This window comes from Bradyrhizobium sp. UFLA06-06 (assembly GCF_054820065.1).
Map to the genome: position 1 here is coordinate 1 of NZ_JADFUD010000048.1, position 57,671 is coordinate 57,671.

General features: G+C 65.1%; 50 protein-coding genes and 1 pseudogene (1 of these 51 running past the window's edge). 15 read left to right on the forward strand and 36 right to left on the reverse strand.

Annotated elements, in window-relative coordinates:
• Positions 1–35 precede the first annotated feature (35 nt).
• A pseudogene (locus IF803_RS30725) lies at positions 36–1,052 on the reverse strand (GMC family oxidoreductase); the annotation flags it as partial.
• Positions 1,052–2,179, reverse strand: a complete 1,128-nt coding sequence (locus IF803_RS30730) for a mandelate racemase/muconate lactonizing enzyme family protein (RefSeq protein WP_461194626.1) — start codon at positions 2,177–2,179, stop codon at positions 1,052–1,054. The gene IF803_RS30730 and the pseudogene IF803_RS30725, both read right to left, overlap by 1 nt.
• A gap of 122 nt (positions 2,180–2,301) precedes the next feature.
• Between IF803_RS30730 and IF803_RS30735 the strand changes: the two genes are divergently transcribed.
• Genes IF803_RS30735 through IF803_RS30745 form a run of 3 tightly spaced genes read left to right on the forward strand, consistent with a single transcriptional unit; the run spans position 2,302 to position 4,881 of the window.
• Entirely contained in the window at positions 2,302–3,057 is a 756-nt protein-coding gene (locus tag IF803_RS30735; RefSeq protein WP_028335661.1) for an ABC transporter permease, read from the forward strand.
• Positions 3,054–3,863 (forward strand): ABC transporter ATP-binding protein, encoded by an 810-nt coding sequence (locus tag IF803_RS30740; RefSeq protein WP_461194628.1) that lies wholly within the window; start codon positions 3,054–3,056, stop codon positions 3,861–3,863. Before IF803_RS30735 ends, IF803_RS30740 begins: the two co-directional genes overlap by 4 nt.
• Before the next feature lie 22 nt (positions 3,864–3,885).
• Positions 3,886–4,881, forward strand: coding sequence for an ABC transporter substrate-binding protein (locus IF803_RS30745; protein WP_028335663.1), 996 nt, complete (start codon positions 3,886–3,888; stop codon positions 4,879–4,881).
• A gap of 23 nt (positions 4,882–4,904) precedes the next feature.
• Here IF803_RS30745 and IF803_RS30750 read toward each other — a convergent pair whose 3' ends face one another.
• The 10 genes from IF803_RS30750 to IF803_RS30795 all read right to left on the reverse strand — a co-directional run bounded on the left by IF803_RS30750 (position 4,905) and on the right by IF803_RS30795 (position 16,411).
• Entirely contained in the window at positions 4,905–6,413 is a 1,509-nt protein-coding gene (locus tag IF803_RS30750; RefSeq protein WP_461194630.1) for a glycerol-3-phosphate dehydrogenase, read from the reverse strand.
• Complete coding sequence (locus IF803_RS30755; RefSeq protein WP_461194631.1) at positions 6,410–7,138, reverse strand: class II aldolase/adducin family protein; 729 nt, start codon at positions 7,136–7,138, stop codon at positions 6,410–6,412. The genes IF803_RS30750 and IF803_RS30755 overlap by 4 nt, the downstream gene beginning before the upstream one ends.
• Positions 7,139–7,155: 17 nt before the next feature.
• The gene (locus IF803_RS30760; protein ID WP_461194633.1) at positions 7,156–8,196 is read right to left on the reverse strand and encodes a 2-hydroxyacid dehydrogenase; all 1,041 of its coding nucleotides are present in this window, start codon (positions 8,194–8,196) and stop codon (positions 7,156–7,158) included.
• A complete protein-coding gene (locus IF803_RS30765) occupies positions 8,189–9,769 on the reverse strand; it encodes an FGGY family carbohydrate kinase (protein ID WP_461194635.1) in 1,581 nt (526 codons plus the stop codon). Before IF803_RS30765 ends, IF803_RS30760 begins: the two co-directional genes overlap by 8 nt.
• A 2-nt stretch (positions 9,770–9,771) precedes the next feature.
• The gene (locus tag IF803_RS30770) at positions 9,772–10,887 is read right to left on the reverse strand and encodes an ABC transporter ATP-binding protein (RefSeq protein WP_461194636.1); all 1,116 of its coding nucleotides are present in this window, start codon (positions 10,885–10,887) and stop codon (positions 9,772–9,774) included.
• A 12-nt stretch (positions 10,888–10,899) separates the two neighbouring features.
• Positions 10,900–12,003: an ABC transporter ATP-binding protein gene (locus IF803_RS30775; RefSeq protein WP_304496657.1), complete on the reverse strand. Its 1,104-nt coding sequence runs from the start codon at positions 12,001–12,003 to the stop codon at positions 10,900–10,902.
• Positions 12,004–12,007: 4 nt separating this feature from the next.
• Positions 12,008–12,865, reverse strand: coding sequence for a carbohydrate ABC transporter permease (locus tag IF803_RS30780; protein ID WP_304496658.1), 858 nt, complete (start codon positions 12,863–12,865; stop codon positions 12,008–12,010).
• 14 nt (positions 12,866–12,879) lie between these two features.
• Positions 12,880–13,809: a carbohydrate ABC transporter permease gene (locus IF803_RS30785; protein WP_304500361.1), complete on the reverse strand. Its 930-nt coding sequence runs from the start codon at positions 13,807–13,809 to the stop codon at positions 12,880–12,882.
• Positions 13,810–13,926: 117 nt separating this feature from the next.
• A complete protein-coding gene (locus IF803_RS30790) occupies positions 13,927–15,366 on the reverse strand; it encodes an extracellular solute-binding protein (RefSeq protein ID WP_016846935.1) in 1,440 nt (479 codons plus the stop codon).
• A 28-nt stretch (positions 15,367–15,394) separates the two neighbouring features.
• Entirely contained in the window at positions 15,395–16,411 is a 1,017-nt protein-coding gene (locus IF803_RS30795; protein ID WP_304496659.1) for a sugar-binding transcriptional regulator, read from the reverse strand.
• A 132-nt stretch (positions 16,412–16,543) separates the two neighbouring features.
• Here IF803_RS30795 and IF803_RS30800 point away from each other — a divergent pair, with 132 nt between their 5' ends.
• From IF803_RS30800 to IF803_RS30810, 3 genes are read left to right on the forward strand one after another with little or no spacing between them, the layout of a single operon-like run.
• Positions 16,544–17,824: an FGGY-family carbohydrate kinase gene (locus IF803_RS30800; RefSeq protein ID WP_304496660.1), complete on the forward strand. Its 1,281-nt coding sequence runs from the start codon at positions 16,544–16,546 to the stop codon at positions 17,822–17,824.
• Positions 17,821–18,690: a TIGR01459 family HAD-type hydrolase gene (locus tag IF803_RS30805; RefSeq protein WP_461194638.1), complete on the forward strand. Its 870-nt coding sequence runs from the start codon at positions 17,821–17,823 to the stop codon at positions 18,688–18,690. The genes IF803_RS30800 and IF803_RS30805 overlap by 4 nt, the downstream gene beginning before the upstream one ends.
• Before the next feature lie 11 nt (positions 18,691–18,701).
• On the forward strand, positions 18,702–19,730 hold the full coding sequence (locus IF803_RS30810) for a class II aldolase/adducin family protein (protein WP_461194639.1): 1,029 nt from the start codon (positions 18,702–18,704) through the stop codon (positions 19,728–19,730).
• 28 nt (positions 19,731–19,758) lie between these two features.
• Here the strand turns inward: IF803_RS30810 and ilvA are convergent, their stop codons facing one another.
• The 5 genes from ilvA to IF803_RS30835 all read right to left on the reverse strand — a co-directional run bounded on the left by ilvA (position 19,759) and on the right by IF803_RS30835 (position 26,704).
• Entirely contained in the window at positions 19,759–21,300 is a 1,542-nt protein-coding gene (gene ilvA, locus IF803_RS30815; protein WP_461194640.1) for a threonine ammonia-lyase, biosynthetic, read from the reverse strand.
• A 334-nt stretch (positions 21,301–21,634) separates the two neighbouring features.
• Positions 21,635–22,825: a M24 family metallopeptidase gene (locus IF803_RS30820; RefSeq protein WP_461194642.1), complete on the reverse strand. Its 1,191-nt coding sequence runs from the start codon at positions 22,823–22,825 to the stop codon at positions 21,635–21,637.
• A gap of 19 nt (positions 22,826–22,844) precedes the next feature.
• Positions 22,845–24,263, reverse strand: coding sequence for an MFS transporter (locus IF803_RS30825; protein WP_461194643.1), 1,419 nt, complete (start codon positions 24,261–24,263; stop codon positions 22,845–22,847).
• An 18-nt stretch (positions 24,264–24,281) separates the two neighbouring features.
• Positions 24,282–25,157: an alpha/beta fold hydrolase gene (locus IF803_RS30830; RefSeq protein ID WP_461194644.1), complete on the reverse strand. Its 876-nt coding sequence runs from the start codon at positions 25,155–25,157 to the stop codon at positions 24,282–24,284.
• Positions 25,085–26,704, reverse strand: a complete 1,620-nt coding sequence (locus IF803_RS30835; RefSeq protein WP_461194645.1) for an FAD-dependent monooxygenase — start codon at positions 26,702–26,704, stop codon at positions 25,085–25,087. Before IF803_RS30835 ends, IF803_RS30830 begins: the two co-directional genes overlap by 73 nt.
• Before the next feature lie 109 nt (positions 26,705–26,813).
• On the opposite strand from IF803_RS30835, the gene IF803_RS30840 reads away from it, so the two are divergent.
• The 7 genes from IF803_RS30840 (at position 26,814) to IF803_RS30870 (ending at position 32,595) form a co-directional block, all read left to right on the forward strand.
• Positions 26,814–27,710 (forward strand): LysR family transcriptional regulator, encoded by an 897-nt coding sequence (locus IF803_RS30840; protein ID WP_461194647.1) that lies wholly within the window; start codon positions 26,814–26,816, stop codon positions 27,708–27,710.
• A gap of 245 nt (positions 27,711–27,955) precedes the next feature.
• Positions 27,956–29,329: an aromatic ring-hydroxylating oxygenase subunit alpha gene (locus IF803_RS30845; RefSeq protein WP_461194648.1), complete on the forward strand. Its 1,374-nt coding sequence runs from the start codon at positions 27,956–27,958 to the stop codon at positions 29,327–29,329.
• The gene (locus IF803_RS30850) at positions 29,329–29,844 is read left to right on the forward strand and encodes an aromatic-ring-hydroxylating dioxygenase subunit beta (RefSeq protein WP_461194649.1); all 516 of its coding nucleotides are present in this window, start codon (positions 29,329–29,331) and stop codon (positions 29,842–29,844) included. Before IF803_RS30845 ends, IF803_RS30850 begins: the two co-directional genes overlap by 1 nt.
• A gap of 8 nt (positions 29,845–29,852) precedes the next feature.
• Positions 29,853–30,176, forward strand: a complete 324-nt coding sequence (locus IF803_RS30855; protein ID WP_461194651.1) for a non-heme iron oxygenase ferredoxin subunit — start codon at positions 29,853–29,855, stop codon at positions 30,174–30,176.
• Between the two features lie 37 nt (positions 30,177–30,213).
• Complete coding sequence (locus IF803_RS30860) at positions 30,214–31,527, forward strand: MFS transporter (RefSeq protein WP_461194652.1); 1,314 nt, start codon at positions 30,214–30,216, stop codon at positions 31,525–31,527.
• A 77-nt stretch (positions 31,528–31,604) separates the two neighbouring features.
• Positions 31,605–32,117, forward strand: a complete 513-nt coding sequence (locus IF803_RS30865; RefSeq protein ID WP_461194653.1) for a MarR family winged helix-turn-helix transcriptional regulator — start codon at positions 31,605–31,607, stop codon at positions 32,115–32,117.
• Positions 32,118–32,313: 196 nt separating this feature from the next.
• Positions 32,314–32,595 carry a hypothetical protein gene (locus tag IF803_RS30870; RefSeq protein ID WP_028341211.1) on the forward strand — a complete coding sequence of 94 codons (282 nt, stop codon included), beginning with the start codon at positions 32,314–32,316 and terminating at the stop codon, positions 32,593–32,595.
• Positions 32,596–32,712: 117 nt separating this feature from the next.
• On the opposite strand, the gene IF803_RS30875 is transcribed toward IF803_RS30870, so the two are convergent.
• The 17 genes from IF803_RS30875 to IF803_RS30955 all read right to left on the reverse strand — a co-directional run bounded on the left by IF803_RS30875 (position 32,713) and on the right by IF803_RS30955 (position 53,331).
• Positions 32,713–34,815, reverse strand: a complete 2,103-nt coding sequence (locus IF803_RS30875; protein WP_461194654.1) for an adenylate/guanylate cyclase domain-containing protein — start codon at positions 34,813–34,815, stop codon at positions 32,713–32,715.
• Between the two features lie 21 nt (positions 34,816–34,836).
• Positions 34,837–35,862, reverse strand: coding sequence for a SphA family protein (locus IF803_RS30880; RefSeq protein WP_461194655.1), 1,026 nt, complete (start codon positions 35,860–35,862; stop codon positions 34,837–34,839).
• Positions 35,863–35,911: 49 nt separating this feature from the next.
• Entirely contained in the window at positions 35,912–38,344 is a 2,433-nt protein-coding gene (locus IF803_RS30885) for a DUF1214 domain-containing protein (protein ID WP_461194657.1), read from the reverse strand.
• 6 nt (positions 38,345–38,350) lie between these two features.
• Positions 38,351–39,292: an HlyD family secretion protein gene (locus IF803_RS30890; protein WP_461194658.1), complete on the reverse strand. Its 942-nt coding sequence runs from the start codon at positions 39,290–39,292 to the stop codon at positions 38,351–38,353.
• Positions 39,292–39,531 carry a DUF3302 domain-containing protein gene (locus tag IF803_RS30895; protein ID WP_461194659.1) on the reverse strand — a complete coding sequence of 80 codons (240 nt, stop codon included), beginning with the start codon at positions 39,529–39,531 and terminating at the stop codon, positions 39,292–39,294. The genes IF803_RS30890 and IF803_RS30895 overlap by 1 nt, the downstream gene beginning before the upstream one ends.
• Before the next feature lie 57 nt (positions 39,532–39,588).
• Positions 39,589–41,070, reverse strand: coding sequence for a DUF1254 domain-containing protein (locus IF803_RS30900; RefSeq protein ID WP_461194661.1), 1,482 nt, complete (start codon positions 41,068–41,070; stop codon positions 39,589–39,591).
• Complete coding sequence (locus tag IF803_RS30905; RefSeq protein ID WP_461194663.1) at positions 41,051–42,052, reverse strand: HAD family hydrolase; 1,002 nt, start codon at positions 42,050–42,052, stop codon at positions 41,051–41,053. Before IF803_RS30905 ends, IF803_RS30900 begins: the two co-directional genes overlap by 20 nt.
• 37 nt (positions 42,053–42,089) lie before the next feature.
• Positions 42,090–43,757 (reverse strand): arylsulfatase, encoded by a 1,668-nt coding sequence (locus IF803_RS30910; RefSeq protein ID WP_461194664.1) that lies wholly within the window; start codon positions 43,755–43,757, stop codon positions 42,090–42,092.
• Positions 43,758–43,842: 85 nt separating this feature from the next.
• On the reverse strand, positions 43,843–45,243 hold the full coding sequence (locus IF803_RS30915; RefSeq protein WP_461194666.1) for a BatD family protein: 1,401 nt from the start codon (positions 45,241–45,243) through the stop codon (positions 43,843–43,845).
• Positions 45,240–46,757: a VWA domain-containing protein gene (locus IF803_RS30920; RefSeq protein WP_461194667.1), complete on the reverse strand. Its 1,518-nt coding sequence runs from the start codon at positions 46,755–46,757 to the stop codon at positions 45,240–45,242. Before IF803_RS30920 ends, IF803_RS30915 begins: the two co-directional genes overlap by 4 nt.
• Complete coding sequence (locus IF803_RS30925) at positions 46,750–47,748, reverse strand: VWA domain-containing protein (protein ID WP_461194669.1); 999 nt, start codon at positions 47,746–47,748, stop codon at positions 46,750–46,752. Before IF803_RS30925 ends, IF803_RS30920 begins: the two co-directional genes overlap by 8 nt.
• Positions 47,741–48,232, reverse strand: coding sequence for a DUF4381 domain-containing protein (locus tag IF803_RS30930; RefSeq protein ID WP_461194670.1), 492 nt, complete (start codon positions 48,230–48,232; stop codon positions 47,741–47,743). The genes IF803_RS30925 and IF803_RS30930 overlap by 8 nt, the downstream gene beginning before the upstream one ends.
• On the reverse strand, positions 48,225–49,211 hold the full coding sequence (locus IF803_RS30935) for a DUF58 domain-containing protein (RefSeq protein ID WP_461194672.1): 987 nt from the start codon (positions 49,209–49,211) through the stop codon (positions 48,225–48,227). The genes IF803_RS30930 and IF803_RS30935 overlap by 8 nt, the downstream gene beginning before the upstream one ends.
• Positions 49,212–49,219: 8 nt before the next feature.
• Complete coding sequence (locus IF803_RS30940; protein ID WP_461194673.1) at positions 49,220–50,230, reverse strand: AAA family ATPase; 1,011 nt, start codon at positions 50,228–50,230, stop codon at positions 49,220–49,222.
• A 90-nt stretch (positions 50,231–50,320) separates the two neighbouring features.
• The gene (locus IF803_RS30945; protein ID WP_461194674.1) at positions 50,321–51,964 is read right to left on the reverse strand and encodes an arylsulfatase; all 1,644 of its coding nucleotides are present in this window, start codon (positions 51,962–51,964) and stop codon (positions 50,321–50,323) included.
• Positions 51,965–51,981: 17 nt separating this feature from the next.
• The gene (locus tag IF803_RS30950) at positions 51,982–52,974 is read right to left on the reverse strand and encodes a formylglycine-generating enzyme family protein (protein ID WP_461194675.1); all 993 of its coding nucleotides are present in this window, start codon (positions 52,972–52,974) and stop codon (positions 51,982–51,984) included.
• A 21-nt stretch (positions 52,975–52,995) separates the two neighbouring features.
• Positions 52,996–53,331: a hypothetical protein gene (locus IF803_RS30955; RefSeq protein WP_461194676.1), complete on the reverse strand. Its 336-nt coding sequence runs from the start codon at positions 53,329–53,331 to the stop codon at positions 52,996–52,998.
• Between the two features lie 659 nt (positions 53,332–53,990).
• Here IF803_RS30955 and IF803_RS30960 point away from each other — a divergent pair.
• Complete coding sequence (locus IF803_RS30960) at positions 53,991–54,944, forward strand: AraC family transcriptional regulator (RefSeq protein WP_461194677.1); 954 nt, start codon at positions 53,991–53,993, stop codon at positions 54,942–54,944.
• 27 nt (positions 54,945–54,971) lie between these two features.
• On the opposite strand, the gene IF803_RS30965 is transcribed toward IF803_RS30960, so the two are convergent.
• Positions 54,972–55,841, reverse strand: a complete 870-nt coding sequence (locus tag IF803_RS30965; protein ID WP_461194678.1) for a DUF2066 domain-containing protein — start codon at positions 55,839–55,841, stop codon at positions 54,972–54,974.
• A gap of 202 nt (positions 55,842–56,043) precedes the next feature.
• Between IF803_RS30965 and IF803_RS30970 the strand changes: the two genes are divergently transcribed.
• Positions 56,044–57,057, forward strand: a complete 1,014-nt coding sequence (locus tag IF803_RS30970; protein WP_461194679.1) for a zinc-dependent alcohol dehydrogenase family protein — start codon at positions 56,044–56,046, stop codon at positions 57,055–57,057.
• A 257-nt stretch (positions 57,058–57,314) separates the two neighbouring features.
• Here IF803_RS30970 and IF803_RS30975 read toward each other — a convergent pair whose 3' ends face one another.
• On the reverse strand, positions 57,315–57,671 hold the end of the coding sequence (locus tag IF803_RS30975) for an enoyl-CoA hydratase-related protein (RefSeq protein WP_461194680.1). It continues 417 nt past the right edge of the window; the window shows 357 of its 774 coding nt (coding positions 418–774); its start codon lies off the right edge, out of view — the gene reads right to left on this strand; it ends in the stop codon at positions 57,315–57,317.

Sequence of the window (57,671 nt, forward strand, 5' to 3'; positions counted from 1 at the left end):
GTTCGTCGGCAGCGTCAGATGTGTATAAGAGACAGCGCCCCCACCGTCAACGGCCCCCGCCCGGCCAGCATCCACTGCAACCCCATCTTCGCGAGCTCGACAGGATTGCGGACCTGGTCATTGAGCGAGATCCGCTCCTTCAGGCGCACGATCAGCCGTGCCTGGTAATGGTCCTGCAGATTGGAGCCGACTTCGGGCGAGTCGGTGACGACGGCGATACCGTGCTTGCGAAGCAGGTCGGCCGGACCGATCCCGGAAAGCTGGAGGATTTGCGGCGATTGCAGCGCGCCGCCGGACAGGATGACCTCGCGATCGGCTGTCGCGCGATGAACCTGCCCCTTGCTGATCCACTCGACGCCGGTCGCGACGCGGCCGTTGAAAGTGACTTTGCTCACCTGTGCGTGCGTGATGACGGTCAGGTTGCGCCGGTCGGCAATCGGTCGAAGAAAGGCGGATGCCGAGCTGGTCCGCCAATGCCGCCCGATGCCAAGCTGATAGGACCCGACGCCAAGCGTCGTCGCGCCGTTGAAATCGGAATTGCGCGGCAGGCCGAACTGTACGCCCGCCTCCACCCAGGCCCTCGACGCCGGGTTGTCGTTCCGAAGATCGGAGACCTCGAACTCACCGAGGCCGCCGTGAAACTGGCTCTCGCCGCCGCGGTAGCGCTCGTAGCGCCGGAAATAGGGCAGAACGTCGCGATAGCTCCAGCCGTCGGCGCCGAGACGTTCCCAGTCGTCAAAATCCTCGTGCTGGCCGCGGATGAAGATCAGGCCGTTGATCGACGACGATCCGCCGAGCACGCGGCCGCGCGGCCAGACGATGGCGCGGCCGCCGCTTCCTTCCGACGGCTCGGTCTTGAACAGGCGCGAGAAGCGCTCGTCGTAGATGGTCCGGTAATACCCGACCGGCAGCTTGAGCCAGAAATTCCGGTCCGATCCGCCGGCTTCGAGCAGCAGCACGCGGCAGGCAGGATCGGCCGACAGTCTGTTTGCGACCACACAGCCGGCCGACCCCGCACCGACGATGATGTAATCGTAGCCAAGCCCCGACATCAGGCGGTCCGGTATTGTTCGATCGAGGCAAGATCGGGCGTGATGCCGAGACCCGCCTCGTCGCCGAGCTCGATCATGCCATCGCTGACGTCAAGCACGGGGCCGCAGAACTGATCCCGCAGCGGGTTCGCATTGCTGTCGACCTCCAGCAGTCCCTCGCCGCCGACGCCCGCCAGAAGATGCGCCGACGCCAAGAGGCCGATGCCGGCGCCAAGATAATGCGGACAGAACATCTTACCCGACGTTAGGATGTCGCGGGCGATGCCGGCGCAAGCCGAAAGCCCGCCCCACTTGGCGATGTCAGGCTGGACGACACCGAGAACCGGCTCACTCAGCACCTCGGCAAAGCCGGCGTGGCTCGCGATGTTCTCACCGGCCGCGAGCGGAAAACGGATCGTCTCGTGCAGCTGCTTCCATTCCTGCCGCGGACGGTCCGCGCCGATCGGCTCCTCGAGCCAGGCAAGGCCGAACGGCTCGAGCTGCGGCGCACGCTCGTGCGCCTGCGCGATGGTCCAACCCTGGTTGACGTCGGCTGCAAGCATGCCATCGCCGACGAGGCGGCGCAGCGCGGCGAGGTTGGCCCGGTCGCCCGCCGGATCGAAGCCGATCTTCAGCTTCAGGGCGCGGTAGCCGCGGCCGAGGGCTGCTTCCGCCGCCCGCTCCGATCCGACCGGATTGATGCCGCTGGCATAGACCTTGATCCGCTTCCGCGATCCGCCGAGCAGTTTCCACAACGCAACGTTCCGGCGGCGCGCATGGAGATCCCAGACGGCGAGATCGATGCCGGCGATCGATTGCGCGAATGGGCCCGCTTCGCCGGATTGCAACGCGAGCACCGAAGTTCCCTGCGTCAATCGCTCGAACGCGGCATCAGGTTCGCTTGCCCTGAATCCGACAAGCGCCGGTGCCAGTACCTCGTTGACCAGCCGAACACGATGCTCGGCGCCCGGCGCGGGAAAGTTGCACCAGACCTCGCCCCAACCCGCGTAACCGTCCATGTCCTCGACCCGAACGAACACGGCAGGCCGGTCCGCCATGCGCCCGAACGAGGTGATGACCGGTGTCGTCAGAGGATAGCGGAAGCCAAAGGCCTGGACGCTCCGGATGGTGAAAGGCGGCGATGTCATGCGCGGAAATGCCTGCGGCGCCTACGACCAAAGCGGCGCTTGTATGGTCATCCTATTTATAATATGACTTGGCCAAACATCAACTGCAATCTGGGTGGAAGCGTCGAATGGACGGAGCTGGCGTGAGACGCTTTGGTCTCGGGTTGATACCGTGGGTCGGTGCGATCCTGCTCTGGTATGCCGTCCGTTGGAGCGGCTTCGTCAACACATCGCTGATCCCCGCCCCGCACCAGGTCGCCGCGAAATTCGTCGAGCTTCTCACCAAGGAAGGCCTTTTGATCGACATCTTCGCCTCGACCAGGCGCGTCTTTTTCGGCGTCTCGCTCGGAATTCTCGTCGCGGTGCCCGTCGGCTTCCTGCTCGGATGGTATCGCCCGGCCCGCACCTTCGCCGACCCCATGATCAACTTCTTCCGCGCGCTGCCGCCGATCGCGCTGATCCCGCTCGTCATCGTCTATTTCGGCGTGGACGAGCTCGCAAAGCTCGTCATCCTGTTCTACGCCTCGTTCTTCTCCGGCGTGATCGTCATGTATGAGGGGGTCTCGCAGATCACGCCGCTCTATATCCGCGTGGCGCAGACGCTCGGTGCCAATCAGGCGGAAATCTTTCGCAAGGTCATCATTCCGCTCACCGTTCCGCACATCCTCACCGCGCTGCGGGTCGCGCTTGGGGTCGCCTGGGCGACGCTGGTGGCATCCGAACTGATCGCAGCCCAGCGTGGGCTTGGCGCCATGATCCAGAATGCGTCGACCTACTTCCTGCTCGACGTCATCTATGTCGGCATCATCTGCATCGGCCTGATCGCGCTGATCATGGACATGATCCTGCGCAAGATCACGGCCCGGTTGCTGGTCTGGCAGGATCGGGCCATCGCATGACCACGCGCGCACGGTTCGACAAGGTTTCGCTTGCCTTCGAGACCCCGAAGGGACGTCTCAACGTCGTCGAGAATGTCAGCTACGATATCAACGATGGCGATTTCATCGCGGTGATCGGCCCTTCAGGCTGCGGCAAGACCACGATGATGAGCATGCTCGCCGGCTTCCAGAAGCCGACGACGGGAAGCGTGCTGTTCGACGGAAAGCCCGTGGCCGGTCCCGGTCCCGAGCGCGGCGTCATCTTCCAGGAATATGGCGTCTTCCCGTGGCTGACGGTGAAACAGAACATCGCTTTCGGCCTGACGCTCCGGGCCAATCACGTCGCGGCCGGCGAGCGCGATTCGATCTGCGATCACTATCTCGGCCTGATGGGGCTGTCCGACTTTGCCAACTCCTATCCGAAGCATTTGTCCGGCGGCATGCGTCAGCGGCTCGCGATCGCGCGCGCTTACGCCGTCAAGCCGCAGTTCCTGCTGATGGACGAGCCGTTCGGTGCGCTCGACGCCCAGACCCGTTCCAACATGCAGAACCTGCTGCTCAAGGTGCTCCAGACCGAAGGCAAGACGGTCATGCTGATCACCCACTCCGTGGAGGAGGCGATCTATCTCGCGTCCCGTATCGTGGTGGTCACCGCGCGGCCGGCGCGGATCAGGCAGATCATCGACGTGCCGTTCGCCTATCCGCGCGATGAATCGATCCAGGAGCGGCCGGAATTCGGCGAGCTGCGAAGCCATATCAAGCATCTGGTGATGGACGAGTATCGCGCCCAGCAGGCGCAGATGCGTCCGGTCTCATTCTCGGAATAAACAACACAGCGGAGGACGACCTATGGATCGGCGACAGTTTCTGACCACGACGGCCGGGCTTGCCCTCGGAAGCTTCACGGCCGCAGCGCCGGCGATTGCGCAGGCAAAAACAAAAGTTCGTGTCGGCTATCTGCACACCGTTGCCGTCGACGGCCAGATCTGGACCGGCATGGACCGCGGCTCCTTCGAAAAGCAGGGGCTGGATCTCGAGCTGCGGCAGTTCAATACCGGTCTCGAAATCTTCCAGGCGCTGATCGGCGGCAGCCTCGACGTGCTGGCGACGGGCGCCGTGCTCTCGAACTTCCCCGCCCGAGGCCAGGGCAAGGTCTTCCTCATCAACGACATCGAGGTCGCGACCGCGCAGCTCTGGGTGCGCGGCGATCAGGGCATCAAGTCATTCGAGGATCTGAAGGGCAAGCGGATCGCAACTGCGACCGGCACCACCGCGCATGTGTTCCTGGACACCGCGCTGCGCGCGAACAAGGTCGATCCCAAACAGGTCGAGCTCGTCAACCAGACCATGCCTGCCGCCGTAACCGCCTTCATTTCAGGCGCGGTGCCTGCCGTTGCGCTCTGGGTGCCCTTCAACGTGACGGTTCGCGACAAGGTGCCGGGCGCGGTCAAGCTCGCCGACGCCTCGGCCTACTATCCAAAGGCCGCGATCATCGGAGGCTGGGCCGCGGCCAACGATTATTACGAGCCCAACAAGGAAACGCTGGCGAAGCTGATCCGTGGCTGGGCCGATGCCAACGACTACATCATCGCGAACAGCACCGAAGCGATGGAAAAGCTGCAGAAGGGCCATTACAGCCAGACGCCGATGGCCGACATCGACGAATCGTTCAAGGCGCAGAAGATGTTCTCGTCGCGGGACTGGAAGCGGATGTATTCCGACGGCACGGTCACCAACTGGCTGCAGCAATCGACCGACTTCTTCATGGCCAATGCCGGCATCAAGGACTTTACGCCGGCAAGCAAATATTTCGATCCGAGCCTGTATTTGAAAACGATTGCGTGACGCATCTGGATGCAGATGCCGTCCTAGAGAAAGCTCTCGAACGCGAGGCGCTGCGCCGGCGTCAAATGCAGGCCGTGCTTGGTGCGTCGGTCCAGGAAGTCGGCAGGCTTCCTGGCCCACTCCTTCTCGCGCAGATAAACCGCTTCGCATTCATAGAACTCACCGCCGAAATGACGGCCGAGGTCGACGGCGCTGCGGACCGGACCCAGGAGCTCGCGCGCGCGCGTCCCATAGAGACGGGCATAGTGATGGATGAGCGTTCGCGGCAAATCGGGATAGTCGCGTGCCAGCCGATTCGCGAATTCATCGAAGCTGCCGCCGATGTCGCCACCCGGTAGCGGCCGATGCGCGGTCCAGGCCGACGACAGCTTCGGAAACCACGGCGCGAGGCGTTGCATCGCCTGCTCCGCCAGCCGGCGGTAGGTCGTGATCTTGCCGCCGAAGATCGAGAGCAGCGGCGGCGCATCCTGCGCGCCGTGAACCTCGAACACATAGTCGCGCGTCACGGCCGACGGATTGTCGGCGTTGTCGTCGTAGAGCGGCCGGACGCCGGAGAACGCGTGCACGATCGCGCTCGCCCGCGGCGGCGTTTTGAAATAGCGGCGCAAGACCTGCAACAGGTAATCGGTCTCGTCCTCGCCGATCGCGACGTCCTCGGCGCGGCCGTGATAGGGAATGTCTGTGGTGCCGATCAGCGCGAGGTCGTCCTCATAGGGGTTGACGAAGATCACCCGCCGATCGCTGTTCTGCAGCAGGTAGGCCTGCGGCCCGCTCCAGAATTTCGGCACCACGATATGGCTGCCCTTGACCAGCCTTACGCTCTGGGCCGAGTTCAGGCCCGCCACGCCCTGGATGACATCCTGAACCCACGGCCCGGCGGCGTTGACCAGCGCGCGCGACCGCACGACCTGCGTTGTGCCGTCGTCGCCGTGCATCTCGAGCAGCCAGATCTCGCCGTCGCGGCGGGCGCGCACCGCCCGCGTGCGCGGCAAGATGCAGGCGCCGTTCTGCGCGGCATCGATCAAATTGAGGATCACCAGCCTGCTGTCATCGACCCAGCAGTCCGAATATTCGAAGCCTCGCCGGAACTCCTGACGCAGCGGCGCGCCCTCCGGCGCGCGCGACAGATCCAGACTGCGGCTCGCCGGCAGCTGCTTGCGGCCACCGAGATGGTCGTAGAGCAACAGCCCGGTGCGGACCAGCCAGGCCGGCCGCTGCTCCGGCGAATGCGGCAGCACGAAGCGCATCGGCCAGATGATGTGCGGCGCCGACGCGAGCAGCACCTCGCGCTCGATCAGCGCCTCGCGCACCAGGCGGAACTCGTAATATTCGAGATAGCGCAGCCCGCCATGGATCAGCTTGCCCGAGCGCGACGAGGTGCCCTCGGCGAAATCATCCTTCTCGCACAGCAGGACCTTCAGCCCGCGGCCGGCGGCGTCGCGGGCGATGCCGGCACCGTTGATGCCGCCACCGATGACCGCGATATCGACCAGCCCGTGATCCGTACCTGCGACCGGCGCAGTGCCCGTCATCGCTTGCTGCTACGCCGTTTCTCGGCGCGGCGCGGCGCGGCCTTTGCCGTTGCGCGGGCCTTGTTCGGCTTCGGCGCCTGCAGACCGTAAGTGGAGAATCCCTTCGCGGTGTCGGCAATCTCCTCGTCGGTCAGGATGACGCGCGAATCGAGCGCCAGCGAGAGGTAGTACTGCCGCGCGATGGTCTCGAGCTCGACCGCGAGCCACATCGCCTTGTCGAGGTTGGCGCCGAGCGCGATCATGCCGTGATTGGCGAGCAGGCAACCATTGCGGCCTTCGAGCGCCGCGATCGCATGGTCGGACAATTCCTTGGTGCCGTATCGCGCATAGCCGGCGCAGCGGATCTCGGTGCCGCCGAACGCCGCCATCATGTAGTGGCAGGCCGGGATCGGCTTGCGCGCGATGGCGAGCACGGTCGCGTAGGTCGAGTGAGTATGGACGATGGCGCCGACATCGGGCCGGGCGCGCGTGATGTCGAGATGGAAGCGCCATTCGGTGGACGGCTGCAGCGGCCCCTCCCACGCGCCATAATCGCCGTCGAGCGGCATCGAGGCGATCATCTCCGGCTTCATCGAATCGTAGGGCGTCGCCGACGGCGTGATCAGCATCCGGTCCTTGTAGCGGGCGGAGATGTTGCCCGACGTCCCCTGGTTGAGACCCGACGCATTCATCCACCGGCACTTGGCGATAACAGCCTCGCGCAATTGTCGTTCCTCACGGGTCATACGAACTGCCTTTCTCTTCAGCACGGATTGCGTGGCGGCTCGCCGGCCAGGAAGCGACGAACCTCTTCGGCCGCCTGCCCGGCGGCCACGGTGACGGTACGCACGGAGGCGCCGGCGACGTGCGGCGTCAGCGTGACGTTGGGAAGTCGCAGCAGCGGCCAGTCCGCCGGAACCGGCTCGACCGCGAAGGTGTCGAGCATGGCACCGCCGAGATGCCCCGATGCCAGCGCATCATGCAGCGCCTCGTAGTCGACCAGCGGCCCACGCGCGGTGTTGATCAGGAACGCGCCCGGCTTGATCCGCGCCAGCGCCTCGCGCCCGATGAAACGGGTGGTCTCGGGCGTCACCCGGGCGTGCAGCGTGACGACGTCGGCGCGGCCGAGCAATTCGCCGAGCGCGACATGTTCGACGCCGTCATTGCGGTCCTGGGCGCTGAGCTGGACATAGGGGTCGGCGACCAGGATCTTGCAGCCGAAGGCCTTCAGCAGCTTGACCACCCGGCTGCCGATCGCGCCATAGCCGACAATGCCGACCGTCATCTCGCCGAGCTCGCGCCCGGTGCGATCGGCCCGATAGAGATCGCCGCGCCATTCCCCGCCACGCAGCGCCTCGTGGCCGCTGCGGATCAGGCGCGTCTCGGCCAGAATGGCGCCGATGGTGAACTCCGCGACCGCGCTCGCATTGCGGCCGGGCGTATTGACCACCAGCACGTTGTGGTCGCGCGCCGCCTGCATGTCGATGTTGACCGGGCCGCCCCGCGACACCGCGATGAACCTCAGCTTCGGCAGCCGCTCCAGCATCGACCGCGAGATCGGCGCCAGATGCGTGACGAGCAGCTCGGCATCACCGATGAAGCCGATGATCTCGTCGGGCTGCCCCATAAATTCCTTCAGGCCATCGAGCTTCGAGCCGGCGTAACCGTGCTCCATCGGCTCGTCCGGCCAGGGCTGCTCCAGGGTGCGGATATCGACGCCATCGCCGCAGGCCGATCGGATGTGCTCGGCGAACACCGAGGGCAGCATGAAGCGGTCGCCGACGATGGCGATGGACTTAGACATGATCGCCTCCGGCGCGCAGCGCAGCAAGTTGCTTCCAGACCGGCCGCGACGCCAGCCTTGCCTCGAGATAGGTCGGGAAGATGCCGGCGTAGCGCTTCGCCAGCGCGGCGTCCGGCGATTGCGGCGCACTTAGATGCGGCGCGACCCACTGCTCGGCACAGGCGCGCATGTCGGAATAGGCATCGATCGCGACCGCCGCGATCATCGCAGCGCCTGCGGCGCCGGCCTCGGCACGGCTGCAGATGCGGACGTCGCAATCCAGCGCGGCCCCGAGGATGGCGCCGAGCGCACGGCTCTTCGCCGCGCCGCCTGTGATCCTGACATCGCGCGGCAGCGACCCCATCGCCGCGTAACAATCCCGTGCGGCGAAGGCCAGGCCCTCCATCACGCCGCGCATCAAGTCGCCATAGCGGTGGCGTGACCGCAAGCCGAAGAATTGCGCGCTGGCCTCATGCGCGACGAACGGACCGCGCTCGCCGGCATCGGAAATGAACGGATGGAACAGCACCTCGCCGGGCCTGGCCCGCAGCACCTGATCGTCGAGCCGGCGGATCAGCTCGGCGCGCGTGCGCGTCACGCCTTCCGCCGCCAGCATGTCGCAGGCGAGATCGAGCATCCAATCGATATTCAGCGTCGCCGCCATGTTGGACTGCATCTGGGCATAATGACCCGGCACCGGGAACGGCATGGTGTAACCGGTTGCCTCCCGGTTCAGCGTCACCGCGTCGGCGCTCGGCACCAGCCGCATATGCATGCCGGTCGAGCCGATGATGGTGCAGCCGACATCGGGTGACGGATCGTAGAGCCCGGCGCCGAGCGCATTGCAGATCACGTCGACATAGCCGAGGCAGACCGGCACACCTTCCGGCAGGCCGATCTCGATGGCGGCGGCCGCTGTCAGCGGATGCGTCATCACCGCGCCGTCGACGACCGGCGGGAACAGGCGCGTCAGGTCGGCGATACCGATCAACCGCGCGGTTTCCGCATCGAATGCTCGTCTGCGGAAATCGCCGCAGGAGAAGGTGGCTTCCGACGGATCGGTGGCGCGTTCACCGGTGAGTAGGAAATAAAGCCAGTCCTTGCAGTGGAAGGCCGTTGTCGCGCTGGCGATCGTGTCGGGCATGTGGGCCTGCAACCACGCCAGTTGCGGCCCTTGCTGGCAGGCGTTGAGCCCGGAGCCGGTGCGGCGGTAAAGGATCGCGTTGTGCTCGCTGCCGCGGATCTCCTCGACCAGCCGGCCGGCGCGCGAATCCAGCCACAGCAACGCCGGCGCAACCGGCCGGCCGTCGTCATCGATCAGCCAGGTGCCGTCGCCCTGCCCGGTCACCGCGATCGCCGCGATCCGCGCCGACAGGTCGGGCACCGACTTCGCCAGCGCGCGAATGACCGCGACCGTGTCGCTCCAGGTCCGCGCCATGTCCTGCTCGACATGGCCGCCGGCCAGGCTGCTGTACGCATTCGGCCGCGAAACATCGGCAAGCTGCTCGCCGGTCAGCGTGAACGCCACCGCCTTGATTAGGGAGGTGCCGGCATCGATGCCGATGATGACGTCGCGGCTTGCGGAAGCGGTCATCGTCACGCTCCCTCCGCATGGCGAATGCAGGTTCCGTCGCTGCCAAAGATGTGCAGGTGACGCGGTTCCAGCGCGAACGAGATAATCTCTCCCGGCCGCGCGGCGACGCGGCCCGGCGTGACCGCGATCAGCATGCGGCCGCCGCAATCGCCGGCGACATGCGATTGATCGCCGAGCCACTGGTTGGAGACCACCTTGACTTTGACGTCACCGGTCCCGACCGCGATCTTCTGCGGACGAATGCCGATCCGCACCTGCGGCGTGGCCGCGAGCGTCTTCGCGGCCTCAACGTCGAGTCCGGCGCCGGCGATATCGAGACGCATGTCGGTTCCGACCGACAGGCGGAAGCCGCCGTCCGACCGCGTCACGCCAGCGTCGAGCAGGTTCATCGGCGGCTCGCCGATGAAGCTCGCGACGAACAGATTGGCCGGCCGGCCCTTCAGCTCCTTTTCGCTGGCGAACTGCTGCAGCACGCCGCCTTCCATGACCGCGATGCGGTCGGCCAGCGCACTCGCTTCGGTCTGGTCGTGGGTGACAAAGATCGCGGTCATGCCGCGCTCGGCAAGCAGGCTCTTGATCCGGCCGCGCAGCACCGCGCGCAGCTGCGGTTCGAGCTGCCCCATCGGCTCATCGAGCAGATAGAGATCCGCGTCCCGCACCAGCGCCCGCGCCAGCGACACGCGCTGCTGCTGGCCGCCTGAGATCGCGCGCGGATAGCTGTCGAGGATGTCCTCGATCTCGACCAGACGGGCAATCTCGTCGACACGGCGCCTTACCTCAGCGCGCGGCAACTGCGCGGATTTCAGCGCGAACGCGATGTTCTCGCGGATCGTCAGCGGCGGATAGAGCGAATAGCCCTCGAACGCCATCGCGACCTTGCGACGCGCCGGCGGCAGCTCGTGAATCCGCCGCCCGCCGAGCGCGATCGATCCGGCCGAGACCTCCTCGAAGCCTGCGATCATGCGCAATGTCGAGGTCTTGCCGCAGCCCGACGATCCCAACAGTGCGACGATCTCGCCCTTTTCGACCGCCATATCGAGCGCGCGCACCGCATGCACCGGCTCTTTGCCGCGGCTGCGATAGACCTTGTCGATGCCTCGAAGCTCGAGCATGTCCATGACCATCCGCTCCTATGCCGCCTTGAGCCGGTGCGACGCCCCGATCCGCAGGCCGCTCGCGCGATCGAACAGCATCGCGGCGTCGGGCGCGAAGCGAACGAAAACGGCATCGTCGGCCGCGCCTTGCGGCGCATCCGGCGGCAGCGCCGCCAGCCATTCCGTTCCGTCGGCAAGACGGAGCAGCAGCACCGCCTTCTCATGCATCGGCGTGATCGCGAGAATGCGCGCCGGGACGGCGCCATCGGAGGACGCCGAGGAGACCGCGAGATCCTCGGGCCGGATGCCGAGCCAACAGGCACCGGCAGGTGCTGCGCCATCGGCCGCGCCGAGCCGCATCCTGGCGCCGGCGATGTCAGCCGACAGCATGCCGTGCTCCGCTACTGGCGAGACCTCGGCGAGGTTGATGGTCGGATCGCCGAACAGGCGCGCGACCGCAACCGATGCGGGCTGGGCATAGATATCGGCAGGCGTTGCGACCTGCGCGAGCCGGCCGTCGATCAAGACCGCGATGCGGTCGGCGATCGCCATCGCCTCGCGATAGTCCTGGGTTACGTAGAGCACCGCGGCAGTGCCGCGCCGCAGCAGGTTCGGCAGTTCGAGCCGCATCTCGTAGCGCAGCTTGGCGTCGACATTGCGCAGGGGATCATCTAGCAGCAGCACATCCGGATTGCCGATCAGCGCCCGTGCCAGCGCGGTACGCTGCTTCTGTCCGTTCGACAATTCGCGCGGCGCGTGGCCGAGCACGTGCTCGATCTTGAGCAGCCTGCTGATCGCGGCAACGCGGCCGGCGACATCGCCGCCGCCGGCCCTGGCGCGCAGGCCGCTTGCGATATTGTCGCGGGCGGTCATGTGCGGGAACAAGGCAAAGTTCTGGAATGCCATGCCGATCCCGCGCCGTTCGGGCGGAGCGCCGACGACCGAGCGGCCGCCGACCAGGATGTCGCCGTCGTCGGGCTCGAACATGCCCGCGATCATGCGCAACAGCACGGTCTTGCCGCTGCCGGACGGTCCGAACACCGCCACGATCTCGCCGGGCTCGACCGCCAGCGACAATCCGTCGGCGGGCCGCGCCGCGCCGAATGCCTTGCTCACCGAGTTGATTTCGAGACGCGCCATCGGATCAGCCTTTCACCGCGCCGAGCGAGAGACCCTCGACCAGGTAGCGCTGCGCATAGAGCGCCAGCAACAGGGTCGGCGTCACCGACAGCACGATCGCCGCCGCGATCTGGCCGTACTGGATGCCGGACGCGGTGACGAAGGCGAGCGCGCCGACCGTCACCGGCTGCTTGTCGGCGGAGGCCAGGATCAGCGCGAAGACGAAATTGTTCCAGCAGAAGATGAAGGACAGCAGCCCCGCCGCGGCAATCCCCGGCCCTGCCAGCGGCACCGCGATCCTGGTGAAGGCCTCGCGCCAGGAATGCCCGGCGAGACGGTAGGCATGCTCGATATCAGGGCTGATATCCTCGAAATAGCCGCGCACGATCCACAGGATCAACGGCAGCGCGATCAGCTGATAGACCCAGACGATGCCGAAGTAGGTGTCGTTCAGTCCGAGCTCCTGGTAGTACAGCGACAGCGGCAGCAGCACGAGCAGCGGCGGCGCGAAGCGGAACGACAGCAGCGTGAAGGCGATGCTCTCGCCGAGACGGAATTTGAAGCGCGCAAACGCGTAGGCCGCCGGCACGCCGAGCAGCAGCGCCAGCAGCACCGCCGCGCTCGACAGCACGACGCTGTTGAACAGATTGCGCATGAAGGAGATCTGCAGATTGCCGGCCACGGTGCGCAGTTGGCCGGAGATCAACGCCTCGTAATTCGCAAGCGTCGGCTCGAACAGGATCCGCGGCGGAATCCGCAGGATCTGCTCGTTGGTCTGGAACGACATCAGGAAGATCCAGACGATCGGAAACATGAAGAAGATCAGGATCAGCGTGAGCGCCACGCCGCGGAAGATGCGACCGGCAAGGCTGGAATGTTCCATCGCTCCCCTCCCCGTCACGCGTGGCCGTGCGCACGCGCGCGCAACCGCAGCCAGTTCTTGATGAAGATGTTCGACAGGATGTTGGTGATGAGCCAGAGGATCATCAACAGCGCCGCCGATCGGCCGACATTGGTGTACTGGAAGAATTCCAGATAGGCCTGCACCTGGAACACCATCAGCCGGTCGCCCGGCCCGCCCTGCGTCATCGCATAGATGATGTCGAACTGCTGGATCGAATCGAGCAGCCGGAACAGCGACGCCGTGATGATGTAGGGCGCAAGCATCGGCAGCGTGATGCGAAAGAACACGAAGCTCGCCGGCACGCCGTCGAGTGCCGCGGCCTCGAACGGCTGCCGCGGCAGCGAGCGCAGGCCGGCGAGCAGCAGGATCATGATGAAGGGCGTATAGACCCAGACGTCGACCAGTACGACCGTAAACAGTGCCGTCGACGGATCGGAGGCCCATTTGAAATCGGTGACGCCGAACAGGCCCACGAAATAAGACAAGATGCCGAAGCTCGGATTGGTCATCAGCTTCCACATCAGCGCGGCGATCGCCGGCGCCGTCATCAGAGGCAGCAGCAGCATGATCGACACCGCATTGTGGAAGCGGGTCGGCCGGCGCAGCAGCAGCGCGATGCCGAGGCCGAGCAGAAGCTCGAGCACGACGGTCAGCACGGTATAGGTGATCGAGACCTGGAACGTATTCCAGAACGCCGGATCGGACAGGAAGTCGATGTAGTTGCCGGCGCCAATGAAGCCGCGCAGGTAAGGCAGGTTCAGCCGGTAGCGCTGCAGCGAATAGACCGCCGCGGTCACGAACGGAACCAGGATCGCCACGCAGACGAGCAGCGCCGGCAGGCTGAGCAGATAGGGCAAGAGGCGCACGCGCGGCCTTGGTTTGGCCGGCGCTGCCTGCGCGTTCGTCTGGAGAGTTTGGACCATGCTCATGATGATAAGAGATCGCCTTCGGCTGGCAAACGCCGCCGGCTCGGATGGGACAAGGGTCCGAGCCGGCGGATGGGTGCGGTGCGGGGGATCAGGCACCGCACAGTTGATCAATCAGCCGAGACCGGCCTGCTTGAGCTGGCGGTTGATGCTGTCGGCGAGCTTGTCGAGCCCCTCGTCGACGCTGACCTCCTTGGCCACCATCTTCTGCAGCGAGGCGGCCCATTCCGTCGTCAGGTCGAAGAACAGCGGCTGCGCCGTGAAGTAGATCTTGGCGCCGGGCGACGACATGTCGTGTTGCTCGAGATAGCCGGGATAGGATTTCGCGATGCGGTCGCGGAACTCGCTGTCCTTCCATACCGACGCGCGAACCGGGTTGACGAAGTCCATCTTGCGCGCGCCGAACAGGTCGTGCTCGACGGACGCCGCCCACTGCATGAACAGCCAGGCCGCCTCCTTCTGCTTGGAGAAGCTCGACATCGCGAGCGACCAGATCCAGACATTCGGGGTCGGCGCCTTGGCAGCCGGATTGGCGGCGAACGGCGCGTAGCCGAGATGCCCCTTCTCCTTGTTGTCGCCGCCGTTCATGAAGTAGCCGAGGATGTCGGCGTCGAAGATCATGCCCGAGGCGCCGGCGCCGAGATCGGTGCCGACCTGGTACCATGTATAGGTCGACCAGTTCTTCGGACCCGAGGTCTGGATCATCTTGACCCATTTGTCGTGAAAATCCTTCGAGGCCTTGGTGTTCATCGCGGCCTTCAGCTTGCCTCCCTCCATCACGAAATCCTTCTGGCCGAAGTTCGAATAGGCCGACAGGAAGCCCGGATGGATGGTCGCCCAGGAGCGCGAGCCGCGCACGCCAACACCGTAGGGACCGCCGGCGTCCTTGGTGATCTTGGCCGCGACCTCGAGCATCTCGTCGAGGTTCTTCGGCGGCTTGACCCCGACCTTGTCGAAGACGTTGCGGTTGTAGGTGATGTTGTTGAGCTCATAGCCCCAGGGGATGCACCACTGCTTGGCCTTGCCCGAGCCGAGCTCGGAGCCGGCGACGCCGTCCCACGCGGTCGAGGCGCGCAGGCCCGGCAGCACGTCGTCCCAGGCGAAGGCCGGGTTGGTCTTGGCGGGATCCTTGATGTAGGTGTTGAGGTCCTCGATCCAGCCTGCCGGACCATAGGTCCAGGTCATGTAAGCGCCGGTCATGAAAGCATCGTACTGGTCCGACTTCGACGACAGCGCCGCCGTCACCTTGTCGAAATAGACGTCCTCCGGGAAGATGTCGTAGGTGACGTTCATGCCGGTGAGCGACTTGAACGCCTCGATGTCGCCGATCATCGCATCGACGTAGGGATGCTTATTGAGCAGCAGCTTGACGCTCTTGCCGCTCTGGGCCTTCCAGTTGAAGTCGGCGGCCATCGCCTTCGACATCGAGGAGGCGAAGGCGGCGTTGGCGGCGATGCCCGCGATGCCGAGCTTGGCGGCGCCGTCCAGGAGATCGCGGCGGCTGATGCGTTTGGCAGCGTAGGAGTCGAACAGATTCTTCTCGCGATCGAACATGTATTTCCTCTCCTTGTTGACGCTTGTTTTATGTGTCCTTCCGGGCCTTGCTTCTTGTCTTGCCGGATGTGGTCTCCGGCTTGTCGGTGGCGAGCGCCTTTGCGGTCGCTTCGTCGATGATGAGGCCGTGCAGAACGCCGCTGCGCAGCACGCCGCGCAACGCGGTCACCTTGGCCGGCCCGCCGGCGATGGCGACGATGCGGTGCTTCCTGAGATCGGCCATGCTCATGGAGGTGGCGCGGGCCGACAGATCGGTGTCCAGCACCGTTCCGTCGGCGCTGAAGAAATGTCCGAGCAGGTCGGCGCAGGCGCCGACGCGCTTCAGCTCGACGACCTCGTCGGGCTTGATCATGCCGCTCGACACCAGGAAGCCGTCGCGGCTGACCTGGCCGATGCCGACGAACAGCAGCGAGGCCTTGCGCGCCAGCGCGAACACGTCGGCGATGCCGAATTGCTGCATCAGAACGGCGCGGTCGGCGACCGAATTGGCGAACACCGGCACCGGCAGCAGATAGGCTTCCGCGCCGGTGCGCTCGGCGAGCTTGTGAATCACGTCGAACGGATTGGCGGCAAATTTCCGCGTCAATCCGCCGAGCAGCGACACGAATTGCGCGTCGCGTGCCGGCGTCTGCGGCATCTGCTCCACGACCGCCGCGAGCGTGCGGCCATGGCCGAAACCGATCACCTTGTCCTGGCCGCGCTCCAGGATCTGGCGCAGGAAACTCGCGCCTTCCAGCGCCAGCGCCTTCAGCGGCAGGTCGCTCTCGCCGAGATCAGGTGCGACGCGGCAGAACGAGAGGCCGAAGCGCTGCGCGAGATCGTTCTCCAGCGCGACGCATTCGGCGACCGGTCCCTCGACGAACACACGGATCATGCCCTCGCGGCTGGCGCGCGCGATCAGGCGATGCGCCTTGGTGCTCTGAATGTTGAGGCGGTCGGCGACCTCCGACTGGGTGAGCCCCGCCGCGAAATACAGCCACGCCGCGCGCGTCGCGAGCGACGCCTCGCCGTCGATCACCGGCAGCCTGTCGGGCGGGGGTGCCATATCAGGAAAAGTCCTCTTGCAAATTTCTTCACGTCCTGCAAAAAATTGCAGAGGCCGAACGGGGCGTCAATCCCCCAAACGTGCTGCAGCGCAACCAACGTCGTCGCGCGCACCAGAGAGCGATGAGGTCGCATGGGAGGTTTGTATCTCGGCATCGATGTCGGAACCGGAGGCGTGCGAGCCTGCGCAATTGATCCGCAGGGCGGCATCCTCGGCTTCGCTGCCGTCGCGCTGCCCGCACCGCGCGTCGACGGCAACGCCATCGACCAGACACCGGAGCTGTGGTGGCAGGCTACGGTGGCGGCCATCCGCAAGCTCGGCGGGAGCGTCGGTCTCGGCGACGTCACGCGCATCGTCGTGGACGGTACGTCGGGCACGCTGCTGCTGGTCGACGCCGCCGGCCGCCCCTGCTCGCCGGGGCTGATGTACAATGATGCACGCGCCACGCGCGAGGCGACGCGCGTGGCGGCGGCCGCTCCGCGCGAGAGCGGCGCGCATGGCGCGAGCAGCGCGCTCGCCAAGCTGCTCTATCTGCTGAGCCATGACTATATCGGCGATGCGCGCCATGCCGTTCACCAGGCGGACTGGATCGCCGGCCGGCTCGCGAACCATCACGGCATCAGCGACGAGAACAACGCGCTGAAGCTCGGCTACGACCCGGTCGCGCGCGTCTGGCCGCCCTGGCTTGACCAGCTCGGCGTGCGCGACGATCTGCTGCCCGACGTGCTGGTGCCGGGCACGCCATTCGCCGAGATCGATCCGCAGGTCGCGCGGTCGCTGGGACTGCCGCCAACAGCGCAGGTCGCCGCCGGCACCACCGATGGCGTTGCGGCCTTCGTCGCGACGCGTGCCGACCAGCCGGGCGATGCCGTCACCTCGCTCGGCACCACGCTCGTGGTGAAGCAACTTGCAACCCAGCCGATCTTCGCGGCCGACCAAGGCGTCTATTCGCACCGGCTCGGTGAGCGCTGGCTCGCCGGCGGCGCCTCGAACTCCGGCGGCGCCGCGCTGCTGGTGCATTTCACCGCCGCCGAGATGGAACGGCTGACACCGCAGATGACGCCGGACCAGCCGACCGGGCTCGACTACTATCCGCTGCCAAAGCCCGGCGAACGCTTTCCGATCGCCGATCCGGCGCTGGCCGCGCGGGTCACGCCACGTCCGGCTGAGGACTGCCGATTCTTCCAGGGGCTGCTCGAGGGTATCGCCTCGGTCGAAGCCCTGGCCTACCGCCAGTTGGCGCGGCTCGGTGCGCCGCGCCTGCGCCGCGTCATCGGCATCGGCGGCGGCGCGAAGAACGACGCATGGACCCGGATCAGGCATCGCGTCCTCGGCGTTCCCGTCTCGGTCGCCGAGCAGACCGAAGCAAGCTACGGCGCCGCACTGCTCGCGCTGAACGGAGGCCCGCCATGAAGGCCGACGCGACCGCGATCGCCGGCCTTCACGCCATCGCCGACCGCTTCGATCATGTGCTGCTCGACCAGTGGGGCACGCTGCACGAGGGACTGGCGGTGTTCCCCGCAGCGCTGGATTGCGTGGCGCGGCTGCGCGAAGCCGGCAAGCGCATCCTGATCCTGTCCAATTCCGGCAAACGCGCCGGCAGCAACCAGCGGCGGCTCGCGACGCTCGGCCTGCCGCCTGATGCCTATGACGGCGTGTTGTCCTCGGGCGAGGTCACCTGGCGCGGCCTGCATGCGCGCGAGCAGGCGCCCTTTGCCGAACTCGGACGCGCCTGCTTCCTGATCTCGCGCGACGGTGACCGCTCGATCGTCGACGGCACCGACCTTGTGGTGGTCTCGAACATGCGCGAGGCCGACTTCATCCTGCTCGGCGGTCTCGACGATGACGCGGCCGAGCCCGAGCGCTGGCGTGAGCCGCTGGCAACCGCTGCCGCACGGCAGCTGCCGATGCTGTGCGCCAATCCGGACCTCGTGATGTTCGGCGTCGCGGGGCTGATCCCTGCTCCCGGCGCGCTCGCCGCATTCTATCAATCGCTCGGCGGCACCGTGCTGTTCGTCGGCAAGCCGTATCCACCGATGTTTGCCGCCGCGCGCGATCAATTGGGACGGCCGCCGCCGAACCGGATCCTCGTCATCGGCGACTCCCTCGATCACGATATCGCCGGTGGACGGACCGCCGGCATGCTGACCCTGCTGATCGGCTCCGGCGCCCACCGCGCGACGCTTGCGCAGGCGAGCGATCTGCCGCGGGCGATCAAGACCGTGGCCGGCACGACGGCGCGGATGCCGCACTGGACGATGGACCATCTGACTTGGTGAGAACAGCCCCGATGCGACCGCCTCAAATGCTGGATGAACTGCGCCGCATGTCGGCCCGCGTCGGCAGGAATATGCTGCTGGTGCAAGGTGCCGGCGGCAATTCGTCGGTTAAGGATGGCGACGTGCTGTGGGTGAAGGCGTCGGGTACCTGGCTCGCCGATGCCGAGGACAAGGAGATTTTCGTGCCGGTCGCGCTGTCGGGGGGGCGCGCGGCGCTGACGCTGGGCGACGAACGCGTGCCGCTGGCGCCGAACGCCGCCACGACGCTGCGCGCCTCGATCGAGACCTCGCTGCATGCGCTGATGCCGCAGCGGATCGTGCTGCACGTCCATTCCGTCAACACCATCGCATGGGCGGTGCGCACCGACGCCCGCGACGAATTTGCCCGGCGCCTGGACGGACTGGCGTGGCGTTACCTCGACTATCACCACCCGGGGCTGCCGCTCGCACGCGCGGTCAGCGCGGCGATCGCGCAGGATATGGTCGACGTCCTGATCCTCGCCAATCACGGCCTGGTGGTCGGTGCGGCCACCTGCGACGCCGCCGAGGCATTGGTCGCCGACGTCGAGCAACGCCTCGCACTCGAGCAGCGCAGCGCACCGGCGGCAGATCATGACGCGCTCCGCACGATCTGCGCGGGCACCAACTATCGCCTGCCGCGAGATCCTCGCGGCCACGACATTGCCACCGACCGCTACAGCCGCGCGATCGCGACCAGCGGCTCGCTGTATCCCGATCACGTCGTCTTCCTTGGCCCGGGCCTGCCGGTCCTGGAGCATCGCGAGAAGCTGAGCGCCATGACCGCGCAGACCACCGCGAACGGACTGCCGCCGCCGGTTGCGCTTCTTGTCCCAGACCTCGGCAGCCTCATCCGCGAGGATGCGAGCGACGGTGCGGAAGCCATGCTGAGCTGTCTCGCACTGGTCACCTGCCGCCTGCCCCTGACCGCACGGGTCAACTATCTGACGGCAGAGAACGAGCATGCGCTGCTGAACTGGGACGCCGAGCGCTACCGCCGGCAACTGACCGCCGATCGCTGACCGTTGGTCGACGGAAGCGCTCGCCGCTTCATCCCTTCTCGGCGGAGAGAAACAGGCGGTAGGCCGGATTTTCGCTCTCGTTCCAGTAGGGATAGCCGAGCGCATCCAGCGCCTGTACGAACCGGGCGCGCTCGTGAGGCTTGACCTCGATGCCTGCCAAAATGCGTCCGTAGTCGGCGCCGTGATTGCGGTAGTGGAACAGCGAAATATTCCAGTCGGGCGCCAGGCTCTCGAGGAATTTCAGCAACGCGCCGGGACGCTCCGGAAACTCGAAGCGGTAGATGACCTCGTCCTTGAGCAGCGGAGCGCGGCCGCCCACCATGTAGCGCACATGGTCCTTGGCCATCTCGTTCTCGCTGAGATCGAGGATCGGATAGCCTTCCCGCCGAAGCAACTCCATGACCTCCCGCTTCTCGACCTCGCCGCGGCTCAGCGCGATGCCGACGAACAGTTGCGCCGGCGCGGTGGTCTCGGCAAAGCGGTAATTGAATTCCGTGATCGCGCGCGAGCCGAGGATGCGGATGAAGTGCCGATAGCTGCCCGGCTTCTCCGGCACGGTCACGGCAAGCAGCGCCTCGCGATGTTCGCCGACCTCGGCGCGGTCGGCAATGGTGCGCAGCCGGTCGAAATTCAGATTGGCCCCGCTGTTGACGGCAATCAGGCTGCCGTCACTGAGCGCGCCGCGCTCGGCGTAGGCCTTGAGGCCAGCGAGCGCCAATGCCCCGGAGGGCTCGGCGACCGATCGCACGTCGTCGAAGATGTCCTTGATGGCGGCGCACATGGCATCGGTGTCCACCGTGACGACCTCGTCGAGCAGGTCGCGGCAGAGGCGGAAGGTCTCGGTTCCCACCTTGCGGACGGCGACGCCGTCGGCGAACAGTCCGACCTGATCCAGCGCGACGACGTTGCCCTTGGCGAGCGCGGCCGCCATCGACGCGGCGTCCGCCGGCTCGACGCCGACGATCTTGATCGACGGGTTGAGGAATTTCACGAAGGCGGCCACGCCGGCCGCCAGTCCGCCTCCGCCGATCGGCACGAAGATCGCCTCGATCGGATCGGGATGCTGGCGCAGGATCTCCATCCCGACCGTTCCCTGGCCGGCGATCACATCGGGATCGTCGAACGGATGCACAAAGGTCAAACCACGTGCAGCCTCGATCTCCCTGGCCTTGGTTTGCGCGTCGTCGAACGTATCGCCATGCAGGACAACGTCACCGCCCAAACGCCGGACGGCCTCGACCTTGATGGCGGGCGTCGTCCTCGGCATGACGATCGTCGCCGGAATGCCGAGCTTGCGCGCCGACAGCGCCACACCCTGCGCATGATTGCCCGCCGAGGCGCAGATGACGCCCAACCTGCGCTGCGCCTCCGGCAGCCTGACGATCTTGTTGTAGGCGCCGCGAAGCTTGAAGGAGAAGATCGGCTGGAAGTCTTCCCGCTTCAGCAACACCGAGCGCGACAATCGCTCCGAGAGCCGCGGCATCGGATCGAGCGGCGTCTCGACCGCCACGTCGTAGACCCGTGCGGTCAGGATGCTTTGGGCGTAGTCGCGGAGCGCGTTAGCGGTCATCGGGTCGCTTCTGTCGATGGGAGGCAATCCTTATCGGTTGCACCTGCCCATCGTCGGCGCCGACCTGGCGAGCAGACGGCACGGAGCCGCCGCTACATCCAGCTCGAAGCATCGCATGACCGGAGGCTGGAGTGAAGCAAAGACAGCCGCTGCCAAAATATCGAAAACAACCCCATGCAAAGTAGCCGGCGGCGGCCGGCGTCGACCGGGCCACTTGACACGTCGGGCAACTCAGGGGTACATTTCTAGTATTCCGAATTACGCTGCCAAGCGCCTCCAGCACCGCAGCTGAATCGGTGACCCAGCCCAAAATGCCGCCCTGGCGTTGACCGCTTCACGCCATGCGACGCGATGAATTCCATCCCCTGCCATGGTCACCGGGCGCCTCCCAGCCCACCTCGGAGACGATCAGCGTGTCCTCGAGCTTGACGTAACCGCGCGCTGGATGCAGCAGCGCGGTTTCGATCGAGATCACCATCCCGCATTCGAGCGGCCGGTCGGCGTCGTACGGCGCGTAAGGGACCGGGCCGGTCGCGGTGAGGCGCGGCGCTTCGTGACTGACAAGCCCAATGCCGTGCGCGGTGAAGTCGAGCACCGCGCGATGCGGGGAAGCTTTGACGGCCGCCTCGCCCGCCGCGATGATGTCGCCGCCCATGGCGCCTGGCCGGATCGCGCGGCGGGCCACCTGCTGGATGTCCTCGATCTCTTGCAGCAACTCGCTAAGCTCGCTGTCGGGCTCGCCCAGGACGCCCATGCGGCTGAGATCGCCGATATAGCCCCGGTAGTTTCCTCCGGAATCGATCGAGATCACGTCGCCTTCCGCAAGACGCTGGTTCGACGGCGCGCGGTTATGGCTCTTGCCTGCGGCAATCAGGCAATATTCGAAGACGAGATCACGTTCCTGCTCCTCGCGGCGCAGACGAGCGACGACGTCATTCTTGGTCATGCCTGGCGCGCAGACCTTGAACGTGGCCATCATCGCATCGACGACCCGTTCGGAAGCCTCCCTGATGAGGTCCAGCTCGGCGGCAGATTTGACGGCACGAAGGCGCTCGAGTGTGAAATGGGCCTCACGGAATTCGGCGTTGCTGAGGCCAGCAAGCAGATGATCCCTGGCGTCGGCCGGCAGGAAACCTGTCTCGATGCCGATACACAGGGCCGCGCCCCCGAGCTTTCTCACATGCTCGATCGCGAGGCCGACCGCATCGATCGTTCCCCACGCCTCTGCTCTGACAGTCGGCGCCCATATCCGTCCGAGTTGCTGCTCGAACTTCTCCATCCGATTGCCGACGTAGATGGAATTTTCCGGGTGCCCTTTCTGATAGACGAACACCGGCAGATAGCGGCTGGTGCCTATCGCCTCCATGACGTCGAAGAAGAAGAAACGATATCCACCGAGCAAATACTGCACATTGTGACGCGAGGTGGCGATCAGGATGTCGAGCCCCGCCTCATCCATCAGCCGATCGAGCTTTGCAGTATCGAACGGCGCTGCCGTTGCGATCGCGTCGAGCGCATGGTCCATCGTATGCCCTTTCGTCTTTTCACTGTCCCGCTGCCGCTTTTGCGGCCAGCGAATTCGGTGCGGCGCCCGCGCCCCCGTTTTCGCCGAACAGGGCCACCGGACGCCCGTGCGGCTCGACGCCGAGGAATGTAAAGGCGAGCCCGATCAAGAGGCCTGCGCCGGCAAGAAAGCAGAACGCCGGCATCACTGCCGAGGCGGTCGCACCTGGATGCACGAGATTGTCCGCGCCGGCGATCAATGCGAGACACAGCGGACCTACGATCTTGCCTATCCCGTTCGAGAGCTGGGCCAGGCCGACCGCGCGTCCGGAAAGCTGAACCGGGAAGATTTCCGCCGGATAGGGCCCGATGTTCGAAAATCCACCGTCGAAGAACACGGCGCCGACGATCAGGAAGACCAGGAACAACGGTACCGAGCCGGCAAAGTCGTTGTGAAAATAGGCGGCGAGCGCCAGCGAAACCGCGGTGCCATAGCCCATCAACTGGCCACAGGGCTTGCGGCCGATCCGATGGGCGAGGAAGGCGAAGCCGGTCCGGCCGAGCACGCCGGCGAGGCTGACATAGATGAACATCTTGGCTGCATCCTGGGGAGAGACGCCGAGCAGCAGCGCCACGATCGTCGGTCCCCACAAGAACACACCGTAATTCGCCGTGCTGGCGCCGAACCAGATCAGGACGGTCAACCAGAAGCGCCGCTGCTCGGCAAAGAGATCGGCAAATGTCGCGGAACTCGCCGGCGGCAGCGCGGGCAGGACGAACTCATCGCCGCCGACCCGATAGAGTTTTCGGATGCTCGCCTGCGCCTCGCGGACGCGGCCCTTGCTGATGAGCCAGCGCGGCGATTCCGGCATGATGATCATGGTCAGAATTCCGAGGAGGATCGGCAAGAAGCCGACTGCCGCCAATCCGCGCCAGCCGACCAGCGGCAGCAGGAAACTCGCCGTCACCGACGCCGACAGCACGCCAAAAGCGACCGGGACGACCACGAGACTCGTGACCAGCGTGCGATGGCGGGTCGGTGCGAATTCGACGATAGCAGGAACCGCCGCCGCCGCGCCGGCGGCAAGGCCGAAGCCTACGAAGAAGCGCAGGATCGCAAACGCAACCCAGCCGTCTTCCGGAATGAACGCGATCGCGCCCGAGGTCAGGCCGCAGAGCAGAACGCCTGATGTCGCCAGCGGCTTGCGCCCGAAACGATCCGCGAGGATGCCCGCGACGAACGCCCCCAGCATCGCCCCGATGCCGGCACTCATCAGCATGATCGAGGTCTGCCCAAACGTCAGGTGCCATTTGGGCGCCAGTACCGAGACAAGAAACCCGACCACAAAGAAATCGAAGAAATCCACCACGCCGGAGATGGCGAAGATGATGATCGATAGCCAATAACGCGTCGTCACCGGCGCTTCGTCGAACGACACTGCGTTCGTTTGCTCAGCCATGGTCTCCCCCCGTTGTTGTCAAGCCGCCTTCTTTGTTGAACTCAGAAATACCGTCACCGCTTCCGCCACCCGCGCGGGGGCCTGGATCGACGCGACGTGGCCCGCGCCCGCGATGGTCATCGTCTCGACGCGCGCAAGATCGCGGGCGAGCGCAAATGTCTCCGCATTCGGGATCAGCCGGTCGTCGCTGCCCGCAAGCAGCAAGGTCGGGCGATCAAAGCCCGTCAGATCGGCGGCGACAGGCTGCGCGAGCAAGGCGCCGCGTCGCGCCTTCTGGCCGTCGTCGCGGCTGGAGCCCCGGAAGATATCGATCAGTTCGGGCCGCACGCGCAGGTAATCCGGCGGGAAGAAGAACTCCGCGATCTTCGGCGCGTTGCCTGCGGTGTCCGCGCGGTACGACGCGAGCGTGCGGAAGACATCCGCATTGATGTCCAGCGGGCTCCTGTTGACCTTCCAGGTGCTGCTCAGGATCAGGCGGTCGATGCGGCCGGGTTGGCGGGCCGCCAGCACTTGCGCGATCTGTCCGCCCAGCGAGGTGCCGAAGACATGGGCCCGATCGTAACCGAGCCCCGTGATCAAGGCCGCGGCATCATTAGCCAGATCGGCAAGCGAATAGGACGACGGAGGATTCCTGGTGGCGCCGGAATCGCGCTGGTCGTACGCGATCACGGTGAAGTTCGCCGCCAACGCCGGCGCAAGGCCGTCGAACATCGAATGATCTGCCTCGCCGCCATGCAGCAGCACGATCGGCTCGCCGCGTCCGGTTTTCTTGAACGCCGTGACGACGCCGTTGGATTCGAACGATTGCATGGGAGACTCCGCTAGTGCAGCAACGTCGAAAGCGCGCCGGCCAGTTCCTTTGCCGGATCCGATGGCAGCCACGGCATCCGCCACGCCACGTGACCGTCGGGGCGGACCAGCACGGCGCCGCGCATGCCCAGCTGGAATCCGTCCGCCGGATCGGCTGAGGGCAACTGCTTCAGCGACAGCGGCAAGGCGGTCTTCTCGGATACCTGTTTTCCCGCTTCCAGCCACTCGCTGCCGAGTGGGCCCGCGACGACGGTGAACCCTTTGTCGAACCAGTCGAGCGTTGATTTCTTGCGCGAAGGCTCGAGCCACATATGCGGAAAGCGCGCGCCGGGACGGTCCGTCGGCGTGTAGTAGCGGGAGTTCAACGCCTTCGCGACGGTGCCATCGGGAATCACCGCGCCCTCCTCGTAATTGTGTCCGAGGTTCTGGCCGATGCTGTGCAGGTGATTGTCCATATCGTTGATCCAGAACCTGATCCGGTCCGGATTGCGCGATCGCACGGCGTCGTCGGTCAGCCCAAATCGCAGCCGATTGCCGTAGCTGAAACTGGCATTGGATTGCGCGATCGGGCGGCGCTCGCTGGAATAGCTGTCGAGCAGCTTTTCGTCTGAGAGGCCCTTCAACACGAAGGCGAGCTTCCAGGCGAGGTTATGCGCGTCCTGAACGCCGGAGTTTAGGCCGAAGCCGCCGGTGGGCGGAAAACGGTGCGCACAGTCGCCGACCAGAAACACCCTTCCCTTTCGAAAGGTCTCGGCCACCTGCATGCTGACGCGCCAGATCGAGCGGTTCAAAAGCGTGACATCGAGATCCGGAATGCCGACATGGCCGCGCGCGATCTCGATGAACTCCTGGTCGGTCCACGGCCGCTCGCGATCGTCCTTGGTCAGGCCGATTTGCGTCACGGTCAGCCAGCGATCCCGGCCATTGGTGTTCAGGATGCCGGCGCGCGGCAGATCGGGCTTGTCCGGGATGATGATGAAGCCGGCGGCCTCGCGCGCGATCGGCAGCCGCGACAGGTCGGCACGCCAATACTCGTTCGACATCACCGCCAGCGTCGAGGGCCCGACCATCTCGATCCCGGCGCTGCGCCGCGTCTGGCTGCCTGCACCATCGGCGGCGATCAGGTAAGTCGCCGTCCACTGCGTCACCTCGCCGGTCTTTTCGCAACGTGTCGTGACGTTGACGCCGCTGTTGGTCTCCTCGAACGATTCACAGGCCGTGTTGAACAGAACCGTGGCGTGCTTGGACTTTTCGACCACCCGCAGGATCTCCTCCTCAACGGCGTCCTGGGCGACCAGGCTCTTCCAGGCGGGGGTATGCCCGACATTCGGCTCGGGACGGGTGCGGCCGAACTCGTGACCTGCGATGCTGTCGAGGAACACGAACATGTCCGAGTTGTCCTGCAGGCCGCGGTCGCGGATCGCCTGCTCGATCCCCCATTGCCGGAAGATCTCCATGGTGCGGACCCAGCAGCCGCGCGACTTGGGATGATCCGTCGTTGTTGGACTCTTCTCGACCACCACGCAGTCGATGCCGAAGCGATCGAGCAGCAATGACATCGCAAGGCCGACCGGCCCGCCGCCGGCGATGAATACGGACGTCCGGCGTGCCTCATCGGTGGCGATGCCCATCCTCGTCTCTCCTCCGTTTGATCGTTGCGAGGAGACTGCTCCTTTTTTGGTATCTCACAAGAATATGTTTGATATGGTATCCATCTCGATTTGAGATGGAGTGTCCGTCATGGACCTGCGGCAGATCCGCTATTTCGTCGCCGTCGCCGAGCGTGGCGGCTTTGCCGCCGCAGCGAGCACGCTGAACATCGCCCAGTCGGCGCTGAGCCGCCACGTCAAGGAACTCGAAGACGAACTCGGCGGCGCCCTGCTCGAACGCGGCGCGCGCGGGGTCTCGGTCACGGAATCCGGCAAGGTGCTGCTCGCGCGCGGGCGCTGGCTGCTTGGGACCATCGACGACATCAAGGCCGAGGTGCGCACGGAAAACCGGGAGCCGAGCGGTACGGTGCGGATCGGCGCGCCACCGAGCCTCGGCGATATCCTCTACCCGCCGCTGGCCCAGACCTTCGTGAAGCAATTTCCACGCGTGCGACTCGAACTGAGTGAGGGCCTGACGGAAAGCGCATCCGAGCGCCTGCTGCGAGGTGAGCTCGATCTGGCGATCGTGACGACGCCGTCGCCCAACGATCATCTCGACTATGAAACGCTGGTCGTCGAGCAGGTATTCCTGATCGGACCGTCGCGCGATCCGCTGCTGAAGCGCGGCCGACTGACCCGCAAGGAGTTCGACGCGTTGCCATCCGCGGTGGCCCCGCTTAGCCGCAACCCGTTCCCGTCGACCATGCTCTGCGCGGTGCGGGTCGACAACAGCACACCGATGAAGCGCATGGTGGCATCGGGACTCGGCTACGCGCTGCTACCCTTCTCGGGCATTCACCAGGAGGTGGCCGCTTGCGTGCTGTCGGCGGCGCTGTTGCCCTGGATGCGCGCCGAGCGCGTGCTGGCGCTTCCGCGCGGGCGGCCGGTGAGCCGGGCAACGCGCGAAGCAATTGCCGTTCTGAAGAAAATCTGCCGCGCCCTGATCGATGAGGGAATTATCCTGACGGTGGCGACGCGCAAGAGCTGAACCCGCCGCTCCACGCCAAGCGGCCTGCTCATTCCTCGCTGTAGCCCGACGCGCGGGCCGTATCCGTTGCGTCCGGCTCCAGCTTCTGATCGACCAATCGGCTTGACCATAGTTGTCATGACAACTATAGAGTCATTCCAAGATTGGCGATCAAGCCGGCTGTTCCCGCCGTGAGAAGACGCGAGCCGTGACGCGGCTCTGCGGGCGACTTTTCGCGACCGGCGGTTAGTCGAAGGGAGGACGTTATGAACGCTGCTTCGCAGACCCACGCGGCAAGGCTGAGCGAGATTTCCCGGCTCATCGACGACCGCCCCGGCGAACGCATCTTCGAAGTCGATCGCCGGATCTTCACCGATCCGGACGTGCTCGACGCCGAGCTGCGATATATCTTCGAGGCCACGTGGAATTTCATCGGCCTGGAATCCCAGATCGCCCGGCCCAACGACTTCGTCACCACCCATATCGGCCGGCATCCCATTCTGGTGATGCGGAGCGCTGAGGGCAAAGTCGGCGCCTTCCTCAACACCTGCCGGCATCGCGGAACGATCGTCTGTCCGTTCAAGCAGGGCCGGCAGAAGTTTCACGTCTGCCGCTATCATGGCTGGGCCTACGATTCGGGCGGCCGCAACATCTCGGTGACGGAGGAAGCGAGCGGACAGTATCCGCCGTCCTTCTCGAACCGGAATCACGACCTGCTCCCGGTCGCACGGCTCGGCTCGTATCGCGGATTCCTGTTCGCGAGCCTCTCGGCCGACGTTCCGCCGCTGGAGGAATTTCTCGGCGATACCCGCGCCTTCCTCGACCTCATCATCGATCAGAGCGACAGCGGCGAAGTCGAGTTCGTGCCGGGCGCCAGCACCTACACGTTCGACGCAAACTGGAAGCTGCAGTTCGAGAACGGTCTCGACTACTATCACTTCGCGACCACGCACAGCTCCTACGTCGATATCCTGAAGAAGCGCAATGCCAGCGCCGGACCGGATGCCGGATTCACTGCGGAGCCGGAAGGCGAGCAGGAAGGGCAAGGCAGCTTCAGCTTCGATTACGGCCACGCCGTCAACTGGTCGATCAAGCGCACGCAGCTCTATGGCCGGCCGCTCGGCATGGATCCGGCGCGTCTCGATGCCGTGCGGCAGCGCGTCGGCAGCACCCGCGCCAAATGGATGCTGCGCCAGCGCAACCTCACGATTTTTCCGAACCTGCAGGTCATCGACATCTTGTCGGCGCAGGTGCGAACCTGGCGGCCGCTGGCGCCCGACAAGACCGAGATGGTGTCGCATTGCCTTGCTCCGGTCGGCGAGAGTGCCGCGGCGCGCACGCTTCGCATTCGCAACTACGAAGACTTCTTCAATGCCTCCGGGCTGGCCAGCTCGGACGACAACGTCATGTATGAGTTCTGCCAGACCGGCTATGAGGCGACGACCGCCGCGCCGACGCAGGGCTATCTGCGCGGCGTCGCTGACATCGGCCACGGCGAGAGCGTGCACACGCGCGAGCTCGGCATCACCCCTCCCGAATGGTCGTTCGGTCCCACCAGCTTCGGCGGCGAGACGAACTTCCATCCCGGGTATCGCGAGTGGCGCAGGCTGTTGCAGCATGCCGCCGGGGAGACGGCGTGATGGCTACCGGCGCAATCAGGCAAACCGATGCCCACGCGGTCGCAGCCGCGACCATCTTCCGCGAGGCGCGCCTGCTCGATACCGGCGAATGGGCCGACTGGGTCGCGATGTACAGCGAGGATGCCGTCTATTGGGTGCCGGCCTGGCTCGACGAGTACACCACCACCAACGATCCCGACACGCAGGTCTCGTTGCTCTACCACGATGCACGGCGCGGGCTGGAGGAGCGGATCGCACGAATCGAGTCGCGCAAATCGATCACCGCGCTGCCGCTGCCGCGCACCGTGCACCAGATCTCGAACCTGGAAGCGTCCGAAACCGGGCCTGAACAGATCACCTGCCACTCGGTGTTCTCGGTCCACGTCTACGACCCGCGCGTCGCCAAGGAGCATCTGCGGCACGGGCGCTATGAGCACACGCTGCGGTGTGACGGCGAGACCTGGAAGATCGCGCGCAAGGTCATCACGCTGGTCAACGACCGCGTCCCGACCGTGCTCGATTTCTACAGCATTTGAGAGGGTATATGGCAGACGAAGGCACTTGGCACGACGGTGCCCCACTCAGCGCGCTGAACGAAGGCGAGCCATACGGCATCGAAATCGGCAGAAATCACATCGCGCTCTATCGCGTCGGCAACGAGTATTACGCGACGAGCAATATCTGCACCCATGCGGAGGCGCTGCTGTCCGACGGCATGCTGGACGGTTGCGAGATCGAATGCCCGCTGCATATGGGCCGCTTCGACATCCGGACCGGCGCGGCGCTGACCAGTCCGGTCGAGATCGACATCCGGACCTATCCGGTACGCGTGGCGGGCGACAGGCTCGAGGTCTGCCTGCCCGCATAAGACGACCATCAAAAATCAAGAATAGGGGGAAACAGGGATGACCGAAATCGTGATGGACAAGGCGGCGACAACGACCGCCGATCCGCAGATCGAACGCACCACAATCCGCAAGGTCGCGCTGCGCCTGATGTGGTTCGTCATGGCGATGTACTTCCTCGCCATTCTCGACCGCGGAAACATCTCCTTTGCCGCGCTGCAGATGAACAAGGAGCTCGGGCTCAATGCCGAGATGTTCGGCATCGCCGTCGGCATCATGTACTTCACCTATTCGATCTTCGAGATCCCAAGCAATCTCATCCTCAGCAAATACGGCGCGCGCGTCACGCTGACGCGGATCGCGATCCTGTGGGGCATCGCCACCATGCTGATGGCATTCACGCAGGGCCCGCTCAGCCTCTATGCATTCCGCGGCTTCCTCGGATTTGCCGAGTCCGGCCTGTTTCCCGGGGTGATGCTGCTGCTGAGCCTCTGGTTTCCGTTCAGCTACCGCGCCCGCTACAACGCGATGTTCAACTACGCGGTGCCGATCTCCTATATCTTCGCCTCGCTGATCTCCGGCGCGATCCTCGAGCTGAACGGAACGTTCGGCATTTCGGGCTGGAAATGGCTGTTCATCCTCGAAGGCCTGCCGCCCGTCATTCTCGGGATCGTCGGCATCTTCTATCTGACCGACCGTCCGCAGCAGGCGAGCTGGCTGTCGACGGCGCAGCGCAACTGGCTGATCGGCGCGCTGGAGCGCGACGCCAAGGCAACCGGGGTGGTGCATGCCGAAGGCGTGCTCAGGACCATCACCAAGCCGATGGTGCTGCTGTTCGGCCTGTGCAATTTCGGCCTGTTCTGTGGCCTGGCTTCGCTGTTTCCCTGGCTGCCGCAGATCATCAAGTCGTTCGGGCTGCCGAATTCACAGGTCGGTTTCGTGACCGCGATCCCGCCCGTCGCCGGCCTGATCGGCATGATCGCGTTGTCGCGGCACTCCGACCATGTCGGTGAGCGGTTCTACTACGCGGCCATGACCTTCGTGATCGCGGCAGCCGGCTTCGCCATCGCGGCGTTCTCGACATCGCCGCTCTGGATCATCATCGGCTTCATGGTTGCCAATGTAGGCGTCTATGGCACGCAGGCGGTGTTCTGGACCATCCCGCAGTCCTACATGTCGCGGCAGAGCGCGCCGGGCGCGATCGGCCTGGTCAGCACCATCGGCAGCATCGGAGGCGCCACGATCCCGATCGTGATCGGACGCGCCAAGGACACCTCGGGCAGTTTCACCACCGGGTTCCTCGTGGTAACAGGCGTTCTCCTCGTCGCGGCGGCCCTGGTCCTGATCGCGCGCACTCAACTCGTGAAAGAATGAAAAGCCGGACTGCAACAAACCGCACCAGCGCCCCTGCCCCGCGCCGCGCCCCGCAAGGGGACGCGAGCTCGGAGCTGGTGATCGATTTCGAACGTTACGTGCCGACCGTGCTCTCGAGCCTGGTCGCGAAATTGCGCGCCAACGCCAACGCGTTCTTCCCGCAAGCCTACGGCGTGTCGCTCGCGGAATGGCGGGTGCTGTCCTTTCTCAGGGAGCATGAACCCGCCAGCGCCTACGACATCTGGACCAATGCGCAACTGGACAAGGCCGTCGTCAGCCGCGAGACGACCTCGCTGAAGAAAAAGGGGCTGATCGAGCTAACGCCGGTGCGAGGCAGCGCCCGGAACCGGACCGAGATCCGGCTGACATCGCAAGGCGTCGCGCTGCTCGACCGCAGTCTGGATGAAATCCTGCGCCGGCACAGCAACCTCACGGCCGGCCTCGACGCCAAGGCGCTGGACGGCTTCTTCCGCGTCGTGGCGCATATCGAGCACCGCATTCCCCACATGGCCGACCAGACCTCGAATGCCGTGCCGGCCCATGCGCCGGTCAAACGCATTGCGAAGCGGAGGCCGCCGACCGGCGGCTAGAGCTTTTCCCGTTCCGATGGAATCGGAACGGGGCTCTAGATTCTTGTTTTGACGCGTTTTCTTCACGCGAACCGGTATCCACTTCGCTCGAAAACGCTCTAGCGACACTTGTCCGGTGAGGAACCCGCGTAATTTATGTTTCAGTAAGCAAGTTGTAGCTAGGATCGATCAGTGAGTTGCGTATGGGAGACTTCCAGTGATCGACTTTGACGAACTTCGTAGTATCGCCGCGGATGTTCGTATCTTTATCGACGCGTCGGAAGACAAGGGTGGCGCCTTGAAGGCCATCGTCGAGGCCTACGACGTCGTTCTGGGGATTTTCCCGGCCGGCCCGGGAATGGAACTTCACGTGGTCAAGGGCACTGAGGTCCTCAATCACATCGCGCAGACCCAGGCCTCGTCGGGCTTTACCCACACCGCCATCGCATTCCAGACCCGTGAGCAGGCTGTTGCGCTTCAGCAACTGATGGCTGCCTAACCACCGGCCTTGCACTCCCGCATTTGCGGGGCGGCTGAAGCGATCCCGATAGACCACCGGAGCGGCCCTTGACCGTCGAGAGCTCGAGGGTCGGATCTAATTTCCTCACCCGGCATCTCAGTGCACGGGTAGATCAAGCAGCGGTTGCTGAGCCGCATTGCGCAGCCGTTCGGCATGGTATTGCGCGACACAATCCCAGGGGTACTCGACCAGGAAATCGGCGATGCGCAGCGCCGCCGCGGCGGGCTCCGCGTACCGGATCGAACTGTAGACGGCTTCCCAGCGCGCGCAGAACGTCAGCTCGGAATCGCCGCGTTCGCCGCACAGCTCGTACACCGTGATCGCGTCGGCAAAGCCCTTCGGCCGGATCTGGTCGACGCTGCGGAACGCAAATCTGTGTTCGGCGCGCGCCCTGACGGCCGCGCTCACCAGGACCTGCGTGCCGTAGTTCTTGTTGAGGCCTTCGAGACGCGAGGCCAGATTGATGGTGGCGCCGAGCGCGGTGTAGCTCATGCGGGCGGCGGAGCCGACATTGCCGACCACGGCATCGCCGAGATGCAGGCCAAACCGCGTGCCATAGGCCGGCCAGCCTTCGCTGCGGAAGGCCCGGTTGAGCTCTGTGTTGCGGTGAACGCAGTCCAGCACGGCCTCGCAGGCATGAACGACGTGATCGGGATCCTCGTCCGGCGCGTTCCACAGCGCCATCACCGCATCGCCGATGAACTTGTCGATGGTGCCATGGTGTTTCATGATCGCCTCCGACATCGCGGCGAAATAGCGCGAGGTGAAGATCATGACCTGCGAGGGGTCCGCTTTCTCCGTTTTCGCGGTGAAGTCGGCGACGTCGGTGAAGAGAACCGTGACCTCGCGCCTGATACCGCCGAGCTGCAGCGAGGCTCCGGACTGCATCAGCTGACGGACGATCGGCTGCGGAATGAAGCTTGAGAAGTTGCGCACGACGGTACGCATCGTAAACACCGAGCGGCCGAGCTCGTCGATCTCGTCGATGGCCGATTGCATGCGCGGCCGGTCCGCGAGCTGGAAGTGCTGGATCTCGTCGGTCTGCCGCGCCAGCTCGCGCAGCGATCGGGCGAGCAGCGAGCCGAGCCAGAACGCGAACGGCAGCATCGCGATCACAAAGCCGAGCGCGATGGCAAACAGCGCGCGCCGCTCCGAGATGATCTTGGCAAAAAACTCGTCGAGCGGGGCGACCACCGCGAGGTGGATGTTGGCCGCACCGGCCGTCTCGATGCGGTGAAAGGCCGCCACAAGGGTCCGTCCGTCGGCGTCGGTGAAGAATTGCTGGGCGAGTCCGTCGCTGCGCCAGGACTGGATCGCCGCGGACAGGCCGGGAAGCTTGATGGCATCGATCCGGGGCAATGCGTCGCTGCGTTCCGTCATCAGCTCGCGCATCTCGGGGTGGCCGACGATGCGGTCGGCGTCGTTGAACAGGAAGGCCAGCCCGGATTTTCCGAGCTTTTGCCGGCTCAGCATCTCCTCGAGGCGATTGAGCAGCAGGTCGGCGGCCACCACCCCGCGGCGGCCTTCCCTAAGCGGCGTGCGCAGCGTGTAGCCGGGCTCCCCGGTCGCGTAGAACACATAGGGCCCGGTGAGCAGCGTCTTGCGATCCTTGAGGGCATCGACATACCAGGGACGCTGCCGCGGGTCGTAGCTGTGCGGCCCCGCCACCTTCGCGACCTGGGTCAGGTTTTCCGACAGGAACAGCGTCACCGGCGCCGCGGCGGCCGCCCCCGAGCGGGCAATGACGACGACGCGGTAGACGGCGTCCGGGGCGGCATTCAGCGCCGTGCGGAATTGCGGCTTGGCGCGATCGATGACGTCCATCTCCAGGAAGGAGCCGTCTTCATATCCGACATAGAGATTGAAGATCTGCGGATTGTTGCGCAGCATCGAGGCCAACAGGGCATAGAGCCGGCTGTTGTCAGTGATGTCGGCCTCCTGGATGGCTGGAATTCCTGCCAGGATCTCGAGGCTGTCGCGCACATTCTTGAACTGCGCGTCGATGCGATCGGCGCCGATCTGGCCTACCTTGTCGATGAAGGTGCTCGCGGCCATCTGCGTGATCGACGAGACCCGCCTGAAGCTGAGATAGACCAGCGTCAGTCCGACCACCAGCACCGCGGCGATGACCACCGTGATGATCGAGGTGCGGAAGCCGATACGAACCGGCCCCCGGCCGGTCTCGCGCGCATCACTCATCGAACTCGTCGTTCGCCTCCGCTAATATTTGCGCACGATCGGCTTGGTCGGTGTCGTAGCCGGCGCGGCCGGCGAGAGCTGGAACGTCACCCACGCCGTCCACCCCTCGGGCCGGTTCTCGGCGGCGAAATCCTTGTAGCCTCGGACGTTCAGATAGCCCTGATAGCCGTCGGCCACCGGAAAGATGAATCCCACCTGCGGGCCGATGCCGGCAACGCGTCCCTTGAAATCACCCAGCTTCGCACCGGCTCCGCTGTCTCCGGTGAGCTGCTGGAAATAGTATCCGGCGACACCGACATGCACGTTCTTGGCGATGAACTTCGAGAGTCCCCAGTCGACGTGGAAGTCGATGCCGTTCTGGTACTGCAGATCCTTGTTCATTCCATTGTAGGTGACGCCCGCCAGCACCGAGAACTCCTGGCCGGATTCAGGATTGAGATAGGTATAGGCGCCGCCGACGTCGATCGCGGTGAATCCGAAGCTGAGATTGGCGAGGCGACTGCTGTCATAGGTCCCGCTCGGGATGTTGCCGAAGATGTAGAACATCTCGTTGTTGACACCCTGATTCCATTTCAGCGTGCCCTGGTAGAAGACATCGGAGACCGTGTTGCGGTTGTCGGTTGCGACGCCCGAGACCGTATTGCCCCGCGGCCCCGTCAGCGTCGCGTCTACGCCGACGCCGATATTTCCCGGCGCGGTAAGGAAGGTTACGGCCGCCTGCCCCCCTAGGACCGACTGAGCCCAGGTATAGGTGAACCCTTCGATGAGAACGTCCGCATGTGCGTTGAGACCGGCGACGACGGACCCCGGCACGCGGTTGCCGATGACAAAATTCTTTCCCGCGTTGGCGCTTGTGTCGAGATGAATGTAGATCGTCTCATACGCCCAGCCGGGCACCGCCGGTGCTGCGGTCAGGCTGGCGAACGCGCCGGGCAGCCAGAAGCTCAATCCACCGGCGTCGGCCAAGGCTGTGCGCGGCATCGTCGACAGCGCGATTGCGCCGACGATGCCGAGAACGGCGCGCTTGTGATTCTTGACTGTCTTCATCCCGAGCTCCCCATTTCGTTCAAGACATCATAGCGGATTCGCGTGCGTCTCAATTCACCGCCTGCGCCTCCGGGAATTTCCACTTCCCGTTCAGGATCTCCGGGCGCGGCCGATAGAGCCGGACCATATAGTTCCAGCCCGCCATGATTGGCAGGCAATTGGCAATCTTCCCATCGCAGCCTCCGAACTGCACCGTCACTGCGCCGTCGGCATTCCGCTTCGCGGTGATGCTGTTGAGCGAGTAAGCGTCATAGGGATTGGCCTGGAAATAGCCTTCCTTGTTGTAGAGGCTGATCGACCAGAAGCCGTCGACCGGCACGTCCTTGACGTCGAGCCGATAGATCGCCGTGCCGTCGTTCTTCGCGGGCGTGACGTTGAGATAGAGCGCATCCTTTTCGGGATTACCACCCCACGCCGACGCCGCCCCGATCAGCCGCCGCACCGGATCAACCTTGCCCCGCGCGCCGAACATCCCCTTGGTGTCGGGCAACGTCGACGCCAGCGCAAGCAGCGCCTCGCGCACCTTCTTCTGGCCGGCCGGATCGAAGTTCGGCACCTCGAATTTGCCGGGACTCTTCTGGCTGACCCTGATCGCATCCTGCAGGGCGTGGACCCGCTCGACATCCTTCGGATTGTTCGGGTCGACCAGGATGCGTACCGCCATCACCACGTAGCGGGTGCTGATCTTGTCTTTGCTGAACGTGTACCGGCCGGGCCGGTAGATGACCTCGGGTGTGTACTGGTCCTCGTCGATGACCTGCATCGACATGAAGCGCTTGCCGGCGTCCGGCAGCGTGATCGTCACCGGACCGGCATCGAGATCGAACACCGCGCCGGAATAGAGCGTGTCCCTGTTGGTCCGGATCACCGTCTGCTTGTCGATCGGCAAGGCTTCGCGATTGTGCTCGAACTTGCCGAAGCCATCCTTCTTCACCACCCCGTCGAAGTAGAGGTCGGTCTCGGCGCGGACGAAATTATCGGCGGTCACCGGGACCGTATCGGTCGTGGCAGCTGCCGTCCCCACGGTCGGCGACGCAGGCCCCGCCCCTGCCGCGACGCGCTCGATGTCCGGCAACACCCAGCTCTTGTCGAACAGCGGCTTCTGCGGGCCATAGAGGCGGAACAGGACCTCGAACTCTCCGCCGGCGCGCGTCGGTATCCAGTTCGTTTCCTTACCCGCGGGAGCCGCCGGGCCGAAATAGACATCGACCGAGCCATCCGCATTCTTCTGCAGTTCCGGGTTTTGCGATGACCGGCTGAAACGCGGCATATCCCGGATGAAGGCATGCGTATCACGGTCGTAGGCGGTCGCAGACCAATATTGCGAGACCGGTGCGTTTGCCGGCACGGTCAGACGATACTGGCTCGCGCCGACGAGGGCATTGCCCGTCTTGTCGGCGATCGTCATCAGATAGAATTGTCCGGCGCCCAACCGCTTGATGCCGACGAAGCCGTAGGAATAGGTCAGCCCGCGCGCATCGACCGGATAGCTGTCGCGCTTGGCGTAGGAATCCGACTGGCCTTCGATGACCTCAGGCGACGCCGGAACGCCCCAGCGGTGGCCTTCATTGTAGGGCGCGAAAGCCGTGGTGTATTTGTACTCGAGCCAGGCATGAGCATCACGCGCCCCGGCCTCGAGGCGGTGGCGCGTCCCGGCGTCGGGGTTGAACGGCTTGCCCTTTTCGATACCGATCGAACGCAATTGATCGATCATGACCCTGTCGCGCTCAAGCCAGGGCTCGGACTGAACGATGCGATCGAGGGCCTCGAAGAAACGGATATCATATGGGATCGTCGAATCGAACACGACCTCGACCGCATCCACGAACGTCGTCTCCGGAGGGCTGTCGGCGCGCGCCAGCGGGTAGAGCTTGATTTGCCGGCCGTAAGCGACCGCCTTGGCGACATCGGCGTCGCTGCCGCTTTTCGGCGTGGACCGCAGCAGCGCGTAGCCGGAGGACGTATCGGATCGCAGGGGAATATAGCCGTCGGGAGGCGTCTGCGAATAGTCAGGCGGAAGGATCAGATACTTGCCGCCCTTCCCCTTGTCAGCGCCCGAAGGTCCCGCATCTTCGAGCGCGACCTGCCAGACCGTGTCGATGTTGCCGGTGATCGACTCCTCCCCGGCCGGCGGAACCTCCAGCACCATTGGACCGGCCTGGGCGGTGTTGAAGAACGCCATCAGATAGACCGCGTCGGGATTCGGCGTCAGCGTCTGGTTCTTCCAGCTCGGCAGCCGCGACCAGTAGACGATTTGGTTGTCCTTCAGGCCGACCCTGGTCTTCGCCTGCTGCAGCATCAGGTCGGTATTGACGGCGGGCATGCCCCAGACGACGGCTTCAAACGCGCGCCGTTGCATGACGTCGCCTGCGAGCCCCGCAGCGGATGCAGCAGGCTCCGCCGCCCTCACGGGCGTGGTTGGAATCGTCCCGGATAGCAGCGCGATCGAGAGCAGGATCATGGTCCGCTGCGCAATCATCATTTCCCCTCAAAGCGGATTGACATAATTAATGATCGCAACTTGCCGCAGCAGCACCCGGCGGACCACATGAGTCGGCTTCAAATGCTCGGTATAGATTGCCGCCGTCCCGGCACTGCCCGCAGGCAACCGATTAGCGAAGGTAGCATCGTCGAGCTTCACACGCACGACGAAAGGTGCCGCCTCGATCGCTTTCGGCGCCACGGCGGTACCCGAGGTCTGGGTCTGGCCGATCGCGATCGCCTGCAGCACGCTTTCGACCTTGCCGGAATAGATCTGCCCGGGCGCGAACTTGAAGGTGACCTCGACCTCCTGCCCCGGCGCGACGTAGCGGGCATCGATCTGGTTGATCTCGACGCCGATAATCGTGTTCGAGGTATCGATGAACGCCATCACCGGCGACAGCGGCAGGTTCGCTACCCGCGCGCCCTTGCGCAGCGCGAGGTTGGTGACGTAGCCGTCGGCCGGCGCCTTCACCACCGTCTTGTCGAGATTCCACTCCGCGGCCTCGAGCTGGCCGCTGAGCTGATCGACTTCCGACTGGTGCTGCTCGACGTCGAAGCCACGCCCGGCGTCGCGCTCGTAGAGCGTCGTCATCTGCGCAAGCCGCGTCTTCGACAGCTTGAGCTGCGCCGTGATCGCCTTGACCTGCGCATCGTAGGGCGTCGGATCGATCTTGAAGAGAACGTCACCGGCCTTCAGCGCGGTGTTGGCGACGACGGGCACTTCGGTCACTTCGCCGGCGACGTCAGGCACGATCGACACCGCATTGCGCACCACCAGCGCCGAGCCCTGCGGTGCGCCCCAGTTCATCGGGACCAGGAGACCGAACATCACCAGCACCAGCACGATGAACGGCGACAGCTTCCAGAACAGGTTGAAGCGCACGATCTTGAAATGCACCAGCAGGAACAGCAGCACCAGATAGGTGTTGATGATCGCGACGCCCATCACACCGCTCCACTCTTGCGTTGGGGCACGTCGACATAGGCCCAGATCAGCGCGATCGGCCACAGCGCGAAGCCGAAAAGCAGCGTGATCCAGCCGGCCACCGTCACGGCCTGCGCGTAGGGATGATTGCGCGACTTCGCGATATGCCCGGGCAGCCAGCCCGCGATGCAAAAAACACCGATCGCGCTTCCGACCAGAATGATCAGCACGATCCAGGCAAAGATGTCGTAGCCGCTCATGGCACCGCCTCACATGACATCAGACCGACCAGACAGGCCGTCGTCCACACTTGCCCCTCAATTCGATTTGGCCACGTCGGGTGGTGTCCACTTTCCTTGAAGGAATTCCTCGCGCGGCGAGTAGAGGCGCATCAGCAGCGTGAACGGCGCCTTGCCGACCGGGAGCCAGTTGGCTTCCTTGTCCTTTCCGGGCGAATCGGCCTGGAGGTAAAGATCGACGGAGCCATCGGCGTTGGTGAAGAGCTTGTCGCGATCGCCGATGGCCTGACGCTTGATCGGGTTCGGGATGAAGTAGCCCTCGATGTCATAGGCCGTCACCGACCAGAACGCGTCCACCGGCGGCAGCTTGCCCTTGTCGAAGTGCAGGACGTACTTGTTGGCGCCATCCAGCGCCCGGCCATCGCTATCGGTCGACAGCGCGGGATAGACCGCGTCCTGCGGCAGGTTCTCGCCGAGACAGCACTGGGCGATCGCGGCGCGGTAGAGATAGTCCACGCCATAGGCGCCGCTGCGGGTGGTGTAGATCCAGCCCTTGCCGCCGATGCCGCCCGCCTTCCTGCCCTCGGCCAGCACCAGGGCTTTGCCGTCGGTATAGCCGCGATTGAATGCCTGCTGGATATTTGCCGGCGCTTTCGCGAGGTCGAAGCTTTGGCCGACCTTGAAGCCCACGCGTTCGAGGCGGTGGATCATCGGGTAGTCGACCTGGTTGGGCGGATTCTCCTTGAGCAGATCGGCGAAGCTGCCGAAATAGGTCGCCGCGTCCATCCGGTCGACCGCCACCGGCGGCGCTGCCTTCATGTCGATGCTGGGATCGATGGTGCCCTTGGCGGGGACATAATCCGCCTTGCCCCAGGCCGAGAGCGGCGTGAGCTTCATGCCGCCCTGAACCTTATGAACGTTCGCATAGTCGGCGACCCCATTGGTCTGGGTACGGCCGATGATCCATACATAGCGCGTGGGGCTTTTGATCACCTCCAGGCCCGCCGGCGCATCGCCGCGCCACTGCGGGCTCACCACCAGGAAATCGCGCGCCGCATTCCTGCCCGTCGTTCGCGTGCCGGGCACAGCGAAGACATCGCTCCACAGACTGAGCATCGGCAGCATGAAATAGCGGTCGGCCGACGGTACCGAGAGCACCATCGGCTCACTCTTCAGGTCGAGAACGCCGGCCGAGTACAGCGTGTCCACATTGGTGCGGATGACAAGCTTTGCTTCGGGGTTGGCAAAGGCCCGCACATGGTGGAATTGGTTCGGCGGCCCATAGGCATCACCGTCGACGGGTTGCACGAAATTGCTCAGCCTCTGGACGGTCGCGTGCGTCAGCATCAGCGGGTACGCGTAGACGTAACCATCCTTGGCGATCGCGTAGGCCTCCTGTTCGGAGACGCTCTGCGCTGACGCGGAGCCCACCAGCGCCATCAGCGCAACGGGGATCAGTTTGAAGACTGCCTTAATCACCCAAGCCCCCTTTCTCGCTCCGATGGTGTTGGCGATGTTGCCGCCTGTCGATGCCACGTCGTCACTGCGAACGGTTGTCATCTGGAAACACCACCTTCCAGTCCTGCTTCATGTCGACCACGGTCCATCCGCGCTGCGCTGCCTCATCGAGCGCCTTGTCGAGCTTGCCGACCTTCGATTGACGGTCGTAGGCGTACTCGCGAACCTCGTCGGTGTGGTGCACGATGCCGGCGAAGCGCGCGCCCGATCCCGCCACGGTCCATTGCAGCATCTGCAGGTCGCCGTCCGAGTTGCCGAACGCGAAGATCGGGCGGCGGCCGATGAAGCGGTTGATGCCGACCGGCTTGCCCGGGCCGTCATCGATGAACTCGACCTTGGCCTGCTTCATCAGGACCGGCTTGCCGTCGGGGGCGATCTGGAACTTGACCACGCCGGATGAGCCGACCACCTGCTCCGGCGGGATGCCGTACACCTTCTCCATCCACGGCCGCATGAATTCGACCCCGCCGCCGGAGACGACGAAGGTCTTGAAGCCGTTGGCCCTGAGATAGGCCAGCAGCTCCAGCATCGGCTGGTAGACCAGGCTGTCATACGGCCGGTTGAAGCGCGGATGCCTCGCCGTCGCGAGCCAGTCACGCACCGAATTTGCGAACGTATCGGTCGTCATGCCGGCATGCGTTGCCGCCACGATCTGCAAAAGGCCCTTCTCGCCGCTCGCGGCCAGCGCCTTGGTGTCCTTCTCGAGAAGCGCCTTGAAGGGTTGCCGCGTCTTCCAGTCCGGGTGCTCCGGCGCCATCGCCTTGACGCGGTCGAACGCGAAGGCGAGCTGGAAATAGAACGGCTGCTCGGTCCACAGCGTGCCGTCATTGTCGAACGTCGCGATCCGCTCGGCCGGCGGCACGAAGTCACGCCCGCCCTGCGTCGTAACGCGCGCGACGAAATCGACGATCGCCGATTTCGCCGCGCCGTCGCTCCAGGATGGCAAGGGATCCACCGGCTGCGCCACCGCAACGGAGATGGCCACAAGACACGCAAGCAGCACAGCGGCAAGCCGAACCATCATCGCACTTTCCCTCTTTCTGTCCGTTGCTCTGCCTGCATCACTGCGGCTTCAAGCGCTCGAGGTCATTGAGCCGCTTCAATGCCGCCTGCTGCCGAAGCAGTCCGTAATTGATGCCGCCCGCGTTCAGCGAACTGCCTTCCTGATAGGGGAACTGGTCGAAATCAGAGAAGAATTCCTTGATCTTTCCCTGCACCGGCACGATCAGCCACATGTTCTGGGCGAGGAATTTCATCGCCTCTCCGCCTTCCTCCATGCCGCGCTCATAAGGATCCATGCGCAGATTGGCGATCAGCGACCACGCCGTGACCTCACGTGTGCCGGTTGCGATGTTTCCCTTTGACGAGGCAAAGCTCAGCTTCCAGTCGTTCCACCGGATGGCGTTGAGATTGCCGCCCTGGTCGAAGTAGTAGATCGAGTCGCGCGGCGGCTCCTTTGCGTCTCCCTTGAAGAACGGCATGAAGTTGTAGCCGTCGAGATGAACCTTGAAGGTCTTGCCGCCCGCGCCGGCAAATCCGGTCTTCATCTTCTCCTTGACGTCATTCATCCCCGCTGCGGCACATAGCGTTGGAAACCAGTCGATCAACGAGATGATCTCGTTGTACTCGGTGCCGGGCTTCACCACGCCCGGCCATCGCACCATCATCGGAATGCGCATGCCGCCTTCCCAGGTCGTGCCCTTCTCGCCGTGGAACGGTGTCATCGCTCCATCGGGCCACATCGCGATCTCCGCGCCATTGTCCGTGGTGTAGAGGACGATCGTGTTGTCGGCGATGCCGAGATCGTCGAGTTGCTTGAGCAATTCGCCGACCATTCCGTCATGCTCGACCATCCCGTCTGCATGGATGCCCTTGCCGGTCTTTCCGAGCGACGCCTGCTTCAGATGCGTGAAAATATGCATGCGCGTCGAGTTGAACCAGACGAAGAACGGCTTGTCCGCCTTGGCCTGGCGTCCGATGAAGTCCTTGGCAGCGCCGAGAAATTCTTCGTCCACCGTGGGCATGCGCGCAGTGTTCAGCGGACCCGTGTCCTCGATCTTTCCATCCGCGGACGATTTGATCACGCCGCGCGGGCCGAACTGCTTCCGGAAGTTCGGATCCTTCGGATAGAAATAGCCTTCCGGCTCCTCCTCGGCGTTGAGATGATAGAGGTTGCCGAAGAACTCGTCGAAGCCGTGCTTGGTCGGCAGATGCTCGTCGCGGTCGCCGAGATGGTTCTTGCCGAACTGGCCGGTGGCATAGCCCTGGGTCTTCATCGCATCGGCGATCGTCGGCATCCAGTCCTGGATGCCATGGGGATCGCCGGGCATGCCGATGGTGAGAAGGCCGGTCCGGAACGGCTCCTGGCCAAGGATGAACGATGCGCGGCCGGCGGTGCAGCTTTGCTGACCGTAGGCGTCGGTGAAGATGGCGCCCTCGCGCGCGATCCGGTCGATGTTGGGCGTGCGATATCCCATCATGCCCATGGTGTAGGCGCTGATCTGCGGGATGCCGATGTCGTCGCCGAAGATGACGAGGATGTTCGGCTTGCGGCCACCGGCCGGCGCCGCGGCGGGCGCGGCCTTCTGGGCTTGCGCGAGCGCCTGCGACGTCAGCGCCGCAGTGGCAGCAAGCGATGACGTGCCGAGCAGAACGGCCCGGCGATCAATGGTCGAGGCACCGCAATCGGAATTGGCGCCGGCGTCATGTCTCTTCGTCTCACTCTTCATTCGACACTCCTTAGTTACTCAAGGGTTGCTCGCTCTGGTGACTACGAATCATGCGTTCTGCTCGATCGGTCTCAATGTGCTTCGTTCATCTGGCGGGCTTTGGTCGACCAAAGGACGTGGTGGAGGAAAGCCCGACCGGATTCAGGTTCTGAAGTGAGCGCGTGTCTTCGCGGCGTCTCGCGCGCCGACGCAGGCTGCGCCGGGCGCCGCCGACCTGGCGCAGCAGCCGGCGCGGTGACCAGCGCGCCGCGCCGGCAGACGGCGCGAACAGCTCGCGCTCGACCGCGCCGATCTCGTCATCGAGCGCGGCATCATGGGCGACGGCCTTGAACGCCTCGACCGTGTGCCCCGGCGCGACCGGTTCGAACCGCTGCAGCCAGTCGAGCAGCGCGAAGTAGACCGCCTTGGCGTCGCCATGGCGCGCGGCGCGCCGCAGCTCGCTGAAGGCGAACGCTTCCGAGCGCAGATAGGCCTCGCGATGCCGGCGAAGACGCGCCACGATCGCGCGGATCGTCCGCGGCATCAGCCAGCCAAGCCCGGCAAGCGCCAGCAGCACGACTGCGGCCGACTTCCAGCGATCGGCAACGACATCGCGCAGCGCGCCCCATGACCGGCGTGCGCTGGAGGTGCCGGTTGACGACGCGCCGCCGGCTGCCGGGTTCGTCTCCACGTGCAGCGTCACCGGGTCGAGATGCGCCACATCGATGCTTTGCGCGTCGATATTCCACCAGCGCAGGTCGATCGGCGGCAGCACATAGTCGCCGGCCTTCTCGAGCATGTAGACGCCGCTGTCGGTGCGCGTCGAGGACAGCACATCGGTGCGCCCATCAGTCTTGTCCTGGAGCGACGGCCGCGCAGGATAGAGCTTGAGCCCGTCGAACGCGGCGAACTTCACCGGAGGCAGCAGCATCGCCGGAATGCCTTCGGCCTTGATGGCGACGGTCCGCGTCACGGCATCCCCCGCCTTGAGCTGATCCGACGAACGGTTGACGGTCTGCTCGATCGACAGATTGCGCGCGGCCATGAACGGCTGCAGGGCGGAGGCCGCGTCCGGGATGAAGGCCTCAAATGCGATCGGCGGCAGCGCGAGCGTGGCCTCGCGCGTCGCCGGCGGCTCGGCGGCGTATTTGATGGTGATCGCCTGGCCGGCGATCGCGTAGCTGCCCGGCTCCTGCGGATGGATGGCAAATTCGAACCGGACGCCGGCATAGGTGACGCCGTCTCGCTGCTCGTTCTCGTTGATGCTCCGCAACTGACGGGTCACGGCATTGCGGACCTGGAAGTCGGGCAGCTCGGGCGGCGCCGTCATGTAGTTCGGCGCCAGCACGTCGATCCGCAGCGTGGCCGCCTGCCCCACCACGACGCGCGGCGGATCGATCGTCAGCCGCAGGATCGGCTCCGGCGCGCTTTGCTGGGCGATCGCCGCGCAGGCGCAGGGTATGAGCAGTCCGAGCATCAGGGCTGCGGCGGCGAGCGGGCGCGTCATGGCTTCGCCCCCGCCGGCCGCGACGCATCCTGGATCGCGAATTTCAGCTTGAGGAAGTCGGCCGGCGTGGTCTGGACCTGACGCATCCAGGCTTCGGCGGCACCGGCCGTGGTGAGATCCGTCGGCTTCACCTGGATCCGCTTGCCGCCCTTCTGGGTCGGGTCGACCCGCATCTCGTCCGCCTTCTCGTCCGGCGGCGCGCTGTCGTCCTGCTCCTGCTTTTTCCGCTTCTCCTCCTTCGCCTGCAGCGCCGCTACCACGATGGCACGGTTGGTCGTCGCGGCAACATGGCCGGGCGCGATCTTCAGGACCTCGTCATAGGCGGCGATCGCCTTCTCATAGGCGTGGTTCTGCGCCTGGGCATTGCCGAGCGCGAAGCGTCCCTCGAGCGTATCGACATGCGCAAATTCCTGCGCGGCCGTCAGGAAGTCGAACGCGCGATAGGCGGCGATGCCGCGCCACATCGGATCGGAGAAGCGCTTGGCCGCGGTCGCATAGTCGCCGCGATCGAAGGCGATGCGTCCTTGCTGATCCGGCGTCAGCCACAGGTCGGCAAAACGGCGCGGCTCCTCCGCCCTCGCGGACGACACGTGCGACAGGCAGACGAAGGCGACAACCCAGGCCACCGTCGTGCCGCGCCGGAACCAGAGCAGGCTGAGCAGTGCAATCGGCAGCAGCAGCCAATAGCCCTCATCGCGCCATTGCGTACCGAACGCGTCGCCCTGCGCGGCCTGATAGCGGGTTTCGATGCGGCGCTCGAGCGCCGCGATGTCGGCGTCGTCGATGCTGACCTGGACGACGTCCGAACCGAGCGCGAACCTTTCGCCCTTGTTCGGCGTGACGCTCAGCTTGACCAGACCGTTCCGTCCGGCAGCCTGACGAACCGCTCCCTCGTCACCGCCGTCGTCGGCGACAAGCAGGATCGTGCCGGGCACCGTTTCGGTCGCGAGCGCCTCCGCGGCGAGCGCCACCGCCGCGACCGCGTTCTTCCCGACCGACGGCATCAGGCCCGGGGCAAGCGCGGCGAGGAAGGGTTCGATGACGGCGCGATCGTCGGTCAGCGGCATCACCAGATGCGCGGTGCCCGCGTAGGCGATCAGCCCCGTGCGCGCGCCGGCGCGCGCAGCAAGCAGATCCCTGATCTTCTGCTTTGCGCGTTCGAGCCGCGTCGGTGCGACGTCGCTCTGCCCCATCGTTGCATCGAGCGACAGCGCGATCATCAGCGGCGCCTTGTCCTCGACGAAGGGCGGCAGCTCGCGCCGCCAGGTCGGGCCCGACAACGCGACGATGCCGAGCGACAGTGCGGCGGCGACCAGATAGAGCGGGCTGACGCCGCGTCCCGCGCCCGGTTGCACGATGAGATGGTTGAGCAGATGCGGCGCGATCACCCCGCCCCATTGCGCCTGCGGACTCTGCCGCCACCGCACCCATACGAAGACGGCGGCGATAGGAATCAGGGCGAGCAGCCACAGCGGCCGCAGCAGATGGAACGGGATGGCGGCCGCGTCATGCATGGCCGAGCGCTCTCCTTCGTCCCAGCCCGCTTTCCAGCGAAAGGCCGAGCCACAGCAGCAGCGACAGCACCACGGCGGCGCCGAGCGGCCATTGGAACAGCGGCTGCTTCGGCCGCCATGACAGCGTATCGAGCTTGGCCGGCGCGAGACGGTCGATATCCGCGTAGATCGCCTGCAGCTGCGCACCGTCCTCGGCCCGGTAGAAGTGGCCGCCCGTCGTGGCGGCGACCGAGCGCAGGACGCCGAGATCGACACGGTTCTCGCCGGTCGCGGCCGGATCGCCGACGCCGATCGTGTCGATCACGACGCCGTTCTGGTGTGCGATGTCCGCGGCATGCTCCGGAGGGACGCGGCTCGCCGTATCGTTGCCGTCGGTGAGCAGGACAAGGAGCTTCTCGCGCGCCTTGCTTGCCTCGAAGGTCTTGATCGCAAGCCCGATGGTGTCGCCGATCGCGGTCTGCTGTCCGGCCATGCCGACCTCGGTCTGCGCCAGCAGCGCGGTCGCGGTCTGCAGATCCTGCGTGAACGGCACTTGCACATAGGGCCTGGTGCCGAACAGCACCAGCGCGACGCGGTCGCCGTGCCGGTGCGCGATGAAATCCGCGACCACGCGCTTGACGCCGTCGAGCCGCGTCAGCATCGCGCCGTCGCTGCTTCGGAAATCGCGCTGCTCCATCGAGCCGGAGATGTCGATCGCGAGCATGAGATCGCGCGCCGAAACCTCGCGCGTGACGGGGTCGCCGACCCATTGCGGCCGCGCCAGCGCCGCGACGACGAGCGCCCAGATCAATGCCGCCGTCACCATCTGGATGCGCCGCCGCTGCAGCACGACGGCGCCGCGCTGCGGGGTCTGTCCGGTTGCCGCCGCAAGGCGGTCGAAGAACGGCACCATCACGGAGGCCTGCCGCGCGCGATACGGCGGCAACAGCCACCACGCCAGGATCGGCAGCGGCAGGAGCGCGAGCATCCAGGGCCATGCGAACTCAAACATGGTGCCCCCTGATCCAGCGCCGCACCAGATCCTGCAGCGCGTTTAGGTCGCCGGCATCCGCCGTCGTCCGCCCGTACGGCGCGGTCGCGAGCAGCCGTCCGGCGCCGTGCGAGAATTCGTCGCCGCCATAGCTGCGATCGAGGAACGCAAGCCAGCCCGCGCCTGCAAGCGGCGCGATGGTCTCGCGCGGAAAGGCATCGAGCGCAGTCTTCCGCACCAGCAGCGCGAGGCTCGCGGCCATTCCCTCCGGGACGCCGCCTTGTGTCTGCAGCAACCGGTCAAGCTCCGCGAGCGCCGCGCGCCGATAGCGGTTGGCGCGGAAACGCCGCAGCAGGCGCCACGCCGCAACGGCGACCCCCGCGGCAACCAGCACGATCACGATCCGCGACGCCCATGTCGCCGGAAGCAGGCTCACCGACGGCGGCAGCGGGATATCGATCAGGCCCGCGACGGGATCCACAATGCCGGGTTGGGTGTCAGCCAAGAGCCGCCTCCGCTCTGGTGTGACTGCCACCGCGTCCGTGCCGGGCCGGCAGCCCGCCCAGGAGACGCCGGAGTTGCGGCGCCGTTTCCTCGGCCGTGCTCAGCGGCAGGACGGGAATGCCAAGCTCGCGCGTCCACGCGAATACGCCGCGCAGCCGCTCCTGCGACGCCTGCGCGATACTTTTGCGGACACTCTCGCGGCCGACTTCGAGCTGAATCTGCAGCTCGCCATCGGTGACGGTCATCCGGCTCGAGGCAGGCAAATCGCTTTGCAGGGGATCGTGGACCAGCACCGCGACCACGTTGTTATGCCGGGCGATCGCCCCGATCATCCGGCGCGTCGCGGTATCCGCGCCATCGAAATCGCTGATGATGATCACCGTGGCGTCGTGCATCGTCCGCCGCTCGGCATGTTCGAGCGCCCGGTTGAGCATGCCTGACGCCGGGACGATGCCGCGGCCGACGCCGAGCGCCTGGTTCTGCGCGACGACGGTGGACAAGATCTGCAGCACCGTCGCCCGACTGCGCCGCGCCGCCAGCTCGACGACATCGCTGTCATTGAACACGATCGCGCCGACCCGGTCGCCGACGCCGAGCACACGCCAGGCGCCGATCGCAGCGGTCTCGGCCGCGGTGACCGACTTCATGGCACGCCGGCTGCCAAAGAACATCGACAGCCGCTGATCGACCACGAGCAGGGCCTGGCGGTCGCGCTCCTCGTTGAAGACGCGCACATGCGGCTTCTGCAGCCGCGCCGTGACCTTCCAGTCGATCTCGCGGACATCGTCACCCGGGCGATAGTCCCTGATCTCCTCGAAGTTCAGCCCGCGGCCGCGCATGCGCGAGGCGAACCGGCCCGACAGCAGACTGTGCACCGGCTGGCGCGGCAGGAACGAAACCCTGCGATCCCTGAATTCGAGCGCGATCAGATCGTCGAGACTGACGTAGACACCGGGCGTTCTGGCTGATGTCTCCGTCATCACGGCCCTCACGCTGCGGCGACAAGCTCGGTGATCTTGTCGATCACCTGGTCGGGGCTGATGCCCTGCGATACGGCCTCGTAGCTCAGGATCAGCCGGTGCCGCAGGCAGTCGTGGATGACGGCCCGTATGTTGTCGGGCGTGACGAAGTCCTGCCCGTCGAGCCATGCGCGCGCCCGCGCGCAGCGGTCGATGGCAAGGCTGCCGCGCGGGCTGGCGCCGATCTGGATCCATTTGCTCAACGGCTCGCCGTAGCGGCCGGGAAACCGCGTCGCATAGATCAGGTCGACGATATATTTCTGTGCGAGGTCGGAGACGAAAATGCCGTCGAGCTCGCCGCGCGCATCGAGGATCGCCTGCTGCGGCACCGGCGGCGGCTCGGCGGCTCCGGCTTCCGGCTTGCGCGCATTCTCGGCGCGATTGAGCTTGATGATCTCGCCTTCCGTCGCCTCGTCGGGATAGGTGATCACGACATGCATCAGGAAACGGTCGAGCTGCGCCTCGGGAAGCGGATAGGTGCCCTCCTGCTCGATAGGATTCTCGGTCGCGAGCACCATGAACAGGTCAGGCATCTTGTAGGTCTTGCCGGCAACGGTGACCTGACGTTCCTCCATCGCTTCCAGCAGCGCCGACTGCACCTTGGCCGGCGCGCGGTTGATCTCGTCCGCCAGCACGAGGTTGGCGAAGATCGGCCCCTTCTGGAATTGAAACTGGCCGCCCTTCTCGGTCTGCAGGTAGATTTCCGCGCCGGTCACGTCCGACGGCAGCAGGTCCGGCGTGAACTGCACGCGCGACAGGTCCGCGGCAAGATTCTTCGCCAGCGTCTTGACCGCACGCGTCTTGGCAAGCCCCGGCAGGCTTTCGATCAGGAGGTTGCCGTTGGCCAGCAGCCCGATCAGCATGCTCTCGACCAGATGATCCTGCCCGAGCACCGATTTGCCGATGCGCGCCTTGAGATCGAGCACGGCGTCGCGCGCCGCCGAGCTCTTTGCGCCTTCCTGCTCCGTCGCGGCTTTCAACTGACTCGATCGAAGATCCGACATGTGGACTGAACCTGAAAAAGGATCCGGCCGCCGGCGAGCGGCGGCCGGATCCGCGCATTGCTCGCGCTATTTTGCACCCGGTTGCTTGTCCAGCGTCTTCATCAGGGCATCGACCATCTGGTCGATGCTGAAGCTCGCCGACCGCTGGCTCGGCGGGAATTCCTTGAAGGTCTGCAGGAACGGAGCGACCCGCCATACGCCGTATTGAATGAGATAGGCGTTCTTGGCCAACCAGTCGTAGTACTGGTCGGAGACCACATCGGCGCGTTCGAAGGGATCCATGCGCAGGTTGAACACTTTCGGCGCGCGCAGGCAGGTGAACGGATTCGCCCAGACGATGAATCCGCCGGGCTCACGCTGCTCGCAGAACACGATCTTCCAGTCGTTGTAGCGGTACGCGACGACCTGGCCGTCGTCGTTGAAGTAGTAGAAGTCGTTGCGTGCGGACTTCGGCTGTTGGCCGGTCAGATACGGCAACTGGTTGTAGCCGTCGAGATGCACCTTGAACGACTTGCCGCCGAGATCAGCGCCCTTGAGCAGCTTGTCCTTGACGTCGGTGTCGCCTGCGGCGGCCAGCAGCGTCGGGAACCAGTCGAGCCCCGACATCATTTCATTGGAAACTTCACCGGCCTTGATGTGACCGGGCCAGCGGACCATCGCCGGCACGCGAAATGCACCTTCCCAGTTGGTGTCCTTCTCACTGCGGAAGGGAGTTGTCGCGGCGTCCGGCCAGGACCACTGGTTGGGGCCGTTGTCGGTCGTGTAGACGACAATGGTGTTGTTGGCGATCCCGAGATCGTCCAGTGCCTTCAGGAGCTTTCCGACGTCGCCGTCATGCTCGATCATGCCGTCGGCATATTCGTTGCCCGGCATGCCGCTCTGCCCCTGCATGGACTGGCGGACATGGGTGAACGCATGCATGCGCGTGGTGTTCATCCAGGTGAAGAACGGCCTGTTCGCTTTCGCCTGACGTTGCATGAAATCGATCGCTGCAGCCGTGGTCTCGTCGTCGACGGTCTCCATCCGCTTCCGGTTCAGCGGGCCCGTATCTTCGATCTTTCCGTCGGCAGACGCCTTCAACACGCCGCGCGGTGTGTTGCTCTTCGTGAACGCTGTGTCGTTCTTCGGATAATACGGCCGCTCCGGCTCTTCCTCGGCGTTGAGGTGATAGAGGTTGCCGAAGAACTCGTCGAAGCCGTGCTTGGTCGGCAGATATTCATCGCGGTCGCCGAGATGGTTCTTGCCGAACTGACCGGTCGCGTAGCCGAGCGGCTTCAGCGCCTGTGCGATGGTGACGTCGCGATCCTGCAGGCCGACGGTCGCGCCGGGGATGCCGACCTTGCAGAGGCCGGTGCGCAGGCAAGCCTGCCCGGTGATGAAGGTGGATCGCCCGGCGGTGCAGCTGTTCTCGGCGTAATAGTCCGTGAACATCATCCCTTCATTGGCGATGCGATCGATGTTCGGCGTCTTGTAGCCCACCACGCCGCGCGTATAGGCGCTGATGTTGGACTGGCCGATGTCGTCGCCGAAGATCACGAGGATGTTCGGCTTCGCCGGGCCCGGCTGCTGCGCGAGCGCGGGCGACCTGCCCAATGGCGACAGGCTTGTCGCGACCAACGCCGCCGCGAACAAGGTGCGAAGTAACGTACCACGGCCATTACCATTGAGTTTGGCCGCCCCATTGTTCTTCAATTCGGCTTCATCACTCATTCGTCGCTCCCTACTCTTTATGCTGGCTGAGACGTTCGTGGCCGCACCACGCAGCGGAAGCCGACGTGACTGGTGGACGTGTCGACCGGTTCGGCATGCCGCGCGGCGGGGCGATAGCGGCGGCAATAGTTCGGGGCACAGAGATGCGAGCCGCCCTTCAGCACCTTCCGCGGTATCTTGATCGCGGGCTGGGCGGGGTCGTAGCTTGCCTCCTCGCGGCCGCCGCGCGGATTCTGCGGGATGCAGCAGGGCTTCGCGGCGTCGGCCTCATGACGGGTGGACCACCAGTCGGCGGTCCACTCCCAGACATTGCCGATCATGTCGTGGACGCCATAGCCATTGGGCGGAAACGCGGTCACCGGCGAGGTCCGGTCGAAGCCGTCCTCGCAGAGGTTCTGAATAGGGAAGTTGCCCTGCCATGTGTTGGCCATGTGCTTGCCGCCGGGCGTCAAGGCATTGCCCCAGGCGAACTCCTCGGCCTCGAGCCCGCCGCGCGCCGCGAACTCCCACTCGGCTTCCGTCGGAAGGTCCTTGCCGGCCCATTTGGCGTAGGCGAGCGCATCGGCATAGGCGACGTGGACGACCGGATGGCTGCCGAGCACGTTGATGTTGCTGCGCGGGCCGTAGGGTCGGCGCCAGTTCGCGCCCTTCATCAAGGTCCACCATTGGCTCCAGTCGCGCAGGGTGGTGACCCGGCGCGGCGGCTGAAACACCAGCGAGCCGGCGTAGAGCATATGCGGCAGCGCACCCGGATATTGCGCAGGATCCGGCGGTCGCTCGGCGACCGTGATGTGCCCGGTCTCCCGCACGAATTCGCGGAATTGAGCGTTGGTCACCGGGGTGCGGTCGATCCAGAAGCCGTCGACCGACGCGCGATGCGCCGGCGCCTCCTCGGGATAGTGATGGTCGGAGCCCATGCGGAACGTGCCGCCGGGAATCCAGACCATGTCGTCGGCCTGGACGCGGTCGTCACGCTCTGATTCAGCGGAGGCGATCTCTACCCGGGACATGGCGATGCACCTCTTTGCGCATTACCGTGAGCAGTAGTCCCAGAAGCCCTGTGTTCGCGACGGGTCGGTGTAGTACCAGCACATGCCCGCTGCCGGCGGCGGTCCAGCCCAGGCGGCTGCGCTCGCCGCGCTGACGAAACCGATCGCCGCGCCGGCCGCGACCGCGCCCCCGATCGGCCAACCGTACCAGCCAGGCCGCGCCCAACCTCCCGGCCGCGGTCCGGGCCCGACCCAGCGCGTGCCACCGCCGTGCCAGCCGGGCCGAACTCCCGGGCGCACCACCGTCCGGCTACGATAAGCAACCGCACCGCCGCGCGGTCCGACCGCAACGCCGCCCCGGCGTGCGACAGCGCGCACCTGCACAACGTTACCGCTGCCTTCCTGCTGTTTGATGATCGGCAATAAGGCGGAAGAGCCGATGCTGACCGCCGACGCTGGGCCGGCTTGCGCAATGATCGCGGCTGCTCCAACGAGCGCCAGACGGAAAATCCTGTTGAAGATCGGAGCCTTATGATCTCGGTGGCCGAACATCGTGCATGATTGCGTCGTGCCTGAGTGCATTGTCGCGCCCTTCCATTTTTCTGTGCTGCACGTTTCGGCAGCGTTGATCCGTCAGGCCTTCTTCCCTTTCTCCTCCGTTGCTAATCCATGTGCACATTTGGGTGCACAGGGTTTCTCCATCGTGACTCGTTCCACTGGACGTTGTCACGAGCGAATTCTGCTGTCAGTTCAAACGATAGCGGAACGCACTATACAAGTGATGTGCACTTTGTGCCAAACTCAACCCCGAGGCGTGCAGGCTTAACGAAAGATGCTCCAATTCGATCAATCCGATGTGGTCGGCGTTGTTGCTTTCTCGAAAAAACAAGCGAAAATCCGCACGTATGCAAATCCACACCACGATCTCGCCATGCGAATCGAACCGATCTAGGCACATTGTCACGGCCGCACTTTTTGTACCGACTTCAAGCATTTGGTTTTAGTAGGTTAATCGCGCTGCAGTTGTGAACGTGGATATGGGCCAGCACCTGACGGTTAGCACCGGCGAGCTTGACGGCTTCGAGGGTCTCCACGATGCCGTCAAAGGCTCGCATGTCGAAGTCATGCAGCTTGAGCGCGGCAAGCTGCGCGGCACATTGTCTCACGTCGGGATCGGTGACTTTTCGCTCAGCATCGGCGCGTTCAATGTCGGGGTCCGCACCCAGCGCATCTCCACCGATCCCAAGCTGATCATCGGAATGCTGCTGAACGCGACCGACCGCGTCACGCATTGGGCGTTCGACATGCAGCCGGCCGATGTGCTGGTGATTCCTCCATCGGTCGAGCATGACGGGGTCTTTCACAGCGCCTCGTCCTACGCGGCCATCCGCTTCGACCTGGCTGAGCTGCCCGACATATTCGGCGGCGAGCCGCGGCTCGCCGACGCCGAAACCTGGCAAGCGAAGAACCACTTTCGCGCCGACCCCACGATCGGCATGGGCGCCGCGGACAAACTACCGCAGATCGTCGCGCATCTCGCGCGCTATCCGGACGCCTTGTCGGACACGTCGGCCAGCTTCTGGAAGCGCGCGATCATCGACTGCGTGACCGCGACGGTCGTCACATCGCTGCCACCCGACGGAACGAGCTATCTGCCGTCGGCGATGCGACTGGTGCGCCACGTCGAGGACTATCTGCACGCCGCGGGCACGCGCCCGGTCCATGTCTCGGAAATCTGCACCGAGCTTCGGCTGTCGCGACGCAGCCTGCACCGCGCCTTCCACGAGGTGTTCGGGGTCGGCCCGGTGACGTTCCTGCGCTACAAGCGCCTCTGCATGATCCGTTCGATCCTGCGCGAAAGCACCCCGGACCAGACCACCGTCTCCAAGGTTGCGATCGAACAGGGCTTCATCGAGCTCGGGCGCTTCTCGCAATATTACCGCGCGATGTTCGGGGAATACCCGTCGCAAACGCTCGGCTACGCTGGCTAGCAAATCAGCCGTTGCGCCCGCACAAGCTCATTTCGATCGCCCCGGATCGCCATTGCCCGACAGCAGCTGCGCGGCGCCGCCGATACCGCGGCGGAAGGCTTCATCGAAGGTGACGCCGCGGAACTGCCATTTGTAATCCTTGCCGTGCCAGGCCATCCGCCATTGCGTGGCCCAGCCGAGGTCATTGTCGTCCCAGACCAGCCGTCCGAGCAGAGTGGCCTCGCCGCCCTGCAGCGCGACGATCGAGCTCACCTTCGCCGGCGCCGTCTTCGACAGTTCGGCGGCGGTGAGGTTGGCACTCGTCAACGCCGCTGCATCGGGCAGCACGAAGCGCATGCCGCGCTTTCCGGCCGCAGCCGCCAGCGCGTCGCGTTGCAAGTCGGACTGCGTCCCGTCTGACGTGACGATATAGTCCTTCGGACCGTGTTGCATCTCGGCGAAGACGCCGAGCACCGGCCGCTGCGACCGCCACGGCTTGAGACCGAGGCTGGCGAGAATGCCGTCGATCTTCTTCTCGTCGAAACCCACCGTCAGGTCGTACGGCCGGTCGCGGGTGCCCTGCTCGTCATGATGCGGCTTGCCGGCATATTGATCGTGATAGTCGAAACTGCTGACGAACTCCTTGGCCTTCGATTTGTAGGCGGCAAGCCGGCGGTCGCCTGCCAGCATGGGCTGACCGGATACCTTGATCAGGACGTCCTCCAGACATGCACCGAAGCCAATGATGCGGTTCGCTTCGCCCTGGCCGGTGACGACGGTCTGTGCGCGGTAGAGGCTTTCGTCTGCTGCGGCCATCGCACTACCGCAAGCGATCCATGCAGCGGCGAGCAGCACGCGAACCGCGCCGCGTGCGAGCGTGGCGATCAGATCGCGCTTCGTCTCAAGCAAGGCAGCCATGGTCACCTCCGCTCGGTCACTTCATTAGCGGCACAGATTGGCGGTATTTTCGGGCAGCGCCAACGCGTTCGGACATGGGCGCCATTCCATTGGCCCCGCTGCGCGCTATGGCCACGCGCGGCAGGCCTGACATATGCTCGGAGCATGCACGGCGGCGCCGCGAGCGCTGCCCAACACAAGAGCACCGAGCAGGAGACGTTCCGTGAAATGCTATGAGTTGCAAGGCCCCGGCGGCGTCGACGCGCTGGCGCTGGTCCACAAGCCGGTTCCGCAAGCCGGCCCCGGTGACGTCCTGGTGCGGCTGAAGGCAGCGACGCTGAACTATCGCGACCTGCTCACGGTCAAGGGCGGCTACGGCTCGCGTCAGAAATTTCCGCTGGTGCCGGTCTCCGACGGCGCCGGCGTGGTCGAGGCGGTCGGCGCCGGAGTCAGGAGCTTTGCACCCGGCGATCGCGTGATCGGCAGCTTTTTCGAAAGCTGGCTCGGGGGCGAGCCGAGCGAGGCGCGGATGCGCGCGGCGCTCGGCGGCAGCGTCGACGGCGTGCTGACCGAGTACCGGGTCTTCCCCGCGCATGCGCTGGTGCGCACGCCGGATCATCTCAGCGACATCGAGGCCGCGGCACTGCCATGTGCCGGTCTCACGGCGTGGAGCGCAGTGGTCAAGCTCGGCGACCTCAAGCCGGGGCAGACGGTGCTGACCCAGGGCACCGGCGGCGTCTCGCTGTTCGCGCTGCAATTCGCCAAGATGTGCGGCGCCCGCGTCATCGCGACCTCCTCCAGCGACGCCAAGATCGCGCGGCTGAAGCAGCTCGGCGCCGATGTCACGCTCAACTACAAGACCACGCCCGATTGGGGCAAGAAGGCGCGCGAGCTGACCGGGCGCGGCGTCGATCTCGTCGTCGAGGTCGGCGGCGTCGGCACGCTGAACGAATCGATCCGCGCCACCAGGATCGGCGGCACCATCGCCTTCATCGGCGTGCTCGCAGGTCCCGCCTCGTCCGATACGCGGCTGCCGCTGATGGTGATGCAGCAGCAGCGGCTGCAAGGCGTCACCGTCGGCTCGATCGAGGATTTGCAGGCACTGTGCGACGGCATCAGCCTGCACGGCGTCAAGCCCGTCATCGACAAGGTGTTCGCGTTCGACCAGGCCAAGGCCGCGTTCGCCCACATGGCGAGCGGCGCGCATTTCGGCAAGGTCGCGATTGCGATCGGGTAAAGCATGATGATGTGAAGTCGAAACAGTCCAGCGGCACGCTCGCTGCACCTCTCCCGCTTGCGGGGTTCGAGACGAGCGAAGCTCGCTCTTAGGTCGCATCGCATCTGATGCGATGCGGATGGGGGCTCTCTCCACGATGCGACTCGCGGAGAGAGCCCCCACCCTAACCCTCCCCCGCAAGCGGGAGAGGGGACGCAAGCCGATGCCGTGATGGCCCGACTCAATCGCGTCTGCTGTAACGTGCCGTGGACCAAAGCCTAGTGCCCAGTGAACTGCGCCTTGCGCTTCTCGACGAAGGCCTGGCGGCCTTCCTTCGCGTCGGCGCTCTCGCGGATCACCTGCTGCAGCTCGATCTCGCGGCGGAACTGATCGGCGTAGCTGGCGTGCTCGCTCTCCTCGAGCAGCTGCCGGGTCGCGACCAGCGCGCGCGTCGGTCCGTCCGCAAGGCGACCGGCAAGCGCCTTCGCCTCGTCGAGCAGCCTTGCATCATCGACCACGTCGCGCACCAACCCCCACTCCTTGGCCCGCTCGGCCGGCAGCGGCTCGTTCAGCAGCATCAGGTCGAGCGCGCGCTGGCGGCCGATCAGGCGCGGCAACAGCCAGGTCGAGCCGAG

What these genes read in the sequence shown, in the direction of transcription:
- IF803_RS30750 (WP_461194630.1), bottom strand. Translation starts at nt 6,413, where the DNA reads ATGACGGGCACTGCGCCGGTCGCAGGTACGGATCACGGGCTGGTCGAT.
- IF803_RS30945 (WP_461194674.1), bottom strand. Translation starts at nt 51,964, where the DNA reads ATGAGTGATGAAGCCGAATTGAAGAACAATGGGGCGGCCAAACTCAAT.
- IF803_RS30805 (WP_461194638.1), top strand. Translation starts at nt 17,821, where the DNA reads ATGAAGGCCGACGCGACCGCGATCGCCGGCCTTCACGCCATCGCCGAC.
- IF803_RS30965 (WP_461194678.1), bottom strand. Translation starts at nt 55,841, where the DNA reads ATGGCTGCCTTGCTTGAGACGAAGCGCGATCTGATCGCCACGCTCGCA.
- IF803_RS30920 (WP_461194667.1), bottom strand. Translation starts at nt 46,757, where the DNA reads ATGCATGACGCGGCCGCCATCCCGTTCCATCTGCTGCGGCCGCTGTGG.
- IF803_RS30925 (WP_461194669.1), bottom strand. Translation starts at nt 47,748, where the DNA reads ATGTTTGAGTTCGCATGGCCCTGGATGCTCGCGCTCCTGCCGCTGCCG.
- IF803_RS30760 (WP_461194633.1), bottom strand. Translation starts at nt 8,196, where the DNA reads ATGTCTAAGTCCATCGCCATCGTCGGCGACCGCTTCATGCTGCCCTCG.
- IF803_RS30790 (WP_016846935.1), bottom strand. Translation starts at nt 15,366, where the DNA reads ATGTTCGATCGCGAGAAGAATCTGTTCGACTCCTACGCTGCCAAACGC.
- IF803_RS30835 (WP_461194645.1), bottom strand. Translation starts at nt 26,704, where the DNA reads ATGGGCATCGCCACCGATGAGGCACGCCGGACGTCCGTATTCATCGCC.
- IF803_RS30795 (WP_304496659.1), bottom strand. Translation starts at nt 16,411, where the DNA reads ATGGCACCCCCGCCCGACAGGCTGCCGGTGATCGACGGCGAGGCGTCG.
- IF803_RS30770 (WP_461194636.1), bottom strand. Translation starts at nt 10,887, where the DNA reads ATGGACATGCTCGAGCTTCGAGGCATCGACAAGGTCTATCGCAGCCGC.
- IF803_RS30915 (WP_461194666.1), bottom strand. Translation starts at nt 45,243, where the DNA reads ATGACGCGCCCGCTCGCCGCCGCAGCCCTGATGCTCGGACTGCTCATA.
- IF803_RS30745 (WP_028335663.1), top strand. Translation starts at nt 3,886, where the DNA reads ATGGATCGGCGACAGTTTCTGACCACGACGGCCGGGCTTGCCCTCGGA.
- IF803_RS30910 (WP_461194664.1), bottom strand. Translation starts at nt 43,757, where the DNA reads ATGAAGAGTGAGACGAAGAGACATGACGCCGGCGCCAATTCCGATTGC.
- IF803_RS30810 (WP_461194639.1), top strand. Translation starts at nt 18,702, where the DNA reads ATGCGACCGCCTCAAATGCTGGATGAACTGCGCCGCATGTCGGCCCGC.
- IF803_RS30775 (WP_304496657.1), bottom strand. Translation starts at nt 12,003, where the DNA reads ATGGCGCGTCTCGAAATCAACTCGGTGAGCAAGGCATTCGGCGCGGCG.
- IF803_RS30875 (WP_461194654.1), bottom strand. Translation starts at nt 34,815, where the DNA reads ATGAGTGATGCGCGCGAGACCGGCCGGGGGCCGGTTCGTATCGGCTTC.
- IF803_RS30755 (WP_461194631.1), bottom strand. Translation starts at nt 7,138, where the DNA reads ATGACCCGTGAGGAACGACAATTGCGCGAGGCTGTTATCGCCAAGTGC.
- IF803_RS30885 (WP_461194657.1), bottom strand. Translation starts at nt 38,344, where the DNA reads ATGATGATTGCGCAGCGGACCATGATCCTGCTCTCGATCGCGCTGCTA.
- IF803_RS30765 (WP_461194635.1), bottom strand. Translation starts at nt 9,769, where the DNA reads ATGACCGCTTCCGCAAGCCGCGACGTCATCATCGGCATCGATGCCGGC.
- IF803_RS30890 (WP_461194658.1), bottom strand. Translation starts at nt 39,292, where the DNA reads ATGGGCGTCGCGATCATCAACACCTATCTGGTGCTGCTGTTCCTGCTG.
- IF803_RS30740 (WP_461194628.1), top strand. Translation starts at nt 3,054, where the DNA reads ATGACCACGCGCGCACGGTTCGACAAGGTTTCGCTTGCCTTCGAGACC.
- IF803_RS30840 (WP_461194647.1), top strand. Translation starts at nt 26,814, where the DNA reads ATGGACCTGCGGCAGATCCGCTATTTCGTCGCCGTCGCCGAGCGTGGC.
- IF803_RS30860 (WP_461194652.1), top strand. Translation starts at nt 30,214, where the DNA reads ATGACCGAAATCGTGATGGACAAGGCGGCGACAACGACCGCCGATCCG.
- IF803_RS30780 (WP_304496658.1), bottom strand. Translation starts at nt 12,865, where the DNA reads ATGGAACATTCCAGCCTTGCCGGTCGCATCTTCCGCGGCGTGGCGCTC.
- IF803_RS30905 (WP_461194663.1), bottom strand. Translation starts at nt 42,052, where the DNA reads ATGATGGTTCGGCTTGCCGCTGTGCTGCTTGCGTGTCTTGTGGCCATC.
- ilvA (WP_461194640.1), bottom strand. Translation starts at nt 21,300, where the DNA reads ATGACCGCTAACGCGCTCCGCGACTACGCCCAAAGCATCCTGACCGCA.
- IF803_RS30950 (WP_461194675.1), bottom strand. Translation starts at nt 52,974, where the DNA reads ATGTCCCGGGTAGAGATCGCCTCCGCTGAATCAGAGCGTGACGACCGC.
- IF803_RS30960 (WP_461194677.1), top strand. Translation starts at nt 53,991, where the DNA reads ATGGGCCAGCACCTGACGGTTAGCACCGGCGAGCTTGACGGCTTCGAG.
- IF803_RS30730 (WP_461194626.1), bottom strand. Translation starts at nt 2,179, where the DNA reads ATGACATCGCCGCCTTTCACCATCCGGAGCGTCCAGGCCTTTGGCTTC.
- IF803_RS30880 (WP_461194655.1), bottom strand. Translation starts at nt 35,862, where the DNA reads ATGAAGACAGTCAAGAATCACAAGCGCGCCGTTCTCGGCATCGTCGGC.
- IF803_RS30855 (WP_461194651.1), top strand. Translation starts at nt 29,853, where the DNA reads ATGGCAGACGAAGGCACTTGGCACGACGGTGCCCCACTCAGCGCGCTG.
- IF803_RS30935 (WP_461194672.1), bottom strand. Translation starts at nt 49,211, where the DNA reads ATGACGGAGACATCAGCCAGAACGCCCGGTGTCTACGTCAGTCTCGAC.
- IF803_RS30820 (WP_461194642.1), bottom strand. Translation starts at nt 22,825, where the DNA reads ATGGACCATGCGCTCGACGCGATCGCAACGGCAGCGCCGTTCGATACT.
- IF803_RS30845 (WP_461194648.1), top strand. Translation starts at nt 27,956, where the DNA reads ATGAACGCTGCTTCGCAGACCCACGCGGCAAGGCTGAGCGAGATTTCC.
- IF803_RS30825 (WP_461194643.1), bottom strand. Translation starts at nt 24,263, where the DNA reads ATGGCTGAGCAAACGAACGCAGTGTCGTTCGACGAAGCGCCGGTGACG.
- IF803_RS30800 (WP_304496660.1), top strand. Translation starts at nt 16,544, where the DNA reads ATGGGAGGTTTGTATCTCGGCATCGATGTCGGAACCGGAGGCGTGCGA.
- IF803_RS30900 (WP_461194661.1), bottom strand. Translation starts at nt 41,070, where the DNA reads ATGACAACCGTTCGCAGTGACGACGTGGCATCGACAGGCGGCAACATC.
- IF803_RS30895 (WP_461194659.1), bottom strand. Translation starts at nt 39,531, where the DNA reads ATGAGCGGCTACGACATCTTTGCCTGGATCGTGCTGATCATTCTGGTC.
- IF803_RS30785 (WP_304500361.1), bottom strand. Translation starts at nt 13,809, where the DNA reads ATGGTCCAAACTCTCCAGACGAACGCGCAGGCAGCGCCGGCCAAACCA.
- IF803_RS30850 (WP_461194649.1), top strand. Translation starts at nt 29,329, where the DNA reads ATGGCTACCGGCGCAATCAGGCAAACCGATGCCCACGCGGTCGCAGCC.